The following is a 57,671-nucleotide window of genomic DNA, read 5'->3' as shown; positions in this document are numbered from 1 at the left end:
TAGTAGCCCAGTGCGAAGTCTTCTTCTTTCATGTCCATCAGGTTATTGGCGCCCGACAGCATGGTGGCCACGTGGGTACGGGTACGTGGCAGGATGCGCTGGAAGTAGAAGCGCGCGGTTTGCAGCTTGGCGGTGTAGAACGCCTCGTCGGTGGTGCCGGCAGCCAGTTTTTCAGCAGCCAGGCGCGCCATGTCAGCCCAGAAGTAGGCCAGGCAGGCGTAACCGGAGTACATCAGGTAGTCCACGGAGGCCGCGCCGACTTCTTCACGGTCTTTCATGGCTGCCATACCGACCTTCATGGTCAGCTCGCCCCATTCCTTGTTCAGTGCAGCCAGCGGTGCAACGAATTCTTTGACGGCTTCGTTGCCTTCGTTGTTCTGGCAGAACTTGTGAACGATCTTGGTGAAGCCTTTCAGAGCCTCGCCTTGAGTCATCAGCACTTTACGGCCCAGCAGGTCGAGTGCCTGGATACCGGTGGTGCCTTCGTACAGCATCGAAATGCGGCTGTCGCGAACGTTCTGCTCCATGCCCCACTCGGCGATGAAACCGTGACCACCGTAGATCTGCACGCCGTGGTTGGCGGCTTCGAAACCGACTTCGGTCATGAACGCCTTGGCGATCGGCGTCATGAACGCCAGCAGTGCGTCGGCCTTCTTCTTCTCTTCTTCGTCGACGCCGTACTTGACGATGTCGACCTGTTTGGCGGTGAAGTACACCATCGCGCGGTTGCCTTCGGCGAAGGCCTTCATGGTCAGCAGCATGCGACGTACGTCAGGGTGCACGATGATCGGGTCAGCGGCCTTGTCCGGCGCTTTCGGGCCAGTCAGAGAGCGCATTTGCAGACGATCACGAGCATATTTCAGGCCGCCCTGGAAGCCGATTTCGGCGTGGGCCAGACCTTGCAGCGCGGTACCCAGACGTGCGGTGTTCATGAAGGTGAACATGCAGTTCAGGCCTTTGTTCGCCGGGCCGATCAGGAAACCGGTGGCACCGTCGAAGTTCATCACGCAAGTGGCGTTGCCGTGAATGCCCATCTTGTGTTCCAGCGAGCCGCAGCTCACTGCGTTACGCGCACCGATGGTGCCATCGGCGTTCGGCAGGAATTTTGGAACGATGAACAGGGAAATGCCTTTGGTGCCAGCCGGTGCGTCCGGCAGGCGGGCCAGTACGATGTGGACGATGTTGTCGGCCATGTCGTGTTCACCGGCCGAGATGAAGATCTTGGTCCCGGAAACCTTGTAGGAGCCATCGGCCTGAGGTTCGGCCTTGGTGCGCAGCATGCCCAGGTCGGTGCCGCAGTGCGGTTCGGTCAGGCACATGGTGCCGGTCCACTCGCCGGAAACCAGTTTGGTCAAATAGGCTTCTTGCTGCTCAGGGGTGCCGTGCTCGGAGATGGTGTTCATCGCGCCGTGCGACAGGCCCGGGTACATGCCCCACGACCAGTTGGCTTCACCGACCATTTCGCTCACAGCCAGACCCAGCGACTCCGGCAGGCCCTGACCGCCGTGCTCGACGTCGTGCGCCAAGCTCGGCCAGCCGCCTTCGACGAATTGCTTGTAAGCCTCTTTGAAGCCAGTCGGGGTTTTCACACCGGACTCGCTCCAGGTGCAGCCTTCGAGGTCGCCCACGCGGTTCAGCGGTGCCAATACCTGCTCACAAAACTTGGCGCCTTCTTCGAGGATGGCGTCAACCATGTCCGGCGTTGCTTCGGAGCAAGCTGGAAGGCTCTGATAGTGCGCTTCGTAGCCGAGCAGTTCGTCACGAACGAAGCGAATATCACGCAAGGGGGCCTTGTAGTCAGGCATAGCGATAAACCTCTGCTGATGTAACCGGGAATGAACGACCGTGTTGATTTGTTATGACGGTCAAACAGTTGTTTGAAACATACGTTTACGCCGAAATCTTGTCAAGCGTCGATCTTTTGCCGTTCGTCATGACTTTTTTCAAACGCCGGACACAGCAAACGGCCATGGGCTGCAAAGCGCCACGAGCAATGAAAAAAGATTAGTTGAGGGAGAAGGACTTACAACGAAAAACGCCGCGACAAAGCGCGGCGTTCAGCAGGCAGGGACCGCAAAAAATCAGGCAAACGTATCAATGATCGTACCGAGCATTTCATCGGAAGCCTTGGCAACCTTGGTGCCCAGCTCCACCTGAAATTTGCCCTGGGCCATTTCGGCCATGGCGCTGCCCGGATCCATTTGCTGACTGCGGTCGATACCGCGCAGACGATCGACCTGCGCTTCGGAAGACTGGCTGGTAACCGAACGCTCGATCGTATTATTGGCGATCTGGCTGGCAGCCTGATCGACACGATTCTGCCCGGTTTGAATGGTGCTCAAACCCGCATAAAAAGCTGTGTTACCGGTGATTTCCATGGGAGTTCTCATCCTTGGGAAGGATCAATGGTTGCCATTGAAGCAGAGGTGCCAGAAAAACACCCGTCAAAAATACTGATGGCACAGTGCCCTGTCATAGCAAAAGCATTAGTCCAGCAGATCGAGTTGCAAGTGGGCAGCCACTGCTTCGGCACTGAGTGCCTTGAGTTTCGGCACGCGCCCCAGACACGGCGCGGGAAGCCGCTCGGCCAGCGTCGCCAGATTCTCTTCCAGCCGCGAGGTCTTCGGATCGATGATATTCGCCACCCAACCGGCCAGTTGCAGGCCATCGCGGGCAATTGCCTCGGCCGTCAGCAAGGCATGACTGATACAGCCCAGGCGCACGCCCACCACCAGAATCACCGGCAGCTTCAGCGCGATGGCCAGATCCGACAGATTGTCCTGATCCGCCAACGGTACTCGCCAGCCACCGGCCCCCTCAATCAAGGTGAAATCGGCATTCAGCGCCAGAATTTCGCGCATCGGCGCCAACAGCGATTGCACGGTCAGCGCGACACCCGCCTCGCGCGCCGCCAGATGCGGCGCGATGGCCAGCTCGAACGCGACCGGATTGACCTGTTGATAAGTCAGCGACACCGAACATTCAGCCAACAACGCCAGCGCGTCCGCATTGCGCAAGCCCTTGGCGGTTACCTCGCACCCCGAAGCCACCGGTTTGCCCGCCGCCGTACTCAGCCCCGCCGAGCGCGCAGCATGCAGCAATCCGGCTGCCACAGTGGTCTTGCCGACATCGGTGTCAGTCCCGGTGATGAAATAGGCTGCGCTCATAAGGGTTTCTCCAACACCGCGTAAACCACCTGGTAAGTCGCTGGCAATCCCTGCGGCTGACGGAACTGTTCGTACGCCTCGATCAGGCCGAGGATCCGCGCCCGCCCGGTCAAACCGCCCGGCCGCCCGGGGTTCAGATTGTGCGCACCGAGCGCCTTGAGTTCGTGGGTCAGGTTGCGCACATCCGGGTAGTGCAGCACATGCGCCTGATTCTGCAGACTCACCGAACGCAAGCCACTGGCGGCGCACAACTGCTCATACCGGGCGAATTCGCGGAAGCGGTTGACGTGCACCAGCCCATCGACCTGCCGCCAACTGTCGCGCAATTCGTACAACGTCCCGACACAAAGACTAGCAAACGCGAAAATCCCGCCCGGCTTGAGCACACGAAAAGCTTCGCTGAGCACCGATTCGAAGTCCGCACACCACTGCACCGCGAGGCTGGAGAAGATCAGCTCGCAGGTCGAATCCTGCAATGGCAGACGCTCCGCATCACCCGCGATGAAATGCTGCGCGCCGCCCAGTGGCCGTGCGTGACCGAGCATGCCCTCGGCGATATCCAGTGCCAGCCCCTGCCCCTCGACATATCGCTCGGCCAATGCGCGAGTGAAATAGCCGGTGCCGCAGCCAAGATCCAGCCAGCGCGACGGCAGAAAATCTTCCGGCAACCGCTGCAGCAACTGTGAGCCGACATCACGCTGCAATTCGGCAACACTGTCGTAACTGGCCGCCGCACGGGAGAAAGAGGCCGCGACCTGGCGCTTGTCGGGCAAGCCGCCGGGCAGCGCAACAAGAGACAAATCAGTCATCACCGCACTCGTGTAGAAAAGCCTGGATCGCACCCGCCACGCCATGGGGGTCTTCCAGAAGAAACGCATGACTGGCCTGCTCGATCAGACCAATTTCGATATCCGGCAACAGCGCGAACAACGCCCCCGCCGCTTCCGCTGGCACCAAACCGTCCTGCCCGGCGAACAAGTGCAACTGGGGACCGCGAAACGCCTGCAACGCTTCACGGGTATCCAGTTGGGCGAGCAGTTCCAGCCCGGCCAACAAGGTTTCGGGGGCCGCATTCGGCGCGCCGCCCAGCATCAGCCGCGACAAGCCGCGCGGCTCTTGCGCGCCCTGAGCACACAACAACGAGAACCGTTTGAGGGTCAGCCGCGGATCGGCTTGGCAGCCGGCAAGAAATGCATCGAACGTCTCGTCCGGCATCGCACTCGGCCAAAGCTCGTGGGCCACGAAAGAAGGATTGCTCGCCAGCGTCAGCAGACCGCAGCAACGCTCGCCGCGCCGTGCTGCCAACTCAGAGGCAAGCATGCCGCCCAGCGACCAGCCGCCCAGCCACACATCCTGAGGAATACGTTCATCGAGATCGTCGAGCCACTCCTGCAAGTCGCTCGAATCAAGCTCGGGCAACGGCTCGATCTCGACATACAGATGCTCGTCGAGTCCCTGTAACGCTGCGGTCAAAGGCTCCAGCGGCGAAATACCAAGGCCCCAGCCCGGCAGCAGAATCAGACGATCACGCATGGATTGGCTCCGGCGGCAGTTGGGCAAAGCAATCGGCCAGTCCTTCCAACAATAGCTGCACCTGCGCGTCGCTGTGGGCAGCGGTCAGGGTCACGCGCAGGCGTGCGCTGCCCGCCGGGACGGTCGGCGGACGGATTGCCGTGACCATCAAGCCGCGCTCGCGCAGCATCTGCGACAGGCGCACGGCGCGACCGGCATCGCCGATCAGAATCGGCTGGATCGGGGTGAAGCTGTCCATCAATTGCAGGCCGATCTGCTCGGCGCCGTGGCGGAACTGGCGGATCAGCGTCTGCAAATGTTCACGACGCCAGTGTTCCGTGCGCAGTAATTCCAGACTTTTCAGCGTTGCGCAGGCCAGCGCCGGTGGCTGGCTGGTGGTGTAGATGTACGGCCGGGCAAACTGGATCAGGCATTCGATCAGCTCTTCGCTGCCGGCGACAAAAGCACCCGCCGTGCCGAACGCCTTGCCGAGGGTGCCGACCAGCACCGGCACATCGTCCTGACTCAAGCCGAAATGCTCGACGATCCCGCCGCCATTCGCGCCGAGCGGGCCGAAGCCATGGGCATCATCAACCATCAGCCACGCGCCCCTGGCCTTGGCTTCCCGGGCCAGCGCGGGCAGATCGGCAATGTCGCCGTCCATGCTGAACACGCCGTCGGTGACCACCAGCGTGTTGCCGGTGGCTTTCTCCAGACGCTTGGCCAGGCTGTCGGCGTCGTTGTGCAGATAACGATTGAAACGCGCGCCGGACAACAGACCGGCATCCAGCAACGAGGCGTGATTGAGGCGATCTTCCAGCACCGTATCGCCCTGCCCGACCAGTGCCGTGACCGCACCGAGGTTGGCCATGTAGCCAGTGGTGAACAGCAAAGCACGTGGCCGGCCAGTGAGATCGGCGAGGGCTTCTTCCAGGGCGTGATGCGGACCGCTGTGACCGATCACCAGATGCGACGCGCCGCCGCCCACGCCCCAGCGCTCGGCACCGGCGCGCCAGGCTTCGATCACCTGCGGGTGATTGGCCAGACCAAGGTAGTCGTTATTGCAGAACGCCAGCAACGGCTGCCCGTCGACTACCACTTCAGGCCCCTGCGGGGACTCGAGCAACGGACGCTGGCGATAGAGATTTTCGGCACGGCGGGCAGCAAGGCGTGCGGCGAGATCGAAAGACATGCAGGCCTCGACAGTCAGATCAGATGAATCAAGACGGACACAGACCCTGTGGGAGCTGGCTTGCCAGCGATGACGGTGGCACATTCAACATAGATGTCGACAGCCACTCCGCTATCGCTGGCAAGCCAGCTCCCACAGTGTTTTGCATCGCATCAAAAAACTTAGATGGCAGCGTTATAGAACTGCTCGCTGCTCTTCTGCTCCACCAGCGCCTGCTCGATCGCGGCCTGATGCACTTCATCGGCATGCTCTTCACGGGCTTCTGGCTGAATACCCAGACGCGCGAACAGTTGCATGTCCTTGTCAGCCTGCGGGTTGGCAGTGGTCAGCAGTTTGTCGCCGTAAAAAATCGAGTTGGCACCGGCAAAGAATGCCAACGCCTGCATCTGCTCGTTCATCGCTTCGCGGCCGGCGGACAGGCGCACGTGGGATTGCGGCATGAGGATGCGCGCCACGGCGAGCATGCGGATGAAATCGAACGGATCGACGTCGTCGGCGTTTTCCAGCGGCGTACCGGCCACTTTCACCAGCATGTTGATCGGCACCGACTCCGGATGCTCCGGCAGGTTAGCCAACTGGATCAGCAGGTTGGCGCGGTCGTCCAGCGACTCGCCCATGCCGAGAATGCCGCCGGAGCAGATCTTCATCCCCGACTCACGCACGTAGGCCAGGGTCTGCAGGCGCTCGCTGTAAGTGCGGGTGGTGATGATGCTGCCGTAGAACTCCGGCGAGGTGTCGAGGTTGTGGTTGTAGTAATCCAGGCCAGCCTTGGCCAGCGCTTCGGTCTGCTCCTGATCGAGACGCCCAAGGGTCATGCAGGTTTCCAGACCCATGGCTTTCACGCCTTCGACCATCTTCAGCACGTACGGCATGTCTTTGGCGGACGGGTGCTTCCACGCCGCGCCCATGCAGAAACGCGTGGAGCCGATGGCTTTGGCGCGGGCAGCCTCCTCGAGGACTTTCTGCACTTCCATCAGCTTTTCTTTTTCCAGGCCGGTGTTGTAGTGACCGGACTGCGGGCAGTACTTGCAGTCTTCCGGGCAGGCACCGGTCTTGATCGACAGCAGGGTCGAAACCTGCACGCGGTTGGCGTTGAAATGTGCGCGGTGCACCGTCTGCGCCTGGAACAGCAAGTCGTTGAATGGCTGTACGAAGAGCGCTTTGACTTCGGCTAAAGACCAGTCGTGACGCAGGTTGGCAGAGGTGCTGGCGCTCATGGGCAGTTCCTTGGTTATGCTTGGCTGGCGGCTGCGGGAACGGAATACCCACAGGCGCGACACGGATGTTCGGCATATTTAAGGAAGAGTCATGCGCTGTCAACCACGATACGCACAACAGGTTTACATCTGTTTAAAAAACGTACAGACCTGCTTGTTGTGCGATGAGCCCGCAGAAGCAGAATTGCCAATGTGCGTCGCCTGCGAAACCGAGCTGCCCTGGCTCGGCGACCAGTGCCAGACGTGCGCGTTGCCGATGCCGGCCGCCGGCCTGACCTGCAGCGAATGCCTGCTAGAGCCCCCGGCATTCGAACAGGTGGTCGTGCCGTGGCGCTATGACTTCCCGGTGGACAGTCTGATCACACGCTTTAAACACAAGGCGAAATGGCCGTTTGGTCACCTGCTCGCCGACGTTGCCGGACAATACCTGCAACATCGCTTCGATGAGGGATTGCCACGACCCGACGCGTTGGTGCCGGTGCCATTGGCGAGCAAACGACTGCGCCAACGCGGGTTCAATCAAGCGGCGATGCTCGGGCGATGGTTAAGCCAACAGCTGGATCTGCCTTTTGAGGAACAGGCGCTACGGCGGGTCCACGACACCAGCGCCCAGCAGGATCTCGACGCCAAAGCGCGCAAGCGCAATTTGCGTGATGCCTTCGCGCTGAACCCTGACACCGAGGTGAAAGGTCGGCACTTCGCATTGGTCGATGACGTGCTGACCACCGGCGCCACGGCCCAGGCATTGGCGCGACTGCTAAAAAATGCAGGCGCAGCGCGGGTTGACGTGTATTGCCTGGCGCGCACACCAAAACCAGGGAATTGAAGTCAGCACAATCCCCTTGTGGGAGGACAGTGTGTGGCTTGACTCTTGTGGCTCAAGCCGCCAACTTCACTTTCCACCGCCATCGTGAAAAGCCCCCCTCCATGTCCATGCCGTCTCTGTTATCCCAGCACATCGTCCGCCGTCCGCAGCGCATCGCCCTGCTGCAACACATTGCCGAACAGGGCTCGATCACCCGCGCCGCAAAAAGCGCCGGTTTGAGTTACAAAGCGGCATGGGATGCGATTGATGAGCTGAACAACCTGGCGCAGAAACCGCTGGTGGAACGTGCGGTCGGCGGCAAGGGCGGCGGCGGCGCCAGATTGTCCAGCGAAGGCGAACGGGTGTTGCGTCTGTATCAAAAGCTGCAAGCTTTACAGGCACAGGTGCTGGAGGCCGCTGAGGACGCCAGCGATCTGGATCTGCTTGGGCGATTGATGCTCAGAACCAGCGCCCGCAATCAACTGCACGGCAAAGTCGTGAGCATCGAAGGTCAGGGCCGCAATGACTTGATCCGCCTCGAACTGGCTGAAGGCCTGTGGATCAATGCACAGATCACCCACGACAGCACCGTGCATCTGGAACTGCAACCGGGCACTGAAGTGGTGGCATTGATCAAGGCCGGCTGGCTTGAATTGTTGGCGGCGGATCAAGCGGCAACATCTGGACACAATCTTCTCAAAGGCACCCTCGAAGCCATTCTCGATGCCGAAGACGGCCCCAGCGAAGTGCGCATCGCTTTGCCCAACGGCCAGACGCTCTGCGCTCTGGCTGAGCCGCTGCTGCTTCGCACCCGCGGGCTGAGCGTCGGGCAACCGGTGCAGGTACAGTTTTCGCCGTCCAATGTGCTGATCGGCACGCCGCTGTAATCAAACGCTGCAACGAAAGCGTAATCGACGCTCATTAAGGTGGCTGCCAAAACCAAGCAGGGAGCCTGATGTGAGCCTATTAGAAGAAAACCAATCGACAGACCTGGAAAAAATGGTCGGCCTCAGCCGTCGCGGTTTCATCAGCGCCGGTGCGCTGTGCGGCGCCGCCATGTTCCTCGGCGGCAACCTGCTCAGCCGCAGCGCGCTGGCCACCGGCATCAGCGCCGGCAACAGCCGCCTGCTCGGTTTCGAGAGCATTCCCGCCGCGACCACCGACGTCATCAGCCTGCCCAAGGGCTACAAGTCCTCGGTGCTGATCAGTTGGGGTCAGCCATTGCACAAGAACGGCCCGGCATTCGACCCGAGCGGCAATGGCACCGCCGCCGCACAGGAAGTGCAGTTCGGTGACAACAACGACGGCATGAGCCTGTTCGAATTCCCCGACGACAGAAACCGCGCGTTGATGGCGATCAACAACGAATACACCAACTACCGCTACCTCTACCCGCACGGCGGCATGCCGCAATCGGCCGAAGACGTGCGCAAGGCGCTGGCCTGCGAAGGTGTGTCGGTGATCGAAGTGCAGCGCAAGAACGGCCAATGGCAGTTCGTCCAGGGCTCGCGCTACAACCGGCGCATCCACGGCAACTCGCCGCTGCGCATCAGCGGCCCGGCGGCGGGTCACGAGCTGATGAAGACGGCCGCCGACAAGCACGGCAAGAAAGTCCTCGGCACCTTCCAGAACTGCGCCAACGGCAAGACACCGTGGGGCACCTATCTGACCTGCGAAGAAAACTTCACCGACTGCTTTGGCAGCAGCAACGCCCAGCAGCAGTTCGACCCGGCGCAGAAGCGTTACGGTGTGTCGGCGGCCAGCCGCGAGATCAACTGGCATCCGTTCGATCCACGCTTCGACATGGCCAAGAACCCCAACGAGCTCAACCGTCACGGCTGGGTGGTCGAGATCGATCCGTTCGATCCGCAATCGACCCCGGTCAAACGTACCGCGCTGGGTCGCTTCAAACATGAAAACGCCGCGCTGGCCGAGACCGACGACGGCCGCGCCGTGGTGTACATGGGCGACGACGAACGTGGCGAGTTCATCTACAAATTCGTCAGCCGCGACCGCATCAACCACCGCAACGCCAAGGCCAACCGCAACATCCTCGACCACGGCACTTTGTACGTGGCGAAATTCGATGCCGGTGACGGCAACCCGGATCATCCGAAAGGCCAGGGCCAGTGGATCGAACTGACCCATGGCAAGAACGGCATCGACGCCAGCAGCGGTTTCGCAGATCAGGCCGAAGTGCTGATCCACGCCCGCCTCGCCGCCAGCGTGGTCGGCGCCACGCGCATGGACCGCCCGGAATGGATTGTGGTCAGCCCGAAGGACGGCCAGGTCTATTGCACCCTGACCAACAACGCCAAGCGCGGCGAAGACGGGCAGCCGGTGGGCGGGCCGAACCCGCGCGCGAAAAACGTCTACGGGCAGATCCTGCGCTGGCGCACCGACCGCGACGATCACGCCTCGAAGACCTTCGCCTGGGATCTGTTTGTGGTCGCCGGCAATCCAGGCGTCCATGCCGGTACGCCGAAGGGCGGTTCGTCGAACATCACCTCGCAGAACATGTTCAACAGCCCCGACGGGCTGGGCTTCGACAAGGCCGGGCGCTTGTGGATTCTGACGGACGGCGACTCAAGCAATGCCGGCGACTTTGCCGGGATGGGCAACAACCAGATGCTCTGTGCCGACCCCAAGACCGGCGAGATTCGCCGCTTCATGGTCGGGCCGATTGGTTGCGAAGTCACCGGGATCAGCTTCTCGCCGGACCAGAAGACCCTGTTTGTCGGGATTCAGCACCCGGGCGAGAACGGTGGTTCGACCTTCCCCGAGCATCTGCCCAATGGCAAGCCGCGTTCATCGGTGATGGCGATTACCCGTGAGGACGGTGGAATCGTCGGCGCCTGACAGGCCCTAATCGCTGGCAAGCCAGCTCCCACAGGTTCTGCGCTGATTTGAAAATAGTGCAAGACTTTGTGGGAGCTGGCTTGCCAGCGATAGCGTCCTCCCAGACACCAACCCACTCCCCCGCTGCCATCTGCGCTACCATGCTGGGCCGGACGCGGCAGCCTGCTGCGCGCAGGAGTCAGCATGGCCCACCCGTTTGAAACCCTTACACCCGATCTCGTGCTCGATGCCGTCGAAAGCATCGGTTTCCTCAGTGATGCGCGCATTCTCGCGCTCAACAGCTACGAAAACCGCGTCTATCAGGTCGGCATCGAAGACTCCGAACCGCTGATCGCCAAGTTCTATCGCCCGCAGCGCTGGACCAATGACGCCATCCTCGAAGAACACCAGTTCACCTTCGAACTGGCCGACGTCGAAATCCCGGTGGTGGCGCCGCTGATCCACAACGGCCAGACCCTGCACGAACACGCCGGTTTCCGTTTCACCCTGTTCCCGCGTCGCGGCGGCCGTGCGCCGGAGCCGGGTAATCTCGATCAGTTGTATCGCCTCGGCCAGTTGCTCGGGCGCATTCATGCGGTCGGCGCCACCAAGCCGTTCGAACACCGTGAAGCACTCGGCGTGCAGAACTTCGGCCATGCCTCGCTGGCAACATTGCTTGAAGGCAACTTCATCCCCAAGAGCCTGCTGCCTGCCTATGAGTCTGTGGCCCGCGACTTGCTCAAGCGTGTCGAAGACGTCTACGCCGCCACGCCGCACCAGAACATCCGCATGCACGGCGACTGCCACCCCGGCAACATGATGTGCCGCGATGAAATGTTCCACATCGTCGACCTCGACGACTGCCGCATGGGCCCGGCCGTGCAGGACATCTGGATGATGCTGGCGGGCGATCGTCAGGAATGCCTCGGCCAGCTCTCGGAACTGATGGACGGCTACAACGAATTCCACGACTTCGATCCGCGCGAACTGGCGCTGATCGAACCGCTGCGCGCCCTGCGGCTGATGCACTACAGCGCGTGGCTGGCGCGGCGCTGGGACGACCCGGCGTTTCCGCACAGCTTTCCGTGGTTCGGCACCGAACGGTATTGGGGCGATCAAGTGTTGGCGCTGCGTGAGCAACTGTCGGCGCTCAACGAAGAACCTTTGAAATTGTTCTGAATTCAAGATCAAAAGATCGCAGCCTTCGGCAGCTCCTACATGGATCGCATTCCCCTGCAGGAGCTGCCGAAGGCTGCGATCTTTTCGCTTTCTGACACGACACATCTATACAACCTCCTTACAATCCCTCCTTTGTTAGCTGCCTAAGCAAGGATTCTGCATGCAAGCCGCCAACCCGCGTCGCGGGTACATTCTGGGCCTGAGTGCCTACATCATCTGGGGCCTGTTCCCGATCTACTTCAAAGCCATCGCCGAAGTACCCGCTGTCGAGATCATCATTCACCGGGTGCTGTGGTCGGCGCTGTTCGGCGCCCTGTTGCTGATGGTGTGGAAGCATCCGGGCTGGTTGCGTGAATTGCTCGACAACCCCAAACGCCTGGCGATTCTGGCCCTGAGCGGTACCTTGATCGCGGCCAACTGGCTGACCTACGTGTGGTCGGTGAACAACGGACGCATGCTCGAAGCGAGTCTCGGTTACTACATCAACCCGCTGGTCAACGTGCTGTTGGGGATGCTGATTCTCGGCGAACGCCTGCGGCGCATGCAGTGGATCGCCGTGGGGCTGGCGGCCATCGGCGTGGCGCAGCAAGTGTGGCAGGTCGGCAGTCTGCCGTGGGTGTCGCTGGTGCTGGCGCTGACCTTTGGTTTTTACGGTTTGATCCGCAAACAGGCGCCGGTCAAAGCCTTGCCGGGGCTGGTAGTGGAAACCTGGATGCTGGTGCCGATCGCTATTGCCTGGCTGTTGTTCAACCAGACCGCGACCAGTGCACAACCCGAATTCTGGACCACCTCGCAAGCTTGGTGGCTGGTAGCCGCCGGCCCGGTGACACTGGTGCCGCTGGTGTGCTTCAACGCTGCCACGCGCCACCTGCCTTACACCACCATCGGCTTCCTGCAATACCTGGCACCAACGCTGGTGCTGCTGCAGGCGGTGTTGCTGTTTGGTGAGCATCTGTCGTCGAGCACGCTGATCGCGTTCATCTTTATCTGGGCAGGTCTGGCCGTTTATAGCGTCGATGCGGTGATCAGTCTGCGTCGGCGCAGCTGATCAAAAAACGCACAAAGCTTTGCAGGCCACGATTCTCGTGGCCTGCAACGTTCCTTCCCAAGGTTATCCACAGCGTGATCCCCGCCGTTTGTGCGCAAGTCACTGAATGCTGGCGGTTTTTTGATCAGTTCCCGGCAAGCCACAGCCTGCGTGGCGTTGCGCCCGGTCTCTACAGGTTATCCACAGGCAGGTGCACGTTAAAACTGGATAACCCTGGCGGCGCTTAAACGTCTGTGCGTAACACCAGTTCGACCATCAGATCATCGGCCAGGGTTTCCAGGCGCGATTGCAGCACGTCCAGCGACAGGGTCAGCGGCACCGCGAGAATCGCTTCAGCGTGGAATAACGGCTCGCTGCTCATCGGTGCCGGGCGCACTTCGGTCACCAGCCGTTCGAGGTTCACCCCCTGCTCGCTGAGCAAACGGGTGATGTCGCGCACGATGCCCGGACGGTCGTTGCCCACCAGCTCCATGGCGATCGGTTTCCAGGTGCAAGACTGCTCGATGCCGCTCTCGGCAATCAGCACGCGAATGCCCTGCGCCGACAATGCTTGTAGGGAATCGACTAATTCGTCGTAAGCCTCCGCCGGCACGCCCACCCGCAGAATCCCCGCGAACTGCCCGGCCATCCGTGACATGCGGCTTTCCAGCCAGTTACCGCCATGCTCGGCGATGCATTGGGCGATGCGCTCGACCTGCCCGGGCTTGTCCGGAGCAAACACAGTGAGTACGAGATGGTCCATGGCGCAGCCCTCTTGTCATGACTTTTGTTATAGAAAGGCAAGTATAGGCAAGGGCCGACATTCAGCCGCCATGCTCAAGTGAACATCACCTGTGGCGAGGGAGCTTGCTCCCGCTGGCGGCCGCAGGACGCCCTCTTCAGTCAGTAATATCTTTTGCGGATGCTTCGCACCCGAGCGGGAGCAAGCTCCCTCGCCACAAATGCAGGCGCAACGAAGCTGAATGGGAGCTGCACAGCATTTATGTGTACAACTTTTTATATTTAACTGGAACAATCTGCTGGTTTTTTGAGAACATCCCGTTCCGCGACGTGACCGCAATGCGTCATGAGGTCGCAGAACGACGTAATTAGTCTGATTTTCACAAGCGCAACTCATCATGTAGTATGCCGCAGCGCGCACTACATAACGCTGGATCGATGTCTGCCCAAGGCACGTTCGCAATCCTGAAAGCCCCGTCAGCAAGGCCCCCAAGCCGTTGATTGGTCCCAGCCCAGCCGCCAGCAATGGCATGTACTGGTCGGAAGGTTTGTGGTTTAAATGGCCAGAGGCTTCATTGTTAAATTGAAGAGCTGAAAAGCGAAATAGCTGAGCAGAGTGAGGCAAGCAATGACTGAACACGTTCAAGTCGGTGGCCTGCAGGTCGCCAAAGTCCTGTTCGACTTCGTGAACAACGAAGCCATTCCCGGTACCGGCCTCACCGCCGAAAAATTCTGGGAAGGTGCCGACAAGGTCATTCATGACCTGGCGCCGAAGAACAAAGCCCTACTCGCCAAACGCGATGACTTCCAGGCTCGTCTTGATGCCTGGCATCAGGAACACGCCGGCCAGGCGCACGACGCCGTGGCCTACAAAGCCTTCCTGCAAGAAATCGGTTATCTGCTGCCAGAAGCGGCTGATTTCCAGGCAACGACGCAAAACGTCGATGATGAAATCGCCCGCACCGCCGGCCCGCAACTCGTGGTGCCGGTGATGAACGCCCGCTTCGCCCTCAATGCCTCGAACGCCCGCTGGGGTTCGCTGTACGACGCCCTGTATGGCACCGACGCGATCAGCGAAGACGGTGGCGCGGAAAAAGGCAAAGGCTACAACAAGGTGCGTGGCGACAAAGTCATCGCCTTCGCCCGTGCGTTCCTCGACGAAGCGGCGCCACTGGCTGCCGGCTCTCATGTCGACTCCACCGGTTACAAGATCGCTGACGGCAAACTGCTGGTCTCCCTCAAGGGCGGCAGCAACACCGGTCTGCGCGACGATGCTCATCTGATCGGTTTCCAGGGCGATGCCAATGCCCCGATCGCGATCCTGCTGAAAAACCACGGTCTGCATTTCGAAATCCAGATCGACGCCAGCACCCCGGTCGGCCAGACCGACGCCGCCGGCGTCAAAGACATCCTGATGGAAGCGGCACTGACCACCATCATGGACTGCGAAGACTCCGTGGCCGCCGTCGATGCCGACGACAAAGTGGTGATCTACCGCAACTGGCTCGGCCTGATGAAGGGCGACCTGTCCGAAGAAGTCACCAAGGGCGGCCAGACCTTCACCCGCACCATGAACCCGGATCGCACCTACACCAAGGTCGATGGCAGTGAACTGACCCTGCACGGTCGCTCGCTGTTGTTCGTGCGTAACGTCGGTCACCTGATGACCATCGATGCGATCCTCGATAAGGATGGCAACGAAGTGCCGGAAGGCATCCTCGATGGTCTGGTGACCTGTCTGGCGGCGATGCACAACCTCAACGGCAACACCTCGCGCAAGAACACTCGCACCGGCTCGGTCTACATCGTTAAACCGAAGATGCATGGCCCGGAAGAAGCGGCGTTCACCAACGAGCTGTTCGGTCGCATCGAAGACGTGCTGGGCCTTGCCCGCAACACCCTGAAAGTCGGGATCATGGACGAGGAGCGCCGCACCACGGTCAACCTCAAGGCCTGCATCAAGGCGGCCAGCGAGCGCGTGGTGTTCATCAATACCGGTTTCCTCGACCGTACCGGCGACGAAATCCACACCTCCATGGAAGCCGGCCCGATGGTGCGCAAGGCCGACATGAAGACCGAAAAGTGGATCGGCGCCTACGAGAACTGGAACGTCGATATCGGTCTGAGCACCGGCCTGCAAGGTCGTGCGCAAATCGGTAAAGGCATGTGGGCGATGCCCGACCTGATGGCAGCGATGCTCGAACAGAAAATCGCTCACCCGCTGGCCGGCGCCAACACCGCCTGGGTACCGTCGCCGACCGCTGCTGCGCTGCACGCGCTGCACTACCACAAGGTTGACGTGTTCGCCCGTCAGGCCGAACTGGCCAAGCGTGCCCGCGCTTCGGTGGACGACATCCTGACCATTCCGCTGGCGGTCAACCCGAGCTGGACGCCGGAGCAGATCAAGAACGAACTGGACAACAACGCCCAGGGCATTCTCGGTTACGTGGTGCGCTGGATCGACCAGGGCGTGGGTTGCTCGAAGGTGCCGGACATCAATGACGTCGGCCTGATGGAAGACCGTGCAACGCTGCGGATCTCCAGCCAGCACATCGCCAACTGGCTGCGCCACGGTATCGTCACCGAGGCGCAAGTGATGGAAAGCCTCAAGCGCATGGCGCCGGTGGTTGACCGGCAGAACGCCAACGACCCGCTGTACCGTCCGCTGGCACCGAACTTCGACAGCAATATCGCCTTCCAGGCGGCGGTCGAACTGGTGATCGAAGGCACCAAACAGCCGAACGGCTACACCGAGCCGGTCCTGCACCGTCGTCGTCGCGAGTTCAAGAAGGCCAATGGCCTGTAACTTGCGCTGACTGCCGGACATGAAAAAGCCCTGATCTTGCGATCAGGGCTTTTTTGTTTGGGCTGAAACCCCAAGCAGGCAGTAATCCCTGTGGCGAGGGAGCTTGCTCCCGCTCGGCGGCGCAGCCGTCGTAAATTCAGCGAATGCGATGTGTCAGGATTAATGTGGATGCAGGGTTTGGGGCCGCTTCGCAGCCCAGCGGGAGCAAGCTCCCTCGCCACAAGGGTAGCGGCTAAACACGATTTACGGTTCGATGCCCAATTCGTGTTTGACCAGGCCCAGCAACTTGGCCGTATCAATCGGCTTGAGCAGGAAATCCACCACGCTCAGATGCATCGCGGCAATCGCGTCTTTTACATCGGCATCGCCGGAAACAATGATGATCGGCATCGCTGCCCGCACCGATTCGCGTACCTGGCGGATCAAGTCCAGACCATCGACGTTGCCCATGCGCAGATCCGTGATCACCAGACCAATCGAGGGTTTTTCCGCGAGCATCTTCAGTGCGGTTTCACCGCTGGCGGCGGTCATGCAGTGAATACCGTCCAACGCGAGAATCTCCGACAACAGCTCCCGGGCGTCCTTGTCGTCATCGACGATCAGCACACGCTGCGGCGGCAAGTCGGGTTCGAGCATGACAGCGCTGAGCGCTTCACGCTCGGCGTCGCTCAAAATATCGTGGTCGGACATGGCACTCTCTACGTTTTCAATTCAGTCACCTGGCACAGTCGTCAGACATCGCTAAGCACAGCTTCAATGTGCACTTCGTCGGATTTTTTTCCAAGAGGCTGACGCGAGAATTTCCGACTGTTTTTGTAGGGTTCTTCCCAAATGTGCCGAACGGCAACCCCAACCTAGACTTACGTCCAATGGGCACCCTGCACGCAGGGGCCGACCATGGCTGCAACGATCCGACAACAACAATTCAAAAAAGACTGCGGTAATGGTTATGAGTAAAGCGGACGCCTTCACCCAGGCAGGGAAGACCGCGGTGTTGCAGAACATTCAGGGCACCCTGCAATTCCTCCAGCGCTTCCCGCCTTTCAATCAGATGGAACACGCCCACCTGGCTTTTCTGGTGGAGCAATGTCAGCTGCGCTTCTATGGCCAGGGCGAAAGCATCATCAAACCTGCCGACGGGCCGGTCGAATATTTCTACATCGTCAAACAGGGCCGCGTGATCGGCGAGCGTCAGCACATCACCCGGCCCGGCACCGAAACCACCTTCGAGATCACCACCGGCGAATGCTTTCCGCTGGCCGCACTGATTGGCGAACGGGCGACCCGCACCGAACACCTGGCCGGCGAAGACACCTTCTGCCTGCAACTGAACAAACCGGCGTTCATCAAGCTGTTCGCCCTGTCCAGCAGCTTCCGCGATTTCGCTTTGCGCGGGGTCAGCAGCCTGCTCGACCAGGTCAACCAGCAAGTCCAGCAGAAAGCCGTGGAAACCCTCGGAACCCAGTATTCGCTCAACACCCGCCTCGGCGAATTGGCGATGCGCCATCCGGTGACCTGCAGCCCCGACACACCACTGCGCGAAGCAGTGAAGCTGATGCACGAGCAACAAGTCGGCAGCATCGTCGCAGTGGATGAACACAAGGCGCCGTTGGGGATCTTCACCCTGCGCGATCTGCGCGAAGTGGTCGCCAATGGCAACGGTGATTTCAGCGAAGCCATCGAGCGCCACATGACCTGCTCGCCGTTCTTTCTGTCGCCCGATCACAGCGCCTTCGACGCGGCGATCGCCATGACCGAACGGCACATCGCCCACGTCTGTCTGGTCAAGGATCAGCGCTTGTGCGGCGTGGTCTCCGAGCGCGATCTGTTCTCCCTGCAACGGGTCGATCTGGTGCATCTGGCCCGGACCATCCGCAGCGCCCAGCGCATCGAGCAACTGGTGAGTCTGCGCGGCGAGATCGGCCAACTGGTCGAACGCATGTTGGCTCACGGTGCGTCCTCGACGCAGATCACTCACATCATCACCCTGCTCAACGACCACACCGTGTGCCGGGTGATCGAACTGACCCTCGCCGAAAAAGGCGACCCCGGCGTGCCGTTCAGTTGGTTGTGTTTCGGCAGTGAGGGCCGGCGCGAACAGACGCTGCACACCGATCAGGACAACGGCATTCTCTTCGAAGCACGGGACGCGGCGCAGGCGGCGGAGATTCGCGGCAAGCTGCTGCCGATCGCCCAGCAGATCAACCAGAGCCTGGCGCAGTGCGGCTTCAGCCTGTGCAAAGGCAACATCATGGCCGGCAACCCCGAGCTGTGCCTGTCCCGGGCAGAATGGGCGCGGCGCTTTGCAGCATTTATCCGCGAGGCGACGCCGGAGAACCTGCTCGGTTCGAGTATCTACTTCGACCTGCGAGTGGTCTGGGGCGACGAGAAAGGTTGCGCACAACTGCGCCGCGGGATTCTCGATCAGGTCGGCGACAACCGTTTGTTCCAGCGCATGATGGCCGAGAACGCGCTACGCAATCGCCCGCCCGTGGGGCGTTTCCGCGAGTTTGTGCTGGCGCGCAAAAACGGCGAGAAAGCCACTCTAGATCTCAAGGTCCAGGGCCTGACGCCCTTCGTCGACGGTGCACGCCTGTTGGCGCTGGCGCATGGCATCGAAACCAACAACACCCTCGAACGCTTGCGTCAGCTGGTCGAAAAACAAGTCATCGAACGGCTCGACGGCGCGGCTTATGAAGAGGCTTATCACTTCATCCAACAGACGCGCATGCAGCAGCATCAGATCCAGACCCGTGAGAATCTGCCCTGGTCCAACCGCGTCGACCCGGACAGCCTCAATCATCTGGACCGGCGCATCCTGCGTGAATCCCTGCGCCAGGCCCAGCGCCTGCAAAGCAGCCTGGCCTTGCGGTATCAGCTATGAGCCTGTTTTCGTGGCTGCGGCCGGCCAGCCCACTGCTGTCGGCAGACCTGCAACAGCGCCTGGCAAAACTGCCGACCATTGGCGAACTGAAAGAATGCAGCCTGCGCGAGCAGCGCTGGGTGGTGCTCGATCTGGAAACCACCGGGCTGAACCTGAACAAGGATCGCGTGTTGTCGATCGGTGCAGTGGTCATCGAGGACGGCGCAATCGACTTCAGCCAGCAGTTCGAACGCACCCTTCAATGCCGGGAGCTGAAGCTCAGCCCCAGTGTGTTGATTCATGGCCTGGGGCCGAACGCGATTGCCGCCGGCAGCGACCCGGCCGAAGCGCTGCTGGAGCTCATGGAGTTTATCGGCGACAGTCCGGTGCTGGCGTTTCATGCGCCCTTCGATCAGCACATGCTCGGACGCGCACTGAAGGAACACCTGGGCTACAAGCTGCAGAACGTGTTTCTGGATGTCGCGGACATGGCGCCGCTGTTGTGCCCGCAGGCGAATATTCGCGAGGCCGGGCTGGATGAATGGATCGACTGGTTCAAACTTGAGGTGTTCGAGCGGCACAACGCGAGCGCCGATGCGCTGGCCACAGCGGAGCTGGCGTTGATCCTGTTCTGCCGGGCGCGGCAGCAGCAGATTCATAGTCCATTGAATATGCAGCAGCGCTTGAGTCAATGGAAACGCCGTCAGCAGGCACCCTCCTTCTAGATTTTCGGCCGAACCACATCCCCTGTAGGAGCTGCCGCAGGCTGCGATCTGTTGATCTTGTTGTTAAAGCAAGATCAACAGATCGCAGCCTGCGGCAGCTCCTACAGGGCTCACCGTTAACTTCACCCGACCAGTGGCCAATTGCTAACCATTCCCACCTCTGCGAGAATCGCGAACAATTCTCGTTGGTTAACATTTCCCAATCGGTGCGTCTGGTGTCGTCAGTCCCAAGCCCTCACAGTGAAATCGTCGGTGCGTTGTATCGCGACCATCGCGGTTGGCTGCTGAGCTGGCTGCGGCGCAATGTAGCTTGCCCGCAACGGGCCGAAGACCTGAGCCAGGACACCTTCGTGCGCCTGCTCGGTCGCGATCAACTGCTGACCCCGCGCGAACCCCGGGCGTTTCTGGTGGCGATCGCCAAGGGCCTGTTGTTCGACTACTTCCGTCGCGCCGCGCTGGAACAGGCCTATCTCGCCGAATTGATGCTGATCCCCGAAGGCGAACAACCTTCGGTGGAGGAACAGCAGTTGATCCTGGAAGACCTCAAGGCCATCGACCGACTGCTCGGCAAACTGTCGACCAAGGCCCGCGCCGCTTTCCTTTATAACCGCCTCGACGGCCTCGGCCACGCCGAAATCGCCGCGAAGCTCGGCGTCTCGGTGCCGCGCGTGCGGCAATACCTCGCGCAAGGCATTCGCCAGTGCTACATCGCCCTCTACGGTGAGCCGACATGAATCCGGCCAGCTCCAAACCGGTCTCGGCCCAGGTGCTGGACGCGGCGATTGCCTGGCAATTGTCGCTGGATTCCGGCAGTCCGCTGGAGCGCGAGGAGTTCGCCAAATGGCATGCGGCCCATGAAGAACACGCCCGCGCCTGGCGCCAACTGGGCATGCTCGATCAGCGCTTCAACGTCGCCAACGGCCCGGCCCGCGCTGCGTTACTGCAATCGCGCGAAGGCATTCGGCGGCGCGTGCGCAAGCTCGGCAGTGGGTTGGCCAGCGTGGTGGCGGTGATTGGTCTGGCGCTGTTTGCCGGTGATCGGTATTTGCCGCTGGATTACTGGCTTGCCGATCAACGCACCGCCACCGGCGAACAGCGCACGGTACGCCTGGCCGATGGCACCGTGCTCAATCTCAACACCCACAGCGCGGTGGATGTGCGCTTCGATGCCAGGCAGCGGCTGATCGTATTGCAGGAAGGCGAGATCATGGTCGAGACCGGTCACGGTGATGCGCGGCCGTTCATCGTCGAAACCCGCGAAGGCAGCATGCGCGCATTGGGGACACGGTTTCTGGTCAAGCGTGAAGTCCAGGGCACGCGTCTGAGCGTCCTGCAATCGGCGGTGGCGGCGCATCCGCAAAGCCATCCTGAAGAACAGATCCTGCGCGAAGGCCAGCAAGTACTGATCCGCAATAACGGCCTCGACGCGGTCGCTGCGCTCACGCCCGGCGCCGATGCCTGGACCCGCGGCATGCTGGTGGTGGACAACGCTAGATTGGAAGATCTGGTGCGTGAGCTTGGACGCTACCGGCGCGGGCATCTGGGCGTGGCGCCGGAAGTCGCTGACCTGCGCATCACCGGCAGTTTCCCGCTGCACGACACCGACAAGGCCTTGAGCGCCCTGCTGCCGACCCTGCCGGTGCAGATCGAGCAGCACACGCCGTATTGGGTCACGGTGGCCAAAGCAGATACAAAACCCTGATTTATCTGGTGCCCGAGCGGCCGCCATCGCTGGCAAGCCAGCTCCCACAGAGATCGATGGTGAATACCAATTCTGTGAGCTGCGCTGAACCTGTGGGAGCTGGCTTGCCAGCGATGAGGCCGCCCGCAACTGCACAAAACCAATGTTGCCACGCGAATCGGCTGCCCCACTCCCAGTTAATCGACATTATTTTCATCCAGCCCTATCACTTTTCAATTCTCGTCCGGCACACAGGCAATTGAGAAATATTTCCATTCAGGAGCCTTCGCATGTCCCGTTCGCTAGACACCTTGTTGCGCCCCAGTCTGCTGGCCGTTGCCATTGCCCTCAGCGCGCCGCTGATCAGCAACCCGTTGCTCGCCGCTGAACAGGCGTCCAGCGTGCGTGCCTACAACCTGCCGGCGGCGCCGCTGTCGACGACGCTGAACCAGATCGCCAGCCAGGGTGGCCTCGCGCTGTCGCTCAATCCGTCGCTGGCGGCGGGCAAGACCTCGGCGCCGGTCAACGGGCAATACGACGCCGCCGGCGCTCTGCGCGCGGCGCTGCAAGGCACCGGTCTGCAACTGGAACAAAGCAGCACTGGTACCTACAGCCTGGTTGCCGTGCCTGAAGGGACACTGGCGCTGCCGGAAACCGCCGTGATCGGCGTGGAAAACTACGAAACGGCCTGGGGCCCGGTCGAGGGCTACACCGCCACCCGCACCGCCGCCGGCACCAAGACCGACACCGCGCTGGTCGAAGCACCGCGCTCGATCTCGGTCGCCACCCGTCAGCAAATGGACGACCGCAGCGTGCACAGCCTCGATGACGCCGTGCGTTATATGCCGGGCATCACCGCCAGCAGCTACGGCAGCGACACCCGCGCCGACTGGCTGCGCGTGCGTGGTTTCGAGCCGACCCAGTTCCTCGATGGCCTGCCACTGCCCAAAGGCGTGTACGCCAACCCGAAACAGGAAACCTGGAACCTCGATCGCCTTGCCCTGCTGCGCGGCCCGGCCTCTTCCGTCTACGGCCAGACCCCGCCGGGCGGCCTGCTGGACATGGTCAGCAGGCGCCCGAGCAGCGACGCCAGCAGCGAAATCCAGTTGCAGTACGGCAGCGACAACCATCGCCAGATCAACTTCGCCAGCACCGGCAAGATCGACGACGCCGGCCAGTTTCTCTACGGCATCAGCGGTGTGGTGCGTGACAGCGACACGCAAGTCGATCACATCGAAAACAAGCGCTACAACATCGCGCCGAGCCTGACCTGGAACATCGACGACGACACCAAACTCACCCTGCTGAGCCAGTTCACCCGCGACGATACCGGCATTACCAGCCAGTTCCTGCCGGTGCAGGGCACCAAGATCGACATGCCGTTCGGTAGCGTCTCGCACCACAAAAACCTCGGCGACCCGAATTGGGAATACTACGACCGCACTTACTACGCGCTCGGTTATGCGTTTGAACACCGGCTGAACGATGTCTGGCAGTTCAAGCAGAACCTGCGTTACACCAAGTCGGATCTGTCGTTCCAGGCCCTGACCGTCGGTTCTTACCCGTACACCCAGGTGGACGATCAAGGCAACGTCGGGCGCACCAGCACCAGCGTTGACGAAGACATCAGCCAGTTCGCGGTGGACAACAACTTCCAGGCCGACTTCGCCACCGGTGACATTCGCCACACCGTGCTGTTGGGGCTGGATCACCAACGCAGCAACACCAACTACCTGTCGATCTACGGTGACGGTCTGAAAACCAACGTGCTGAAGCCGATCTACGGCCAGCCGATCGTCCGTCCGGATCGCTCGACCGCGTATTACGACTACGACCAGAAGACCTACCAGACCGGCCTCTACGTGCAGGACCAGATGGCCCTCGACCAATGGCGCCTGACGCTGGGCGGTCGTGAAGACTGGGTCCACACCGGCACCACGTTCTTCAACAAGGCCGATGCGACCAACACCCAGCGCGACAAGAACTTCAGTGGTAACGCAGCGCTCAGCTACGTGTTCGACTCAGGCTTCGTCCCGTACATTTCCTACGCCGAATCCTTCCAGCCCACCACCGGCGCCGACGCCTCCTCCACCGGTTCGCTGAAGCCGACCGAAGGCAAGCAGTGGGAAATGGGCGTCAAGTACCAGCCACCGGGCAGCAAGACCCTGCTGACCGCCGCCGTGTATGACCTGACGCAGAAAAACGTCGCAGTCACCACCACCGTCGGCAACACCCCGATCACCAGCCAGACCGGCGAAGTGAAAGTCAAAGGCCTGGAACTGGAGGCGACCTCGGACGTCACCGATAACCTGAAAGTGATTGCCGCCTACACCCTGGCCAAGTCCGAAGTGCAGAAAGGCGACTACAAAGGCAACCGCCTGCAGCTGATGCCGAACCAACAGGCCTCGCTGTGGACCGATTACACCTGGCACAACGGCGTACTCGACGGCTTCGGTATCGGCGGTGGCGTGCGTTACACCGGCAACACCTACGGCGATCAGGGCAACACTTGGCTGGGCAAGGCCAATGCTTACACCGTGTTCGATGCCTCTGTGCACTACGATCTCGGTCGCCTGGACAACAGCCTCAAAGGCGCATCGGTCGCGGTCAATGCCACCAACCTGTTCGACAAGGACTACATCTCCACCTGCGACGGCTTCTATTGCTACTACGGCGACCAGCGCAGCGTCGTCGCCAGCGCCACCTACAAGTGGTAAGCGCGTGAGCTGAACAGGTCCTGTCACCAGGCCGTCCCCCGTGGACGGCTTCGGTGTTTTTGAAGGTCATGAAATGAAAAGTAAAACAATTCGCCGCTGGTCGTTCATCCACACCTGGACCAGCCTGATCTGCACCGTGTTTTTGCTGCTGTTGGCACTGACCGGTCTGCCGCTGATTTTCCATCACGAGATCGAGCACCTGCTCGGCGATGCCCCGCAAGTGCGCGAAATGCCCGCCGACACCCCGCGCCTGAACCTGGCGCAACTGGTCGAGGCGGCAGAACAACATCGTCCCGGCGAAGTGGTGCAGTACTTCGGTTTCGAGGACGACGAGCCCAACGCCGTGCTGACCATCATGGCGAAAACCGCCGGTACCGAGCCGAATTCTTCGCACACGTTCATGCTCGATGCGCGCACCGGTGAAGTGCTGGAAACCCCGTCGGCCAACGGAGGCCTGATGTTGTTCATCCTGCGCCTGCATGTGGACATGTTCGCCGGCCTGCCGGGCAAGTTGCTGCTGGCGTTCATGGGTCTGCTGTTCGTGGTCGCGATCATTTCGGGAACTGTGTTGTACCTGCCGTTCATGCGCCGCTTGCAGTTCGGCACCGTGCGCCAGGACAAGTCCTCCCGGCTGCGCTGGCTCGACCTGCACAACCTGATCGGCGTGGTTACGCTGACCTGGGCGCTGGTGGTCGGTGTCACCGGGGTGATCAGCGCCTGTGCCGATCTGATCATCGCCGCGTGGCGCAATGACTCGCTGACCGCCATGGTCGCGCCGTACCGCGATGCCCCGCCGTTGACCCGACTGGCCCCGGCCACCCGCCTGCTCGACATCGCCCGGGACGTGGCACCGGGGATGAACCCGGACTTCATCGCCTTCCCCGGTACGCGTTTTTCCAGCGAGCATCATTACGCGGTGTTCATGAAGGGCGGCACGCACCTGACCTCGCACCTGCTGACGCCGGTACTGATCGACGCCGGCACCCTGCAGGTCACCGCCGTGGCCGAGCGCCCGTGGTACATGGACGCCATGGGCCTGTCGCAGCCATTGCACTTCGGTGACTACGGCGGCATGCCGATGAAAATCCTCTGGGCGACCCTCGACGTCCTGACCATCATCGTCCTTGGCAGTGGCGTGTATCTGTGGGTGGTGCGGCGTAAAGCGGCGAAACCGGTGACGGTGGAGGCTGCCGCATGAAGCCGCGTCAGAGCAATTTCTGGAAGGTCTTCAGCACGCCGCTGGTGATTGCGCTGCTGAGTGCGGCGGGGTTGTTTGCGGCGTTGTTGGGCGATGGAATCTGGGATGCGTTGAGCTGGGTCGGGCTGGGCGTTCCGGCGTATCTTGCCATTAGAGGTTTGTTGCAGCGCAGGTAGTTTTTGTGTTGTCGGTGATGGCCTCATCGCTGGCAAGCCAGCTCCCACGGGGGTTAATGCTGAATCTGAAATTTGTGTTCGCTGCAAAAACTGTGGGAGCTGGCTTGCCAGCGATGGCGATCTCACGAACACCATCAATTCCTCGCCAGCCACAGTGGTTGTAGCTAGGCTAACCTGCTGTTCTTCGATGACCACCGAGGTTTGCCAATGTCCGCCCCCAGCATGACCCTGTTCCACAACACGCTCTCCCCGTTCGTGCGCAAAGTGATGGTGCTGCTGCATGAGACCGGCCAGCAGGATCGCGTCGCTCTGCAAGACTGCGTGCTCAGCCCGGTCAGCCCGGACGCAGCGCTCAACGCCGACAATCCGCTGGGCAAGATCCCGGCCCTGCGTCTGGCCGACGGCAGCGTCATCCATGACAGCCGCGTGATCCTCGAATACCTCGACCAGCAGCATGTCGGCAACCCGCTGATCCCCCGCGACGGCGCGGCCCGCTGGCGCCGTCTGACCCTGGCCTCGCTGGCCGACGGGATCATGGATGCCTCGGTGATGGTGCGTTACGAACTGGTATTGCGCGCCCCGGAAAAGCACTGGGACGAATGGCTCGATGCCCAGCGCGAGAAGATCCGCCGCGCTCTGGCCTATCTGGAAAGTGACGCCATCGCCGAGCTGACCAGCCATTTCGACGTGGCCGCCATCAGCGTGGCGTGCGCATTGGGTTACATCGATCTGCGTCATCCGGATCTGGACTGGCGCAGCGCCAATCCACAACTGGCCAACTGGTTCTTTGAAGTGAGTCAGCGACCGTCCATGGTCGCTACCCTGCCCAAGCCTTAAATCGGCGGAACCTGTTCTGGCCTCATCGCTGGCAAGCCAGCTCCCACAATGGATTTGGGTATGACAGAACCCTCTGTTTCAGCACAAATCCTGTGGGAGCTGGCTTGCCAGCGATGGCACCACCTGGGTTGCGGCGGCAGTGCTGCAACAATCAGCGTCACCAAAACCTCCACCTCTCGCTGATCTTCACGCAATCCCAACCCGCTCATTGCATCGCCTCCACATCAAACGCCAGCGGCTTGGCCGGTTTTTGCCCGATCCCGTACCAATCGAGTTTGCGCGTCAGGACCATGAACACCCCGAGCAAGCCGAACAGCAACAGCGAACCCATCAGCAGCGCATAGTCCTCGGCGCTCAGCAGGCCATACAGCAGACCATACAACGCTGCCAATCCCGCGGAAAAACTCAGGCCGTGGCGCACGCTGTGCAGCACGTGACAGACATAAAATCCGATCAACAACACACAACCACTGGCCGACAGCAGATAGGCCAAAGCAAAGCCGATGTGCTCCGACAGCGACAGCAACAACAGGTAGAAGAACGCCAGCGCCACCCCGACCAATGCGTATTGCACCGGGTGCACCGCGAGGCTCTTGAGCACTTCGAACAGGAAGAAACCGGCGAAGGTCAGGACAATAAACAACAACGCATATTTGATCGCACGGTCACTCTTCAGGTACTGATCCACCGGGTCGATGAAACTCACGCCAAAACTGCGCCCGTTGAACGCCTCGCAATCATTGCCCATCACACAGCGATTCATCGCTTCTTGCAGGTTGGTGGAGAAAAACGAGGTCTGCCAATCGGCGCTGAAACCCTGATCACTGATCTCGCGTTTGCCCGGCAGGAAGTTGCCGATGAAGCTGGGGTGCCGCCAGTTCGCCGCCAGGCTGACGCGGCTGGCCTTGCCTACCGGCAACACCTGCAGCGAACCGGTGCCCTGCAGGCGCAGGTCGAAACCGAAGGTCAGCTCCGTGGCGTTACGGGTGTCCAGTGTCGGCAACATGACCCGCACGCCTTCGCCGAGCCAGCCCACCTGGGTGCCAGGCACAAAGTCCAGACGCTGGCCGTCGAGTTCCAGTTTCAGCGCGTTTTCAATGCCGCGAATATCACTGATGCCCACCGCCAGAAACGGCGCGTCGAACTGGTAATCGGCAAAGTCTTCTTTGATGCCTAACTGCGCCGGCAAGGAGAAATGCCCGTTGATGCGATTGTCAGCATGGAACAATCGCGCTTGGTAAATGCCCCGGGCGCGCAGCTCGGTCTGCACCTGGCCGTCGAGCTCGAAGCGCTCCGGCAGAAAGTACAAACGACCGCGTTCCTCGCCGAGCTCTTCATAGCGCTGATTGGTTTTCTCGTTGGTCTTCCAGGTGCGTACCACCTTGCGATACGGCACCACCATCACCGGCCCGCTCAGTTGCTGGCTGTAGCTGGAACTGCGGGCGATGTCTTCGAGCACGCCGTCGCGCAGTTGCTGGCGGTCGTCGATGATGCCGTCAATCATCAGCAGCGGGATCAGCAACAGCAGGATCAACAGGGCAATGGCCCCGAGCTTGATGGTCAAATTTTTGTTCATGGGACTCTCCCTGTTTGGATGGGCAGAGTCTGCTGTTGATGTATGAGGGGAATGTGGGGGGAATATGGAGATTGTGTGGAAAGATCAAAAGATCGCAGCCTTCGGCAGCTCCTTGGGATTGCGTTCCCCTGTAGGAGCTGCCGAAGGCTGCGATCTTTTTAGGGTCTCAAGGCAGGCGCAATGTCACTTCCACACCGCCCTCGACATTGCGAATCTGCATCGACCCACCATGCAACTTCACCACCTCTTCAACAAAGTTCAGCCCCAACCCGGTGCTCTTGCGCCCACTGTCCGGACGCGGCAACGAATAAAACCGCTCACTCAAGCGCGGCAAGGCGTAATCGGGAATCGGGGCGGCTTCGTTGAACACGCGCAACTCGACCTGTTCCCCGACACGTTCGGCACTGAAACGCAGCAACCCGGCGATCGGGGTGAAATCCAGTGCATTGTCCAGCAGATTGCCCAGCGCCTGACGCAGCAGAAACGGCTCGCCGATCAGCAGCAGATCCGGCGCAATGGTCTGCTCGATCGTGAGCCGCCGGCCTTCGATCCGCGCTGCCTGCGCGCGCAATAATTCATCGATCAGCGCCGCCAGCGGCACCGCCACGCGCTCCTCGAGACCCTGGCGCTGTTCCACCTGAGCCAGATTCAACAGGCGCTCGATCAACTGCTGCATCCGCGCGCTTTCACTGTCGATGTTGCCGACAAAGCGCAGGCGCTGAATCGCTGGCATTTCATCCTGCAGCAACTCCGCGGCACCGCGAATGGCCGCCAGCGGACTCTTCAATTCATGGGTCAGCGTGTGCACGTAGCGTTCGACGTAAGCCTTGCCTTCCAGTTGGGTGCGCATCTGCTCCACCGCCGTCGCCAGTTGCTCCAGTTCACCGCCACGGTAATGCGGCACCTCCACCCGGCGCCCCTCACTGACCGCTTTGGCGTAACCGGTCAAACGGTGCAGCGCGCGGCTCAGCCACCACGACAGCAAAGCGCCGAACAGCAGACCGAGGCCGATCAGCCCGGCACCGTAAAACAGCAAGCGCCGCTCGGTGCGATCGACGTAAGGCTGCAAGGAGCTATTGGGCTTGGCCACGGTGACCACGCCGACGATTTTGCCGTTGTCGCGGATCGGCGCGCCGACGTGCATCACCGAGGAGTTCGCATCATTCGGATCACTGCGGCTCGAACGAGCACCGTACTCACCACGCAAAGTCAGGTAGACGTCGTTCCAGCGCGAGTAATCCTGCCCGACCGCCACGCCACTGGAATCCAGGACCACGATGCCTTTGGCGTCGGTGACGTAGATGCGATGGTTGACCTGATTTTTCGGCAACCCCCAGATGGTCGCCTGCGGCTGGCGTTCGCCGTAGGCACGCAACAACTCGGGCCAGCGGTTCTCGCTGAGCGTGCCGGCCTTGAAATCATCACGCAAAATCTCCGCCATCAGGTTGGCGGTATCGACCAGGGTTTCTTCGGTGGACTGACGCACACCGGGGCGGATTTCTTCCATCACCGTGTTGAGCACGAAGTAACCGGTCAGGCCGATAAACAGCACATACACCAGAAAAATCCGCAGCCCCAGCGACATCAGCTGTGCCCCGGGCTGTAGCTGTAACCGAGGCCGCGATGGGTCTGGATCGGCTCGGCGTCGGCCCGCACCAGACGCAATTTGGCGCGCACGCTTTTGATGTGGCTGTCGATGCTGCGCTCGTAGCCGGCGTCGGCAGCAACCCCCAGCGCGTCGAGCAGTTGCTCGCGGCTGAACACCCGCTGCGGTTGTTCGAGCAGGCATTGCAACAGGCGAAATTCATGGCGGGTCAGGCTCAACGGCTGTCCCCGATAGACGATCTGCACACGCTCGGCATCGATGCGAAACAGCGTCGAGGACGCTTCAACCGCAGGACGCGGCGCCATGCGTTTGAGAATCGCCCGGACCCGCGCGGCGACCTCACGCGGGCTGAACGGCTTGACCACGTAATCGTCGGCGCCGATTTCCAGCCCTACCACCCGGTCGATCTCGGCGTCCCGGGCGCTGAGGAACAGCACCGGCACTTCACTGAAGCGCCGCAGCTGCTTGCAGGTTTCGAAACCGCTGATGTCCGGCAGGCCGATATCGAGAATGATCAAGTCGGCCGGGGTCTGCCGTTGATGCTCCAGCGCCGCGGCGCCAAGGCTCAGCCACGTGGTCGTGAACCCCTCGCCCTGCAGGGCAAAAATCAGCGTGTCGGCAATCGCCGCTTCGTCTTCGACAATCAGGATATGAGGCATGGCGTCCGAGCCCATGGGTTAAGTGCGCGAACGGTGCCCCAAGCCTGACCTTACGTCAATGAGACCACTCAGCAGTCTGGCTTGTCGGCGGTGAAACGCCGCGCCGGGTTCACTGCGGCGCCAAACTCGCGCAAGGCCTTGGCACCGATCAGCAGCGGGTAGTTGAAGTTGCTGCGGTCGGTCAGGTTGACCTCAACGGTACGCTTGACGTTGCCCAGGCACAGTTCAAGATCGACCACCGGGCGTTTGGCGACTTCAGTGCTGTCGCCCTCGTCCTCTTCGTCCGAGCGGCTCTTGATCTTGCTGATCCGCGCGATCTTGTGCTCGTACACTTTGTTGCTGGCGTCCTTGGTGCCGAGGCGGAAGCGCACCCAGTTTTCACCGTCGCGGGTGAAGGTCTCAATGTCCTTGGCCGACAGCGAGGCGGTCAGCGCGCCGGTGTCCATCTTGGCCTTGAGCACCTCACCACCGATTTCCGGCAGCGCGATGTATTCATAACGCCCGTACAGGGTCGGTTCGGCGGCCATGACCGGCAGGGCGACGAGGGCAAACAGTGCAAGGAGGGATTTCACGTAGAGGGCTTCCTTGGAAAATGAGGGCGTCAGACGCGAGATTTTAGACAGCCATCAAGGAATTCGTTCGCCCTTGATATCGCATCGCTGGCAAGCCAGCTCCCACAGGTTTCTCTGCCATTCACGGAAATCACATGCACTGGAGATCCTTGTGGGAGCTGGCTTGCCAGCGATGGGGCCAGCACAAGCCTCACTAATTGGCTCCAGCATAGCCGCCCAAAAGTGAAACATTCGTCACCGCCGATTTGGCCTGTCGCCCGAAGCCACTTATCATGGCGCGCCCATCCGCCTTCATAGAGTTGCTTATGCGCCGCCTGCTCACCGGCTGTTTCGTCACCCTGCTGCTATTGCTCAACACCCTGATCCTGATCGGGCCGTTGATGGTCTTTGCCCTGCTCAAACTGATTGCGCCAGGGCGCTGGCGCGATTACGCCTCGTGGGCGGTGATGTGGATTGCCGAGACCTGGGCGGAAATCGACAAACTGATCTTTCGTCTGTGCATCCCCACTCAGTGGGACATTCGCGGCGGCGCAGATCTGCGCGGTGACACCTCGTATCTGGTGGTCAGCAACCACCAGTCGTGGGTCGACATTCCGGCGCTGATCCAGACCCTCAACCGGCGCACGCCGTTCTTCAAGTTCTTCCTCAAGAAAGAGCTGATCTGGGTGCCGTTCCTTGGTCTGGCGTGGTGGGCGCTGGATTACCCGTTCATGAAGCGCTACAGCAAGGCGTTTCTGGCGAAGCATCCGGAGCTGGCGGGCAAGGATCTGGAAATCACCAAACAGGCCTGCGAGCTGTTCAAGCGCCAGCCGGTAACGGTCGTGAATTATCTGGAAGGTACTCGCTACACCGCGGCGAAAAGTGCGCAGCAGCAGTCACCGTTCAGGCACCTGCTCAAACCCAAGGCCGGTGGCGTGGCGTTTGTGCTGGCGGCGATGGGGGAGCAGCTGGATGCATTGCTCGACGTGACCGTGGTTTATCCACAGGAGAACATTCCGGGGTTCTGGGATCTGATCAGCGGCAGCGTGCCGCGGGTGATCGTCGACATCCAGACCCGCGAACTCGACCCGGCGCTGTCGCAGGGCGATTACGAGAACGATCCGCAGTTTCGCCAGCAGGTCCAGAACTGGGTCAACCAGCTCTGGACCGAGAAGGATCAGCGCATCAGCGAACTGCGCGGTGAGCGCGGCTGAATCAGCTGCCGCTGCCGGCGCCCCAGATGTTGCCCAGACTGCTCAACAGCGAACCGCCAACACCCTGTTGACCCAGGTATTGCAGGATCACCGGGGCAAACTGGCCAACCATGCCGCTGTCCATGCCCAGCGCACTGAAAGCGTTGTTCAGGTCGCTGGTGGTCTTGACGTTGCCCAGCGCATTTTCCAACCCGGCTGACTTGCCCGACGAGCCCAGCAACCCGCTCAATGCCGCCAGATTGCCGCTACCGCCCGACAGTTTGTCGATGCCCGGCACTTCTTTGGCCAACTGCGAATAATCGGTGCTGCTCAATTGGTTCTTGGCCAGGCCCAACATCGCACTGGTTCCCCCTACAGCTTGCTGGGGCGTGACGTTCAGCGCACTCAAGGCACTCAGCAATCCAGCGGTTTCCGAAGTCGGTGCAGCGGCGGCAGCCTTGTCACCCCCTTGCATACCCGAGACTGCACCGGCGACATCGTTCAAGCTGAAACCGGCAAACACCGGGCTCGCTGCAAGGGTCATCAGTGAAGCCAAGGCCATACCGCGTGAAATCTTCATTCAGACATCCTCTTGCACTGTGGTAACCGCCCGTCTAGGGGCGGCAAAACTGCCGATTTGACCGGGTTTGCGCTGGCATGTTCCTCGCCGACGCATCCATTTTCAGGATAGCCACGTATATAAAACGTGAAACCGTGGATAACCCGAGATGAATGGCACAAGCGCTGTCGCTGAACTAGCCTGTGAACAGCCCGAGCAGCGCCCTCGTCGTCCGCCCATTGCCTGGAGAACCGTCATTTCCACCGCCGACCCCGATCAGTTGCGCCAGTTGTTGGCCCAGTGCTCACTGGGCGATCGGCGTGCATTCGAAACCCTCTACCGCAGCGTCGGCCCGCGCTTGCACGGTGTCGCCTTGCGTTTCATGGGCCGGGCAGATCTGGCCGAGGACGTGCTGCAGGAAAGCTTCGTGCGCATCTGGAACAACGCCTCGCGCTACGAAGCCCATTTGTCGGCGCCGCTGACCTGGATGATCAACATCACTCGCCACCAGGCCATCGACCAGTTACGCAAACAGCGTGACCGGCCGCTGACCGACTTCGAACAGGCCACCCTGCCGGACGAAGGCCCTTCGGCCCACGACCTGTTGAACAGCAGCCGCGAAGCCAGCGCGTTGCACCGTTGCCTCGACACCCTCGACGGCATGCAGCGCCAGTCGATCAGCGTCGCCTACTTTCAGGGCCTGTCCTGCTCGGAACTCGCCGAACACCTGGCCGCGCCGCTGGGTTCGGTGAAATCGTGGATTCGCCGTGGCATGGAACGTCTGCGCAGGTGCCTTGAATCATGAACTACCAGACCCCTGCCCTGCGCCGCGCCCTCGCTGCCGATTACGCCATCGGCCTGATGTCGTCGGCGGCGCGTCGGCGCTTTGAACAATTGCTGCTGGACGATGCAGCACTGCGCACAGAACTCGCTCACTGGCAGGAAAGCCTTACCAGCCTGACCGACGCGGTTCCAGAGCAACCGGTGCCGGATCGGGTGTGGCAAGGCATCACTGCGCGCATCGAACCGCAAGTACTGCACGTCCCGGAAAAACGTCCGTTCTGGAACTGGCTGCGGGTCAGCGCCGCGCTGTGTTCGATCGTGGTGCTGGTGTTCCTCGGTTCCCTGTACAACCGCGACGACGCCCGCTATCGCGCCACCCTGCTGAGTGCCGACGCGCAACCGGCGCTGAAGGTCGAGACGCATGCGGACTATCTGCAAGTCGAACCGCTGACATTGGCGGCAGTCGGGCCTGATCGCAGCCTGGAACTGTGGGCGATACCCGCCGATGGCAAGCCGATTTCGCTGGGGGTGATTCCTGCAGGCGGCAAAGGCAAGGTTGAACTGAGCGCGGCGCAGAAAGCCTTGATCGGCCAGCCGATTGCGCTGGCGGTGAGTCTGGAGCCGAAAGGTGGTTCGCCGACCGGACAGCCGACCGGTCCGGTGCTTTACCAAGGCGCTTTGGCAGCCCTCTGACTCTGGCCCACAAACCTTTGTGGCGAGGGAGCTTGCTCCCGCTGGGCTGCGAAACGGCCCAAATCTTGAGTGGGTAATTTTCCTGAGACGCCGCATGTATGAATTTTACGACGGCTTCGCCGCCGAACGGGAGCAAGCTCCCTCGCCACAGGTTTAGTGCTCATCCCCATAAAAAACGGCGACCTTGAGGTCGCCGTTTTGCATTGCCTGAAACTTACGCCGCACTGAATAGCCGATGCGGATCGATCACAAACTTCTTCGGCACACCGGCATCAAACTCGCCGTAACCTTCCGGCGCCTGGTCGAGGCTGATGACTTGCACACCCACCACTTCGGCGATGTTGATGCGGTCCCACATGATCGCCTGCATCAGCTGGCGGTTGTACTTCATCACCGGGGTCTGGCCGGTGTGGAAGCTGTGGGATTTGGCCCAGCCCAGACCGAAGCGGATGCTCAGGCTGCCCATTTTTGCGGCGGCGTCCACGGCACCCGGATCTTCGGTCACGTACAGGCCCGGAATACCGATCTTGCCCGCCACGCGCACCACGCCCATCAGCGAGTTGAGCACGGTGGCCGGCGCTTCGGCTTTCACCCCGTCATGCCCGTGGCCGCGCGCTTCGAAGCCCACGCAGTCCACCGCGCAATCGACTTCCGGTTCGCCCAGCAGTGCGGCGATCTGCTCGTGCAGCGGCGTGTCCTTGGACAGGTCGACCACTTCAAAACCCTGAGCCTTGGCGTGCGCCAGGCGGATGGTGTTGACGTCGCCGATGATCACCACCGCCGCGCCCAGCAAGCGCGCCGAGGCCGCAGCGGCCAGACCGACCGGGCCGGCGCCCGCGATGTACACGGTGCTGCCCGGGCCGACGCCCGCCGTCACCGCACCGTGATAGCCGGTCGGCAGAATGTCGGAGAGGCAGGTCAGGTCGCGGATTTTCTCCATGGCCTTGTCGCGATCCGGCAGTTTCAGCAAGTTGAAGTCGGCGTACGGCACCAGCACGTATTCAGCCTGGCCGCCGGTCCAGTCGCCCATGTCGACATAACCGTAAGCACCGCCGGCGCGGGCCGGGTTGACAGTCAGGCAGACGCCGGTGTGTTGCTCCTTGCAGGAGCGGCAGCGCCCGCAAGCCACGTTGAACGGTACGGAGACCAGGTCGCCGATTTTCAGGTTCTCGACGTCGGAACCCTTCTCGATCACTTCGCCAGTGATTTCATGGCCCAGCACCAGACCGGTCTGCGCCGTGGTCCGGCCGCGCACCATGTGCTGGTCGGAGCCACAAATGTTGGTGGACACCACACGCAGGATCACCCCGTGCTCGATCTTCCTGCCACGCGGGTCCTGCATTTTCGGATAGTCGATTTTCTGTACTTCGACCTTGCCAGCGCCGAGATACACCACACCACGATTGCCAGACATGCTTTCACCTCGCTGTTGTTTTTATGGAACCGCGTTGCCCAGGCAGGCAGCGCGTTAAGTGCTCGGGTACAGATGCTGATTGTTGTGTTGCCTGTTATGGCCTCATCGCTGGCAAGCCAGCTCCCACAGGTTTCGGGTGGAACTCAAAAATTGTGTACGACACAAATCCCTGTGGGAGCTGGCTTGCCAGCGATGGCGATCTAAAGAACGACAGTTCTGTTGGCGTTCAAAAACACCCTTCTTTCGATGTGATAACCCACGGCCCGGGCCAAAGTCAGGCCCTCGATATCACGCCCCTTGGCGATCAAATCTTCCGGGTAATGACTGTGATCCACGGCCTCGACGCCCTGGGCGATGATCGGCCCTTCATCGAGGTCGTTGTTGATGTAATGCGCCGTGGCGCCGACCAGTTTCACGCCCTTGTTGTAGGCCTGGTGATAGGGTTTGGCACCCTTGAACCCTGGCAGCAACGAGTGATGGATGTTGATCGCCTTGCCATCGAGCTTGCGGCACAACTCCGGTGACAGCACCTGCATGTAGCGGGCGAGGATCACCAGTTCGGCGCCGGACTCTTCGATCACCTGCCACACCTGACGCTCCTGCGACGGCTTGTCGTTGGGGTCGAGGGGGAAATGGTAGTAGGGAATCTGGTGCCAGTCGGCCAGCGGCTTGAGATCCGGGTGGTTGGACACCACCGCCGCCACGTCCATCGACAACTGGCCGATGCGCTGGCGGTAAAGCAAATCGTTGAGGCAGTGATCGGCCTTGGAGACCATGATCACCACTTTCGGCCGGTAGTTCGGCGCAGTCAGCTCGAAGACCATGCCAAACGCCTGACCACGCTCGGCGAGGCCGGCGCGGAAGGACTGCTCGTCGAAACCCTCGGGCTGACGGAATTCCACGCGAATGAAGAAGCGGCCCGAGAGCCGGTCATCGAACGAATGGTGCTCGGTGACGTAGCAACCCTGCTCGAACAGAAAACGCGTCACCGCGTCCAACGTGCCGAGCACGCTGGGGCAGTCGGCGGTCAGAATCCATGTGTCTGGGGCGCGGCTCATGGTGCGGTGACTCCTGTTTCAACATCTGTGAGCAGAGTGAACTCTGTGGCGAATGAGTTCTGTGGCGAGGGAGCTTGCTCCCGCTGGGTTGCGAAGCGACCCCAAAATCAGCAACCGCGTTCTTCCAGAAAGAATGCGCTCGCAGGTTTTTGCGACTGCTTCGCAGCCGAGCGGGAGCAAGCTCCCTCGCCACAAGAAGCAATCGCGGCAACCACTTAGTGTTACGCCTGCACGCTCAGCCCGTACTCGGCCGAAGCATCCTGCAACCACAACCACCAGTAATCCGAGAAGCTACGGCGGATCAGCAGTTCCCAGGTGTCTTCGGCGGTATGGCGGATCATCAGCTGCGACTTGGCGAACACCGTGCCCACCGCTTTGCCGACCGGAAAATTGTTCGGGTGCACGTCATAGCTGGTGGATTTCATCAGCACCTGACGCACGTTCGGCCCGCTCAGTTCGAGCACTTGCTGGCCGCCGCTGACGTTGACGATTGCGATGTGCAGGTCGCCCAGCGCTTCGCGCAGTTTCTGTTCGGCGGCGAATTCTTCACCGCTTGGCACGATCAGCAGCCACTCGTCCGGGCCCATCCATTGCAGGCTGGTTTCGCCTTTGACGATCACGCTCAGGGCGCCGGGCAACTCAATGCCGAGGGCCTTGTGCACGCCGGCGGCGAAGGCTGCATCGTGGCCATCGCCACGAATGGTCAGGTGACCGAGGAGTTTCTTTTCACGCACGATGACGCCGGCGTTCTTGCGACCCTTGCCGACCAGGCTGGCGAGGTCGGCATGGTGCAGCGACGACTCGGCCTTGGCCCCGGTGGTCGGGCGTTGTTGGTACACGTTGGCTGTGGTCATAAAGCACCTTTGCTGAATTCATCATCCCGGTGGGAGCGGGCTTGCCCGCGATGGCGATTTGTCAGTCGCAGATGTGTAACCTGGTCTGACGCCATCGCGGGCAAGCCACGCTCCCACAGGTTCTGTGGTGTTAGATGTTCTGCCGATCACCCTTCGGATCGAAGAACACCGAAGAAACAATCTCCGCCTCGATCACGCTGCCATCGGCCAGCGGTGCAAACACCCGCTCGCCCATGCGCTTCAGACCGCCCTTGACCACACCCATGGCAAACGAATAGCCGAGGGAGTTGTGCGCGTAGCTGGAGGTCACGTGGCCGACCATGGTCATCGGGATCGCCTGCTTGGTGTTGAACACCAGTTGCGCACCTTCCGGCAGCCAGACGTTCGGGTCGATCGGCTTCAGACCCACCAGTTGTTTACGCTGATCCTTCACGCAATCTTCACGGTTCATGCCGCGCTGGCCGATCCACGAGAACGGTTTGGTGCGACCGACGCACCAGCCCATGTTCAGGTCGTCCGGAGTCATCGAGCCGTCGGTGTCCTGACCGACGATGATGAAACCCTTCTCGGCCCGCAGGACGTGCATGGTCTCGGTGCCGTACGGAGTCAGGTTGTACTGTTTACCGGCCTCGACGATTTTCTCCAGCACGCCCATCGCGTAGTCGGCCTGGACGTTGACTTCGTACGACAGTTCACCGGTAAACGAGATACGGAACACCCGCGCCGGCACACCGCCGACCAGACCCTCTTTCCAGGTCATGAACGGGAACGCTTCGTTGGCCAGGTCGATGTCGGTCACGGCACTGAGCAGCTTGCGGCTGTTCGGCCCGGACAGGGTCATGGTCGCCCAGTGGTCGGTGACCGAGGTGAAGTAGACCTTCATCTCAGGCCATTCGGTCTGGTGGTACAGCTCCAGCCATTGCAGCACGCGCGCGGCGCCGCCAGTGGTGGTGGTCATGACGAAATGGTTGTCGGCCAGGCAGGCCGTCACGCCGTCGTCGAAGACCATGCCGTCTTCTTTGCACATCAGGCCGTAACGCGCCTTGCCCACGTCGAGCTTGGTCCAGGCGTTGGTGTACACGCGGTTGAGGAACTCACGGGCATCCGGGCCTTGAATGTCGATTTTGCCCAGGGTCGAAGCGTCGAGCAGGCCGACGCTGTCGCGCACGGCTTTGCATTCGCGCTTCACTGCGGCGTGCATGTCTTCACCGTTTTTCGGGAAGTACCATGGACGTTTCCACTGGCCGACGTCTTCGAACTCGGCGCCGTTTTTCAGGTGCCATTGATGCAACGCGGTGTAGCGTACCGGCTCGAAGATGTGCCCACAGTGACGACCGGCCACGGCGCCGAACGTTACCGGCGTGTAGTTCGGGCGGAACATCGTGGTGCCCATCTGCGGGATGGTCACGTTCAGCGAGCGGGCAGCGATGGCCAGGCCGTTGACGTTGCCGAGCTTGCCCTGATCGGTGCCGAAACCCAGCGCGGTGTAGCGTTTGACGTGTTCGACCGACTCGAAACCTTCGCGGGTCGCCAGTTCGATGGCGGCGGCGGTGACGTCGTTCTGCAGGTCGACGAATTGCTTCGGCGCCCGCGAAGTGCCCTTCTCGTGCGGCACCTGGAACAGCGCCAGGGTCGCTTCTTCGAGACGGCTCAGGGCTTTTGGCAGCGTGCCTTCGACCACACCGAAACCGGCTTCACTGGCAGCGCGTGCGCCACCTTCGAAACCATCGGCCAGCGAATCACCGAGGCCGTAAACACCGTTGATGCCGCCGACGCACACACGCTTCTGCGGTGCTTCGCCCGGTACGAAACCGAGGATGTCTTCGCGCCAGACCGGCTTGCCACCGAGGTGCGAAGCCAGGTGCACCACCGGGCTGTAACCGCCGGAACTGGCGATCACGTCGCAGTCGAGCCATTCGCCCGGGCTGGTCACGGTGTGCGCTTTGACGTCAATCGCGGCAACGCGGGCTGCGGTGACGCGCTTGCTGCCACGGGCCTCGATCACGGCGCTGCCGGTGAGGATGCGTATGCCTTTGGCGCGGGCTTCTTCCACCAGCGCACCACGCGGGTTGCTGCGGGCATCGGCAATGGCGACCACTTGCAGGCTGGCATCGAGCCAGTCCAGCGCCACGCGGTAGGCGTGATCGTTGTTGGTGGTCAGCACCAGCTTCTTGCCCGGTGCCACACCGTAACGGCGCACGTAAGTCGAGACCGCACCGGCAAGCATGTTGCCCGGCACGTCGTTGTTGCCATAAACCAGCGGACGCTCGTGGGCACCGGTCGCCAGCACCACACGCTTGGCGCGGACACGGTGGATGCGCTGACGCACCTGACCGATTGGCGCACGGTCACCGAGGTGATCGGTGAGGCGTTCATGAATGGTCAGGAAGTTGTGGTCGTGGTAACCGTTGACCGTGGCGCGCGGCAACAGCAGCACGTCCGGAGTGTTCTTCAGTTCAGCGATGACGCTGGCCACCCACTCGATCGCCGGTTTGCCGTCGAGGCTTTCGCGCGAATCGAGCAGGCTGCCGCCGAACTCTTCCTGCTCATCGGCGAGAATCACCCGCGCACCACTGCGCGCAGCCGCCAGGGCAGCCGCCAGACCGGCAGGGCCGGCGCCGACGATCAGCACGTCGCAGTGCTGGTTCATGTAGTCGTAGGTGTCCGGATCGACTTCGGTCGGCGAACGGCCCAGACCGGCAGCCTTGCGAATGTACTTCTCGTACGTCATCCAGAACGATTGCGGGTACATGAAGGTTTTGTAGTAGAAACCCGGCGGCATCAGCTTGCCGCCGACCTTGCCGAGAATGCCCATCATGTCGTTGTTGACGCTCGGCCAGCCGTTGGTGCTGGTGGCGACCAGGCCTTGGTACAGCGCCTGTTGCGTGGCGCGCACGTTGGGGATCTGCGTGGCTTCGGTGGCACCGATCTGCAGCACGGCGTTCGGCTCTTCGGCACCGGCGGCGAAGATCCCGCGAGGACGCGAATACTTGAAGCTGCGGCCGATAATGTCGACGCCGTTGGCGATCAGTGCCGAGGCCAGGGAGTCGCCCTCGAAGCCTTTGTAGCTCTGACCGTTGAAGGTGAAGCTCAGCACTTTATTGCGGTCGATCCGTCCACCGTTGGACAGGCGATTGGTCTGGCTCATACCTTCTCTCCCAGCGCCGTCGTGGCTGTTTTTGCCGTATCAGCCTTGTCGGTGAATTGCGGCTTGGTGCCGATCTTGTAGGTTTCGAGAATCTCGTAGGTCACGGTGTCGCGAGTGACGTTGAAGTACTGGCGGCAGCCGGCGACGTGATCCCACAGCTCGTGGTGCAGACCACGCGGGTTGTCGCGGAAGAACATGTAGTCGCCCCACTCTTCATCGGTGCAGGCGTTCGGATCCAGCGGACGCGGAATGTGCGCCTGACCGGATGCGTGGAATTCCTCTTCGGAGCGCAGTTCGCCGCAGTGAGGACAGAAGATATGCAACATGGGGATTTCTCCTGTTAGTGGGCGACGGCAGCAGCGCCGTGTTCGTCGATGAGTGCGCCGTTGTGGAAACGGTCGATGGAGAACGGTGCCGCCAACGGGTGCATTTCACCCTTGGCCAGACTCGCGGCAAACACGTTGCCCGAGCCAGGTGTGGCTTTGAAGCCGCCGGTGCCCCAACCGCAGTTGAAGAACATGTTCGGTACCGGGGTTTTCGAAATGATCGGGCAAGCGTCCGGCGTGGTGTCGACGATGCCGCCCCACTGGCGGTTCATGCGCACCCGCGACAGCACCGGGAACATCTCGACGATGGCCTGGATAGTGTGCTCGATCACCGGGTACGAACCGCGCTGGCCATAGCCGTTGTAGCCGTCGATACCGGCGCCGATCACCAGGTCGCCCTTGTCGGACTGGCTGATGTAACCGTGCACGGCGTTGGACATGATCACGCTGTCGATAATCGGTTTGATCGGCTCGGACACCAGTGCCTGCAGCGGGTGGGATTCGATCGGCAGCCGGAAACCGGCGAGCTTGGCCATGTGCCCGGAGTTACCGGCGGTGACCACGCCGACGCGTTTGGCGCCGATGAAGCCCTTGTTGGTTTCAACGCCGATGCACACACCGTTTTCCTTGCGGAAACCGATCACTTCAGTCTGCTGGATCAAGTCCACGCCCAAGGCGTCGGCGGCACGGGCAAAGCCCCAGGCCACGGCATCGTGACGGGCAACGCCGCCACGACGTTGAACGGTCGCGCCCATCACCGGGTAGCGGGTGTTTTTCGAGCAGTCGAGGTACGGGATCTCGTCGGCCACTTGCTTGGCGTTGAGCAATTCGCCGTCGACGCCATTGAGGCGGTTGGCGCTGACCCGACGCTCGGAATCACGGATGTCCTGCAGGGTGTGGCACAGGTTGTAGACGCCACGCTGGGAGAACATCACGTTGTAGTTCAGATCCTGCGACAGACCTTCCCACAATTTCATCGCGTGTTCGTACAGGTGTGCCGACTCGTCCCACAGGTAGTTGGAACGCACGATGGTGGTGTTGCGCGCGGTGTTGCCGCCGCCCAGCCAGCCCTTCTCGACCACGGCCACGTTGGTGATGCCGTGCTCTTTCGCCAGGTAGTAGGCGGTCGCCAGACCGTGCCCGCCACCGCCGACGATGACCACGTCGTAGACCTTCTTCGGCGTCGGCGTGCGCCACATGCGCTGCCAGTTCTCGTGGTGGCTGAGGGAGTGTTTGAAGAGGCCGAAGCCCGAATAGCGTTGCATAGTCATTTACTCCAAACCGCTCAGCGATAAACCGGGTAGTCGGCGCACAGTGCCGCGACGTTCTTGGCCACATTCGCTTCAACGTCGGCGTCACCGAGGTTGTCGAGGATGTCGCAGATCCAGCCGGCCAGCGCTTCGCACTGGGCGACCTTGAAGCCACGCGTGGTGACGGCCGGGGTGCCGATGCGCAGGCCCGAGGTCACGAACGGCGACTGTGGGTCGTTCGGCACGGCGTTCTTGTTGACGGTGATGTGCGCGCGGCCAAGGGCGGCGTCAGCATCTTTGCCGGTCAGGCCCTGACGGATCAGGCTGACCAGGAACAGGTGGTTGTCGGTACCGCCGGACACTACATCGTAGCCACGTTTGATAAACACGCTGGCCATGGCCTTGGCGTTGTCGATCACTTGTTGCTGATAGGCCTTGAAGCCGGGCTCCAGCGCTTCCTTGAAGCACACCGCCTTACCGGCGATGACGTGCATCAGCGGGCCGCCCTGGGCGCCGGGGAATACCGCGGCGTTGAGCTTTTTCTCGATCTCTTCGTTGGACTTGGCCAGGATCAGCCCGCCACGCGGACCGCGCAGGGTTTTGTGGGTGGTGGTGGTGACCACGTCGGCGTACGGCAGCGGGTTCGGGTACAGGCCAGCAGCGACCAGACCGGCAACGTGGGCCATGTCGACGAACAGCAGCGCACCGACCTTGTCGGCGATCTGGCGGAAGCGCGGGAAGTCCAGAGTCTTCGAATAAGCAGAGAAACCGGCAACGATCATCTTCGGCTTGCACTCGACGGCCAGACGCTCGACTTCGTCGTAATCGATCAGCCCGGTGTCGGTGTTGATCCCGTACTGCACCGCGTTGTAGAGCTTGCCCGAGGATGAGACTTTCGCGCCGTGGGTCAGGTGACCGCCATGAGCGAGGCTCATACCGAGAATGGTGTCGCCCGGCTGGATCAGTGCCAGATACACGGCGCTGTTGGCCGAGGAACCGGAGTGCGGCTGGACGTTGGCGTAATCGGCACCGAACAGTTGCTTGGCGCGTTCGATGGCCAGCGCTTCGACTTTATCCACATGCTCGCAGCCACCGTAGTAGCGCTTGCCCGGATAACCTTCGGCGTATTTGTTGGTCAGGCCGCTGCCTTGCGCTTGCATCACGCGTTTGCTGGTGTAGTTCTCCGACGCGATCAGCTCGATGTGATCTTCCTGACGTTGCTCCTCGGCATTCATCGCCGCCAGCAGTGCATCGTCGTAACCCTGGATCTGGTCTTGCTTGCTGAACATCGCGTCTCTCCCAGCGGCGTCGGTGCGCCATTTCGTCTTGGTCAGGCACGCGGCTTGCGGAGGTGCCCTTTGATGCGATGGTATGGCCGGCGCAGACAGCCCAGATGCCTACGGACGCCACACAAAGGTGCGTTTACGACATGGCTCGAAATGGTCTTGCCAGACTTGATCTCGAAAACACTGAAGAACCCTGTGGGAGCTGGCTTGCCAGCGATGGCGATAGCACATCTGGTATTGATGACGGCTGACCCACCGCTATCGCTGGCAAGCCAGCTCCCACACGGTTATGCGGCGACTTCGCGGATAAGTAGCAGCAAGAGGAAATGTGCAGGATAGAGGGCGTAGCCCCAGCGCCGCATCGGTGGCGGCTGGAGATGTCGCGCGTGTCGCAACAGGAACACCCCGAGCAGTGGCGCAATCAGACACGCCGCGATACCAAACACCGCCACGTAGTTGCCGAACTCCGCCGCCTCATACAGCACCCGCCACTGATTGCCCGCCAGACACACCAGCCCCGGCAGCAGGCCGAAATACCACGGGCGACGGATCACCCACAGCAGCGCCAGCGGCAACAGCACGCCAAATATCCCGAACATCAGCCACTGCGCAAACAACGCCGCCAGCAGCAAGGCACCGACGCCCAACAGTCGCGACAGTAGCGTGCGATCTTGCCAGCCCCGCACCACCAGCAACCCCAGCGCCAGCGTAGGCATCACGTTCAAGGTGTCGGGATCAGGAATGTACAAACGGTACGGAATCTCACTGACCGCACTGAACAGCAGCAGCCAGCCCAGATAGCGCCACTCGGTCTTCTGCGCACCGGCCCGGGCCAGGTTCGCCGCCATCGCCAGACAGAACCACGGGAATGCCAGGCGTCCCGGCACATACAGCCAATCGGCGCTGATCCCGACATATCGCAGGTGATCGAGCAGCATGCTCAGCAGCGCCAGCCACTTGAGCAGATCCAGCGCGCCGTCGCGTTTAGTCACGTGCATAATCGGGTAACAAACTGGTAATTTCCTGACAGTGACATCCCGTGTGCTCCCCCGGAAGATCTTCGGTAAAGTGCGCACCCTCATTGACCACGAGCCTTCACAAGAGTCTCGACCACGGAAGCCGGCCATGACCGACAAGAGCCAACAATTCGCCAGCGACAACTACTCCGGTATCTGCCCCGAAGCCTGGGCCGCCATGGAACAGGCCAACCACGGCCACCAGCGCGCTTATGGCGACGATGAATGGACCGCACGTGCGGCCGACCATTTCCGCAAGCTGTTCGAAACCGACTGCGAAGTGTTCTTCGCCTTCAACGGCACTGCCGCCAACTCGCTCGCACTGTCGTCGCTGTGCCAGAGTTACCACAGCGTGATCTGCTCGGAAACCGCCCACGTCGAAACCGACGAATGCGGCGCGCCGGAATTCTTCTCCAACGGCTCGAAACTGCTGATCGCCGGCACCGAAAACGGCAAGATCACCCCGCAGTCGATCCGCGAAGTCGCGCTCAAGCGCCAGGACATCCACTACCCGAAACCGCGCGTCGTGACCCTGACTCAGGCCACTGAAGTCGGCAGCGTCTACACCCCGGAAGAAGTCCGCGCCATCAGCGCCACCTGCAAGGAACTGGGCTTGCACCTGCACATGGACGGCGCGCGTTTCTCCAACGCCTGCGCGTTTCTCGGCTGCTCGCCAGCCGACCTGACCTGGAAAGCCGGCGTCGATGTGTTGTGCTTCGGCGGCACCAAAAACGGCATGGCAGTGGGTGAAGCGATCCTGTTCTTCAACCACAAACTGGCCGAAGACTTCGACTACCGCTGCAAACAGGCCGGGCAACTGGCGTCGAAAATGCGTTTCCTGTCGGCACCGTGGGTCGGCATCCTCGAAAACGATGCGTGGCTCAAATACGCCCGCCACGCCAACCACTGCGCGCAACTGCTGGCTGAGCTGGTCAGCGACATCCCGGGTGTGGAACTGATGTTCCCGGTGCAGGCCAACGGCGTATTCCTGCAACTCTCGGAACCGGCCATCGCCGCGCTGACCGCCAAGAACTGGCGCTTCTACACCTTCATCGGCAAGGGCGGCGCGCGTTTCATGTGCTCGTGGGACACCGAAGAAGAACGCGTACGCGAACTGGCCCGCGATATCCGCGAAGTCATGTCCGCCTGATTCCTTGGCAAATGAACGCCTGTAACGAGTTGCTCCCCTGTGGCGAGGGAGCTTGCTCCCGCTGGGCTGCGTAGCAGCCCCCAAAACCTGAGTAGGCGGTTCGTCAGACAAACCGCATTGCCTGGGTTTACGACTGCTGCGCAGCCGAGCGGGAGCAAGCTCCCTCGCCACAAGTTCACTTCGCCGCCCCTATCGCGCCAGCTGCTTGGTCTACATTGTCTGTCGAGCCTCCGCTCACATAACAACAAGCAGGAGCATCGGCATGTCGCTACAAGGCAAAACCCTGTTCATCACCGGCGCCAGCCGTGGCATCGGGCGTGAGATTGCGCTGCGGGCCGCGAAGGACGGGGCCAATATCGTGATTGCGGCCAAGAGCGCCGAAGCCCATCCGAAATTGCCGGGCACCATCCACAGCGTCGCCGCAGAAGTCGAAGCGGCCGGCGGCAACGCCTTGGCGCTGCAACTGGATGTACGTGATGAAGACGCGGTGCGCCGTGCGCTGGCCCAGGCCAACGCGCATTTCGGTGGCATCGATGCGCTGGTGAACAATGCCGGGGCGATCAAGTTGACCGGTGTGCAACACATCGAACTCAAGCGGTTCGACCTGATGCACCAGATCAACACCCGCGCCGTGTTGCTGTGCAGCCAGGCCGCCCTGCCCTATCTGAAGAAATCCGCCGGGCACATCCTCAACCTGTCGCCGCCACTGAATCTGGCGAGCAAATGGTTCGCCCAGTACAGCCCTTACACCGTGACCAAGTACGGCATGAGCATGCTGACGGTGGGCATGAGCGAGGAATTCGCCAGTTACGGCATCAGCGTCAATTCGCTGTGGCCGCAGACGATGATTGCCACGGCGGCGATCGAGTTTCAGCTGGGGAACCGCGAGTCGTTCAAGCATGCGCGCCTGCCTTCGATCATGGCGGATGCGGCGCATGTGATTCTGAATAGCAGCCAGCGGCAGATCACTGGACGACTGCTGATCGACGAAGAAATTTTGCGTGAGCACGGCGTGACTGAATTCGATCACTACCGATTCGAACCGGACAGTAATGCAACCCTGATGCCTGACTTGTTCGTGGATTGAATCCCCCCTGTAGGAGCTGCCGAAGGCTGCGATCTTTTGATCTTGCTTTTAAGATCAAGATCAAAAGATCGCAGCCTTCGGCAGCTCCTACAGGGATCCGGCTCAGAATTCGATTCTGACGTCGCCTTTAGGCACGCTGCAGCACGACAGAATGTACCCCTCGGCCTCGTCGTCCTCGGTAATCCCGCCGTTGTGCTCCATCTCCACTTCGCCGCCCAGTTTCATCACCTTGCACGTGCCGCAAATGCCCATGCCGCAAGCTTTCGGAATCATCAGGCCCAGCTTGGCCGCCGCTGCATGCACGGTTTCGCCCGGAGCCACGCGAATGCTCTTGCCGGAGGCGGTGAACTCGACCTGATGCAGATCCGCCGCATCGATTTCCGGTGCCTCGGCGGCCTGTTCGGCTTGCTCCACCGCGTCGGCGCGGGCTTCAGGAGGAGTCGCACCGAAGGATTCCTCGTGATAACGCGACATGTCGTAGCCGGCGGCTTCGAGCAGGCGCTTGACGGCGGTCATGTACGGCGTCGGGCCGCAGCAGAACACTTCGCGCTCAAGGAAGTCGGGAACCATCAGCTCCAGCATCTTGTGATTGAGGTAGCCGCGATAGCCGGCCCACGGCTCGCCCAGCCCGTGTTTCTCGCAGATCAGGTGCAGGCTGAAGTTGTCGATCCGCGACGCCATGTGCTCCAGCTCGCGGTGATAAATGATGTCTTTCGGCGAGCGGGCGCTGTGGATAAAGGTCATGTCGACATTGGCGTTGGTGTCGTAGAACCAGCGCGCCATCGACATGCACGGGGTGATCCCCACACCACCGCTGAGATACAGCACTTTCGGGCTCGGGAAGTCGATGGCATTGAACAGCCCGACCGGCCCGTGCACCGCCAGCTCCTGGCCTTCATGCAGGGTGTCGTGCAACCAGTTGGAAACCTTGCCGCCCGGCACGCGCTTGATGGTCACCGAGAAGCTGTACGGCACCGACGGCGAACTGGAGATGGTGTACGAACGCATGATCGGCTGACCGTCGATTTCCAGCTCCAGGGTTACAAACTGCCCAGGCTTGAAGAAGAACAGGATCGGCTGGTCGGCCATGAAGCAGAAGGTGCGTACGTCCCAGGTTTCCTGGATGACTTTGACGCAACGGACGATGTGTCGGCCATTGGCCCAGGTCTGGGTGGTGACCGGATTCAGGAAGCTGTTGGACATGCTGTTCTCCACGGCCGACTGTCGGCCTTCATGTGGCGATTCTGCGTATAGCGTGAACCGCCCGTTTACCTATCCGCGACATCGGCATACTTATCGCGACCAGCCCCCAACCACCGGGGGTTGCGCGTCGGGAACAGATTGCACCATGTCGCCCATGGATAAGGTTCCGGGCAGCGCCGGCCCCACACTCGCCACACACCAAGACGAATTCTTTACACCTTGCGTAGCAACCCTGATCAGCCACTTTCGCCGGCCACGCAGATGGCCTTGAGGATCACATTGATGGACACCGCAAAAATCAGCCTGGGCGACCCGCTGGAACCCGCACGCAAGGCCACCGCACAGATGCTGCAGGAGCGCGAACGTACTTTTTCGCTGCCGCAGCCGTTCTATAACGATGAACGCCTGTTCGATATCGACATGCAGGAAATCTTCCAAAAGGAATGGTTGATCGCCGGCATGACCTGCGAGATCCCGGCCAAGGGCAACTACATCACCCTGCAGATCGGCAAGAACCCGATCATCGTCATTCGTGGCGCCGAGGGTGTGGTGCATGCGTTCCACAACGTCTGTCGCCACCGAGGCTCGCGCCTGTGCACCAGCGACAAGGGCAAGGTTGCCAAACTGGTCTGCCACTACCACCAATGGACCTACGAGCTGGACGGTCGCCTGCTGTTCGCCGGTACCGAGATGGGCGCCGACTTCGACATGAAGCAGTACGGCCTCAAACCGGTGAACGTGAAGACGGCCGGCGGCTACATCTTCATCAGCCTGGCGGAAAACCCGCCGGCCATCGATGACTTCCTGTCGACGCTGAACCACTACATGGAACCGTACGACATGGAGAACACCAAGGTGGCAGTGCAAACCACCTTGATGGAAAAGGCCAACTGGAAACTGGTGCTGGAAAACAACCGCGAGTGCTACCACTGCGGCGGCTCGCACCCTGAATTGCTGAAAACCCTGCTGGAATGGGACGACGTCACCGACCCGCGCGCCGATCAGGCGTTCAAGGATCACGTTGCCGCGTCTGCTGCTGCCTGGGAAGCCGAGAAAATCCCTTACGCCCACGCCAGTTTCGGCCTGCGCAACCGCATCGTGCGCATGCCGCTGCTCAAGGGCACTGTGTCGATGACCATGGACGGCAAACAGGGCTGCGCCAAGCTGATGGGCCGGATCAAGAATCCGGACCTGGGTTCGATGCGCATTCTGCACCTGCCGCACTCGTGGAACCACTGCATGGGCGACCACATCATCGTGTTCACCGTGTGGCCGATCAGCGCCCAGGAAACCATGGTTACCACCAAATGGCTGGTGCACAAGGACGCCGTCGAAGGCGTGGATTACGACGTCGAACGCATGCGCCAGGTGTGGGACGCGACCAACGACCAGGACCGGCGTCTGGCCGAAGAAAACCAGCGCGGGATCAACTCCACGGCTTATCAGCCGGGGCCGTACTCGAAGACCTATGAGTTTGGCGTGGTCAACTTCGTGGACTGGTACAGCGAGCGGATGCTGAACAACCTCGGGGCCGAGCCGGCGCCGTACCTCAAAGGCGTGCCTGTTCAGGGCTAAAAGCATCGCTGGCAAGCCAGCTCCCACAGTGGTCGATGGTGTTTACAGATACCGTGTACACCGCAAAACCTGTGGGAGCTGGCTTGCCAGCGATAGCGTCATCACTGTCATCGCATCACTTCGATGACCACCTCAAACTGCCATCCTCCCCAATAAACTCCTCAAAAATCTCCTCCCCCACCAGCCGGATTTTCGCGTACCCATTCAGCACCCGCAGCGGATAGTCCGGATCGTTCGCGTCCTGCGTCTCCGAAAACAGCACCCGCGAATGGCCGTTCAGCTCGCTGGTGGTGCCATAGGGAATGGCTCCGTGGCCGGCACAACGCGCATGCAGTCCGCCCTGGGCGGCGTAAACGATGCCGTTGTGCAGATGCCCCCAATACCAGTAATCAGGCTCGCGCCCCAGCGCATCGCACACCGGTTGATACAGCGCGGTCTTGTGGTGCCCGGTGATGTCGAAGCCCTGATGGTGGCTGAGCACCATGAGTTTCTTGCGTTTCGGCAAGCCCTTCATCCACTCGATCTGCGGTTTGTTGAGGGTGCCGTCCATGTACAGGTTCATGACATCCGAAGCGTACGCGGTGTCCAGCCCGACAATCAGCCAATCGTCGTTGATCAGGGCAAAGTAGCTGGTGCCCTGCTGCCCCGGAAAACGCGCGGCCAGTTCCTTGAAGTAACCGTGGGCGCCGCTGTACATCTCGTGGTTGGAATTGAGGGTGAACGAGCCGTGGGTGCCCATCGGCCAGCCCGCCATGTCGGTGTCTTCCTGGGAGTGGCTGCCAGCGTAATAAACGTCCCCCAGGTGAATGGTGAAATCGGCATTGGCCCGTTGCATCTGGTTGGCCACCGACACCGCCGGCGCGTGGCTGTTGAACGGCCCGGTGCCCCAGTCACCGGCGATCGCCAGCGTCACTTCGCGATCCATGGTCACCATTGCCGGGTCAGTGCCGAAGGTCGCGTGATGGCGCAGGTTTTCGATCCACTTGAGCAGCGCCTCGCTCCACAGCAGATCCAGCAGTTCCCATTTGCGACATCCCAGCAGCGTGCCGTCCTTGAGCACCTTGGTCTGCAATTGATCGGGCGATTGCGGCAACGGCGTGGCATTGCCGATGCGCAGGATCGAAAGACCGTGGGACAACTCCCACGGCACCGCCGGTCCGTCGTCCGGCAGCTCGCCATTTTTCAGCACGTATTGCGCCTGATCGTGGCCGCGCTGGAGCAACTTGATGATGGCCTGGAACTCCTCGGGTTCCAGTTCGCTGATGAGCTTCATCCAGGCCATTTCCACTCGCGTGAACAGGCCGTGCAGACGCACCTTTACCTTGTCGTATTCATGCTTCAGATGACCGACCGCTGACATGGCGTAATCCTCTATCCGTAGGGGTTCACAGGGTTTTCATGAATTCGATCAACGCACGCTTGTCGTCGTCCGACAGCGTGGTGCCATACAGGTGACCGCTGTTGTGGTTGCCCTCCAGCCGCGTGTCGTATGTGAAATCGGCCGAGGCTTTGGCCTGGGCACCCGTGGTGACAAAACCGACGTTGACCGGGTCGTAGACATCGGAGCCGGTGATGAACACCACCGGGCGTTTTTCCGGCGGTTGCAGCAAGTCCCACAGGGTCGGCACCGAACCGTTGTGCAGGTACGGCGCGCGCAGCCAGATGCCATCGGTCGGCGTGTTGCTGTAGCTCTGGGTCTTGCGATAAGCGCCGAAGTCGAACGGCGGTTTCTTGAAGGTGTGGAACGCCGTCACCAGACCGGTGGTGAATGAGTCCAGCCGATGTGGATCGGTGCCGAGCTGATCGATGTTGGTGGTCACTTGCCCGGTGTCGGCGCGACCGAAGTCGTGGCACGCGGCGCAATTGGCGTCCCAGATTGGTTTGCCCTGGGCGACCTTGGCCTGATCCAGTGCCCACGGCCACGCCGGCGCCTTGTGCCCGAGCAGCCAGTTGGTCACCCGGTTGAAGCTCGGCGGCAGCACCGATTCCGGGGTCGCGCCCACGGCCATTGCAGCGGCGTAGTTGCGTTCGTGGATCTTGTTGTTATTGCCGTCCCAATGCAGGTACATCGATTCCCGCGGCTTCTGGTTCCAGACTTGCGGCAGGTCGACGGTGCCGATGGTCGAGTCATCCGGGAAGCCGAACACCACCATTTTCGTCGGGTTGAAGGTGTCGGTGCGACCCGGGCCCTGTTGCGGCCGCAGCTTCTGCCAGGCGTAGGCCTGCTTCTGTTTGAGCAAAGCGCTTTTCGCCATCGGGATGATCAGGTAGCGGTTGTAGAGCTTCTCGAAAAAACCCAGCTGGAATTTGCCGTTGATCGCCGCCATTACTGCATCGGTGGTGAATTTCGGGTCGCTGGCACAATCGTAGGCGAACCACTGAAAGGCTTGCAGTTGCAGGGTGTTGGCCGGCGCGCTGGGCACGTTGACCGCGACGTCGCTGGCATTGGCCCGGTAGGAGCCGGTGTGACACAGCGCGCAGTTCGGTTCCACGGTCGGGTAGCCGATCTGCCGCTTGGCCATGCCGATCGGCAGGTCCTTGCCGTTCTCATAGAGAAAGCCGAAGACCTCCCAGCCGCCGGGCTTGGGCAGTTTTTCCGGGCACATCTGCGGCAGTACGGCGAACAGGTAATACGGGATCCGCGCTTCGATACCCAGGCCAATCGCGGCGTATTTGTAGTGATCTTCGTCGGAGGCGTATTCCTGCTCCGGCATAACCCGCAGCATCTGGTACCAGGTCTCGTAACCGATAAACCCCAATACCGCGACAACCACCAGCGTGCCGACCTTGAAGGCGTGGCTCTGCCATTGCCGCGCCCAGGCAGCACGCCACTCGCGACAGCCATCGCACAGCAGCGCCCATGGCCGGTTCGCGGGCGTGGTGCCGAGGTACAGCAGAATGCCGAGGATCAGGAAAAAGCTCAGATCGCCCAGCAGCATCGGCACGAACACCGAGCCTTGGCTGCTGGTGTTGATCAGGTAAATCCAGAACACCACGGCGATCAGCCGCGTCAGTACGCACAGCCAGGAATGCACCACATAGCGCGGCGCGTTGAAGCCCGACGGCATGTAAAACACGCTGATGCCCACCAGCAGCATCCCGGCGTTTTCCAGCCACGGGTCGGAGAGTTGCGGCGGCAGACCGACCACCGATGTCAGCAACCCCGGCGCGAACAGCGCGGGGATCGCGAACACCATGTTCATGGCAATGCCGAGCCAGATGAAGCGTTGAAACCAGCGGATGTAGCTGTCCATGTCTTCCATTTCCTTGTGCAGACCTTAGGAGAGTCCCTCTGTGTGATGAGCTTTTGTGGCGAGGGAACTTGCTCCCGCTCGGCGGCGAAGCGTCGTAAACCCGGCAAATGCGGTGTTTCAGGAAAACCGCACGCTCAGATTTTGGGGCCGCTTCGCAGCCCAGCGGGAGCAAGCTCCCTCGCCACAGGAAAACCTCATCAACCGAGAGCCGTTTTCTCCAGGTGTTCAAGGATGAGCGGGTACACATCCACCACCGCGTTCTTGCCGAACATGCAGTCGATGTGGCCGTAACCTGGCACTACGTGCCGGCTGTAGCGTTCAGGCCCGTGGACTGCGCAGACGCGCTGGTAGGTCTTGAGGGTGCTTTCCGGCAGATAACACTGGTTCTCCGCGCCGCTGATAAAGCAGATCGGCATCGTCAGCCGCTCGAAGTGCGACATGTACACATCGTTGCCCTTGAAATCCACCAAATGCCCTTTGCGCACGATCAGCGCCAAATGCTCGAAGGTCTCGATGTTCGACTCGCCGAACAGTTCGTGCAGGTTATCGTGCAGGGTTTCGTTAAGGGTGTCGTGGCGGTACAGCGAGGCGTACATGAAGGTGATGCGGTGGCACACCGGGTTGGTGCAATAACCCTGCGCTTCGATCCGCGCGTAGCCGTTGAGGGCTTTGTCGTAGAGGCGGTTGAACCAGTTCTCCTTGCTGTCGGCGTAAGCGGTCATCGATTTGATACCGATGGCTTCGAGCATCCCCGGCAAGTGCAGGCCGGCCTTCAACCCGGTGGCCGTGGCGACCACGGTGTCAGCGGCAATCTGCGAGCAGACCACCGAACGCACGCCTTGCAACCCCGCCAACAGCGACATGAAGAACGTCGTCGCACCGTAGCAATGCACCACGCATTGCACGTCTTTGGCCTGGGTCTCTTGCTGAATCTGCGCGATGGCAGCCTTGAAGTCGTACTGGGCGATCTGGTCGCCGTTCCATTCCTTCTTGCTCGCCGGCAGCAGAATGCTCACCCGGAAATCCAGCAGCCACACGTCATAGTCGTGCTTGCACAGGTACTCCAGCAGGTTGGTCTGGATGGTGTCGGTGGAAAAGATATTCGAACCGACACCCAAGCCATGCACCAGCATCACCGGGCCTTTGCTGCCGGCCTGATAACGGGTCAGGCGCAGTTCGACGCCGTCCTCGGTGGGGAAGAAATGCACCGCCGGGGTTGGCGCATCCAGCGGCCGTTTCAGGCGTGGCGGCGCGTCGGGGTTGAAGTATTTGTCACCGGCAAACACCCCGCCGTAACTCTCCCAGAGAATCCCGGCGAAGAACTTGCCGAAGCGCGCCAGGCCTTCGATGCGCTCACGCTCGTTACGCGCGTTGAGCACTTTCATGGTGGTCATCTGCTTGGCGAAATCGGTCGGATGAATGTGCATCACCCCGGAGCCGATCACCTCGCCCGACTTGTCCGACCCGCGGTACAGCGTCACGTACAGGGTGCTGGTGTCGTGCCAGATGTTGAGCACGCCGTTGTCTTCCGGCACGGTTTTGAAGGCGCTGAAGAAATAGTCGTTGCCGTCCTCGGCGGTCAGTTTCATGTCGTATTTCATGTGCCGCGTGTCGACCTGCTGCTCGAATTGCTCGAACAGGTTGAACACGCCATTGCTGGCGGTCAGCGGTTGCGGCGACAGCGCCGGGGCGTTGACCGTGCCGACGATGGTCGCGGCATGCTCCGGCTCCTTGATCATCCGGTTGAGGTCGTTGGCGGTGATGGTCAGGGTGAAGTCGATGGGCGAGTTGTCCGTCTCGCCGCGTTTGGCCGCCGCTTCGTAGACTTTCAGATCGGTGCTTTGTGCGGCGGTGAAAGCGCGGGAGAAATAGCCCTTCATGGTTTCGGTGAACTGCACGCCGAGGGTCGGCGGGGCCACCTGTTTGCGCGGTGCCGAGGGCAGTGTGTAGTCGATGTGCCAACCCCGGTCAGCGGCGAGCAGGCCCATGTTGCGCTCGCTCACGGCGGAGATGGTCAGCAGCGGATTGACCGCCAGCGAGGTCGGGATCACCGCGCCGTCCGTCACGTAAAGACTGGCGTAGACATCGGTGCCGGCCGCGCCGCTGAACACCTGGCCCTTGTGATTGACCACGCCTTGCGCCGCGTCTTCACCCATCACGCAACCGCCCAGCGGATGCACCGAGACGATGCTGTGCTTGAGCAGCTGGGTCCAGATCGGGTTCTCGACCCAGACCCCGCCCAGTGCCTTGGTGCTCTGGTATAGACGTTCGTTGCCGAGCTTGAAGTTTTCCTGCTCGCCGACGCCCGGCCAGTCGATGCGCAACTGGTCCTTGTTGTCGAGCAGCATCCGGCCCTGGCCACTGTCGTGGCTCATGATCAGGTAGGTCTGCATGTTGTGCAGCGCGCCGTAATACGGGCCGCGCAAGAAGCTTTCGGCCTCGCGCTCCTTGTAGCCAAGCTTGCCACTGAAACTGTCGTCGGTGGCCTTGCCGATCATCTCGGCAAACCCGGCCATCGCCGGCACCATTGGCCGGCCTAGCGCGCCGGGGATTGAACCTTCCTCGATGACCATGCGGCTGCGCCAGTCACCTTCGGTGCGCATGTCGATGACCGAGGTGATGCACGGGCCAACCGGTTGCAGCTCCTTGGCCGAATGCGCGCCGAAGCCGATGCCGTTGATGGTCTGCTCGCAGTTGTGGCCGAAGCCGAGAATGTCACCGTTACCGCTCATGTTCTGACCGAGCTGGCCGGACATCACCAGGCCTTTGTCCCGCGAACGCAACAGAATCTCGGTGGAACCCAGGGTGCCGGCAGACACCACCACGATGTCGGCTTTCACGAACAGCGTCGGTGCGTCGAATTTCTCGCGACCGCTGTCGAGGTACTGGAAGTGCACGATCCAGCCATCGCCGTCGCGCTCCAGATGACGCACTTCGGCCTGGCAGAAAATCTCCGCGCCGTGGTTCCAGGCATCCGGCAGATAGTTCATCAGCGTGGTGTTCTTGGCCTTGTTGTTACAGCCCGATACACAGTCGCCGCACTGGTTGCACGGCAGTTGTTCGACGCCGACGTGGTTGAGATTGTTCGGCAGTTTGTCGAAGGTCACGTTGATCGGTGGCTTGTAGAAATGCGCGCCTTGCTTGAGGTAGTCCGCCGATTTTTTGTTGGCGTCGAGCTTGGGCAGATTCGGCGCGCTGTTCGGGTACGGATTGGGCTTGAGCATTTCCCGGGCGCGGGCGTAACCGTCCTTGAGCAAGGTATCGCGGTGTTCGCGTACCGCTTGCGGCCAGCGCGGGTCGTCGAACACCCCGGGCTCAGGCTCCAGTGCCACGTTGGCGTTGATCAACGACGTACCGCCGAGTCCACAACCCACCACCACATTCTGCTGGGCATTCACGTGCAGATCGAACAGGCCGGTGCGCGAGCCAATGTGGCCGTCCGGGTCATGCACCTGCAGCTCTTCAGTCGCGGCGATCATGGTGTTGGGGTATTCGCCGGGCTGAATTTCCCGCCCGCGTTCGAGCAGGCACACCTGCTTGCCGGCCCGGGACAGGCGCGACGCAGCAATGCCGCCGCCATAGCCGGAGCCGATAACGATCACGTCATAGTGTTCCTTGATTTCACTGATGGGCGTTGCGATGCGTGTCATGAGGGTGTTCCTCTCTCAGGCAGATGGGGCAACTCTGCGGTTGCCTGCAATCAATGGGCGAACGGGCACCTGGCCTCCGGGTCGAGCCCGGCGACAGCACAGCGGTTAAAGCAGGAGGTCGCTACAGACGAGCGCGTTGATTGGCCGCACGACGTAACGTGCGCTTGCGTGGCGAGGGGGGATGGCGATGTGGGCGGCTATCCATCATGCGTTCTCCCAGAACCTGATGTGGATAAGTGACGGCTGTCCTTGTGCCATTGCAGTGAAGACAGCGCAGGAATCGAAGTCAAGGCAACGCCTTAGAACTGTATGAAATCTGATCAATTGCTGTTTGGACTATGGCCGGCGGGGCTTGCAGGGTTTGGCGAACAAGTTATCCACATAGGCACCCACAGCAAATGGGGGTAACTGTGGTTGACTGGAAAAATAACTGGCTGATTTGTGAAGAAAAATCGTGACTTATCCAGAATGATGGTTTGCCAGACACATTGGCTATTTTTTGATCAAGTCTTTGTAAGCCACGGTTTTCATGGCTTGTAGAGGATGGCGAACACGTTATCCACAGAAGCGCCAACAGAGATCGGGGGTAACTTTGTCTTGTCTGTGGAAAAGCGTTAGAGGGTGTGTGAAATCGGGGAGTGCGTGGGAGTTTTGCGTAGAAACAGCTGATTTGATTGTTTTTTGATCAATTCTTCGCAGGCCACGGTTGGTATGGGTCTCAGCGGATAGCGAACATCTTATCCACAGAAGCGCCAACAGAGAATGGGGGCAACTTGCTCAGTTATCCAAGAGAAAAAGTCCAGAAAATCCGTGACTTAGGCTGGTTGTTTTTTGATCGCAGCGCTGTAAGGCTTGATTGGCGTGGGGTGCGGGCAAAGGCAAACACGTTATCCACAGATCCGCCAACAGGGATTGTGGGTAAACACTACCCCTCACCCCAGCCCTCTCCCAAAGGGAGAGGGAGCCGACCGCATCGCCTGTTCAAACTCCACCGACCTGAACGAACATTGTGATCTCAGGCTTGGCCAGACCAAGGTCACTGCGCAATCGCAGGTCGATGTAATTAGCCAATACCACTCGGTCGGTCCCCTCTCCCTCC

General features: G+C 61.0%; 46 protein-coding genes (1 of these 46 running past the window's edge). 20 read left to right on the top strand and 26 right to left on the bottom strand.

All coding sequences use genetic code 11. The features are described 5' to 3' along the window. From OC71_RS13705 to bioB, 7 genes are all read right to left on the bottom strand, one after another. Positions 1-1,805 carry the 5' portion of a phenylacyl-CoA dehydrogenase gene (locus OC71_RS13705; protein ID WP_041069986.1) on the bottom strand. Its footprint begins 1 nt before the window's first position, so only the first 1,805 of its 1,806 coding nucleotides appear in the window; the start codon lies at positions 1,803-1,805; the stop codon is cut by the window's left edge — 2 of its three bases fall inside, at positions 1-2. Between the two features lie 276 nt (positions 1,806-2,081). Next, positions 2,082-2,378, bottom strand: coding sequence for a hypothetical protein (locus OC71_RS13700; protein WP_041069983.1), 297 nt, complete (start codon positions 2,376-2,378; stop codon positions 2,082-2,084). Between the two features lie 108 nt (positions 2,379-2,486). After that, positions 2,487-3,167 carry a dethiobiotin synthase gene (gene bioD / locus OC71_RS13695; protein ID WP_041069980.1) on the bottom strand — a complete coding sequence of 227 codons (681 nt, stop codon included), beginning with the start codon at positions 3,165-3,167 and terminating at the stop codon, positions 2,487-2,489. Continuing rightward, complete coding sequence (gene bioC / locus OC71_RS13690; RefSeq protein WP_041069977.1) at positions 3,164-3,976, bottom strand: malonyl-ACP O-methyltransferase BioC; 813 nt, start codon at positions 3,974-3,976, stop codon at positions 3,164-3,166. Before bioC ends, bioD begins: the two co-directional genes overlap by 4 nt. Then, entirely contained in the window at positions 3,969-4,700 is a 732-nt protein-coding gene (locus OC71_RS13685; protein ID WP_041069975.1) for an alpha/beta fold hydrolase, read from the bottom strand. Before OC71_RS13685 ends, bioC begins: the two co-directional genes overlap by 8 nt. Next, complete coding sequence (gene bioF / locus OC71_RS13680; RefSeq protein ID WP_041069972.1) at positions 4,693-5,871, bottom strand: 8-amino-7-oxononanoate synthase; 1,179 nt, start codon at positions 5,869-5,871, stop codon at positions 4,693-4,695. Before bioF ends, OC71_RS13685 begins: the two co-directional genes overlap by 8 nt. A 161-nt stretch (positions 5,872-6,032) precedes the next feature. Then, positions 6,033-7,088: a biotin synthase BioB gene (bioB, locus tag OC71_RS13675; protein WP_041069969.1), complete on the bottom strand. Its 1,056-nt coding sequence runs from the start codon at positions 7,086-7,088 to the stop codon at positions 6,033-6,035. Positions 7,089-7,179: 91 nt separating this feature from the next. On the opposite strand from bioB, the gene OC71_RS13670 reads away from it, so the two are divergent. The 5 genes from OC71_RS13670 to rarD all read left to right on the top strand — a co-directional run bounded on the left by OC71_RS13670 (position 7,180) and on the right by rarD (position 12,958). Further along, positions 7,180-7,914, top strand: a complete 735-nt coding sequence (locus tag OC71_RS13670) for a ComF family protein (protein WP_041069967.1) — start codon at positions 7,180-7,182, stop codon at positions 7,912-7,914. A gap of 101 nt (positions 7,915-8,015) precedes the next feature. After that, entirely contained in the window at positions 8,016-8,780 is a 765-nt protein-coding gene (locus OC71_RS13665; protein WP_041069964.1) for a TOBE domain-containing protein, read from the top strand. Positions 8,781-8,850: 70 nt separating this feature from the next. Continuing rightward, positions 8,851-10,752: a PhoX family phosphatase gene (locus OC71_RS13660; protein ID WP_041069962.1), complete on the top strand. Its 1,902-nt coding sequence runs from the start codon at positions 8,851-8,853 to the stop codon at positions 10,750-10,752. 183 nt (positions 10,753-10,935) lie between these two features. Further along, on the top strand, positions 10,936-11,910 hold the full coding sequence (locus OC71_RS13655) for a serine/threonine protein kinase (protein ID WP_041069960.1): 975 nt from the start codon (positions 10,936-10,938) through the stop codon (positions 11,908-11,910). 160 nt (positions 11,911-12,070) lie between these two features. Then, a complete protein-coding gene (gene rarD / locus OC71_RS13650; protein ID WP_041069958.1) occupies positions 12,071-12,958 on the top strand; it encodes an EamA family transporter RarD in 888 nt (295 codons plus the stop codon). A gap of 223 nt (positions 12,959-13,181) precedes the next feature. On the opposite strand, the gene OC71_RS13645 is transcribed toward rarD, so the two are convergent. Then, positions 13,182-13,700 carry a glycine cleavage system protein R gene (locus OC71_RS13645; RefSeq protein WP_007966538.1) on the bottom strand — a complete coding sequence of 173 codons (519 nt, stop codon included), beginning with the start codon at positions 13,698-13,700 and terminating at the stop codon, positions 13,182-13,184. A gap of 606 nt (positions 13,701-14,306) precedes the next feature. Here OC71_RS13645 and OC71_RS13640 point away from each other — a divergent pair. Then, complete coding sequence (locus OC71_RS13640) at positions 14,307-16,484, top strand: malate synthase G (protein WP_041069955.1); 2,178 nt, start codon at positions 14,307-14,309, stop codon at positions 16,482-16,484. 243 nt (positions 16,485-16,727) lie between these two features. On the opposite strand, the gene OC71_RS13635 is transcribed toward OC71_RS13640, so the two are convergent. Beyond that, positions 16,728-17,174 (bottom strand): response regulator, encoded by a 447-nt coding sequence (locus tag OC71_RS13635; protein WP_041069952.1) that lies wholly within the window; start codon positions 17,172-17,174, stop codon positions 16,728-16,730. A gap of 259 nt (positions 17,175-17,433) precedes the next feature. Between OC71_RS13635 and OC71_RS13630 the strand changes: the two genes are divergently transcribed. The 8 genes from OC71_RS13630 (at position 17,434) to OC71_RS13595 (ending at position 26,681) form a co-directional block, all read left to right on the top strand. Beyond that, a complete protein-coding gene (locus tag OC71_RS13630; protein WP_302480352.1) occupies positions 17,434-19,368 on the top strand; it encodes a putative nucleotidyltransferase substrate binding domain-containing protein in 1,935 nt (644 codons plus the stop codon). Then, on the top strand, positions 19,365-20,072 hold the full coding sequence (locus OC71_RS13625) for a PolC-type DNA polymerase III (protein ID WP_041069947.1): 708 nt from the start codon (positions 19,365-19,367) through the stop codon (positions 20,070-20,072). Before OC71_RS13630 ends, OC71_RS13625 begins: the two co-directional genes overlap by 4 nt. 215 nt (positions 20,073-20,287) lie before the next feature. Then, positions 20,288-20,806, top strand: coding sequence for an RNA polymerase sigma factor (locus tag OC71_RS13620; RefSeq protein WP_041070166.1), 519 nt, complete (start codon positions 20,288-20,290; stop codon positions 20,804-20,806). Continuing rightward, complete coding sequence (locus tag OC71_RS13615) at positions 20,803-21,774, top strand: FecR domain-containing protein (protein ID WP_041069944.1); 972 nt, start codon at positions 20,803-20,805, stop codon at positions 21,772-21,774. The genes OC71_RS13620 and OC71_RS13615 overlap by 4 nt, the downstream gene beginning before the upstream one ends. Before the next feature lie 269 nt (positions 21,775-22,043). Beyond that, positions 22,044-24,470: a TonB-dependent siderophore receptor gene (locus tag OC71_RS13610; protein WP_041069941.1), complete on the top strand. Its 2,427-nt coding sequence runs from the start codon at positions 22,044-22,046 to the stop codon at positions 24,468-24,470. A 73-nt stretch (positions 24,471-24,543) separates the two neighbouring features. After that, positions 24,544-25,668 (top strand): PepSY domain-containing protein, encoded by a 1,125-nt coding sequence (locus tag OC71_RS13605; protein WP_041070163.1) that lies wholly within the window; start codon positions 24,544-24,546, stop codon positions 25,666-25,668. Further along, positions 25,665-25,844, top strand: coding sequence for a hypothetical protein (locus OC71_RS13600; protein ID WP_041069939.1), 180 nt, complete (start codon positions 25,665-25,667; stop codon positions 25,842-25,844). The genes OC71_RS13605 and OC71_RS13600 overlap by 4 nt, the downstream gene beginning before the upstream one ends. A gap of 207 nt (positions 25,845-26,051) precedes the next feature. After that, positions 26,052-26,681 (top strand): glutathione S-transferase, encoded by a 630-nt coding sequence (locus tag OC71_RS13595; protein WP_041069936.1) that lies wholly within the window; start codon positions 26,052-26,054, stop codon positions 26,679-26,681. A 205-nt stretch (positions 26,682-26,886) separates the two neighbouring features. Here OC71_RS13595 and creD read toward each other — a convergent pair whose 3' ends face one another. The 4 genes from creD to OC71_RS13575 all read right to left on the bottom strand — a co-directional run bounded on the left by creD (position 26,887) and on the right by OC71_RS13575 (position 31,094). After that, positions 26,887-28,257, bottom strand: coding sequence for a cell envelope integrity protein CreD (creD, locus tag OC71_RS13590; RefSeq protein WP_041069934.1), 1,371 nt, complete (start codon positions 28,255-28,257; stop codon positions 26,887-26,889). Between the two features lie 166 nt (positions 28,258-28,423). Then, positions 28,424-29,842 (bottom strand): two-component system sensor histidine kinase CreC, encoded by a 1,419-nt coding sequence (creC, locus tag OC71_RS13585; RefSeq protein WP_041069931.1) that lies wholly within the window; start codon positions 29,840-29,842, stop codon positions 28,424-28,426. After that, positions 29,842-30,522, bottom strand: a complete 681-nt coding sequence (gene creB / locus OC71_RS13580; protein ID WP_041070160.1) for a two-component system response regulator CreB — start codon at positions 30,520-30,522, stop codon at positions 29,842-29,844. Before creB ends, creC begins: the two co-directional genes overlap by 1 nt. A gap of 68 nt (positions 30,523-30,590) precedes the next feature. Then, positions 30,591-31,094 carry an ATP-dependent zinc protease gene (locus tag OC71_RS13575; RefSeq protein WP_041069928.1) on the bottom strand — a complete coding sequence of 168 codons (504 nt, stop codon included), beginning with the start codon at positions 31,092-31,094 and terminating at the stop codon, positions 30,591-30,593. Positions 31,095-31,399: 305 nt separating this feature from the next. On the opposite strand from OC71_RS13575, the gene OC71_RS13570 reads away from it, so the two are divergent. Next, positions 31,400-32,287, top strand: coding sequence for an acyltransferase (locus tag OC71_RS13570; protein ID WP_041069925.1), 888 nt, complete (start codon positions 31,400-31,402; stop codon positions 32,285-32,287). A 1-nt stretch (position 32,288) separates the two neighbouring features. Here the strand turns inward: OC71_RS13570 and OC71_RS13565 are convergent, their stop codons facing one another. Then, entirely contained in the window at positions 32,289-32,846 is a 558-nt protein-coding gene (locus OC71_RS13565; RefSeq protein WP_041069921.1) for a DUF2780 domain-containing protein, read from the bottom strand. 148 nt (positions 32,847-32,994) lie between these two features. Between OC71_RS13565 and OC71_RS13560 the strand changes: the two genes are divergently transcribed. Together OC71_RS13560 and OC71_RS13555 are read left to right on the top strand one after the other, a co-directional pair. Further along, positions 32,995-33,630, top strand: coding sequence for an RNA polymerase sigma factor (locus tag OC71_RS13560; RefSeq protein ID WP_041069918.1), 636 nt, complete (start codon positions 32,995-32,997; stop codon positions 33,628-33,630). Next, positions 33,627-34,301, top strand: a complete 675-nt coding sequence (locus tag OC71_RS13555; RefSeq protein WP_041069915.1) for an anti-sigma factor domain-containing protein — start codon at positions 33,627-33,629, stop codon at positions 34,299-34,301. Before OC71_RS13560 ends, OC71_RS13555 begins: the two co-directional genes overlap by 4 nt. A 214-nt stretch (positions 34,302-34,515) precedes the next feature. Here OC71_RS13555 and fdhA read toward each other — a convergent pair whose 3' ends face one another. From fdhA to OC71_RS13515, 8 genes are all read right to left on the bottom strand, one after another. Further along, positions 34,516-35,715 carry a formaldehyde dehydrogenase, glutathione-independent gene (fdhA, locus tag OC71_RS13550; protein WP_027610665.1) on the bottom strand — a complete coding sequence of 400 codons (1,200 nt, stop codon included), beginning with the start codon at positions 35,713-35,715 and terminating at the stop codon, positions 34,516-34,518. Positions 35,716-35,915: 200 nt separating this feature from the next. Continuing rightward, the gene (gene purU / locus OC71_RS13545) at positions 35,916-36,773 is read right to left on the bottom strand and encodes a formyltetrahydrofolate deformylase (protein WP_041069912.1); all 858 of its coding nucleotides are present in this window, start codon (positions 36,771-36,773) and stop codon (positions 35,916-35,918) included. A gap of 221 nt (positions 36,774-36,994) precedes the next feature. Further along, complete coding sequence (locus tag OC71_RS13540; protein WP_008086919.1) at positions 36,995-37,627, bottom strand: sarcosine oxidase subunit gamma; 633 nt, start codon at positions 37,625-37,627, stop codon at positions 36,995-36,997. A gap of 130 nt (positions 37,628-37,757) precedes the next feature. Beyond that, complete coding sequence (locus OC71_RS13535) at positions 37,758-40,775, bottom strand: sarcosine oxidase subunit alpha (RefSeq protein ID WP_041069908.1); 3,018 nt, start codon at positions 40,773-40,775, stop codon at positions 37,758-37,760. Further along, on the bottom strand, positions 40,772-41,101 hold the full coding sequence (locus OC71_RS13530) for a sarcosine oxidase subunit delta (RefSeq protein WP_003228964.1): 330 nt from the start codon (positions 41,099-41,101) through the stop codon (positions 40,772-40,774). Before OC71_RS13530 ends, OC71_RS13535 begins: the two co-directional genes overlap by 4 nt. A gap of 14 nt (positions 41,102-41,115) precedes the next feature. After that, a complete protein-coding gene (locus tag OC71_RS13525) occupies positions 41,116-42,366 on the bottom strand; it encodes a sarcosine oxidase subunit beta (RefSeq protein WP_003206307.1) in 1,251 nt (416 codons plus the stop codon). Between the two features lie 20 nt (positions 42,367-42,386). Further along, the gene (gene glyA / locus OC71_RS13520; RefSeq protein ID WP_041069902.1) at positions 42,387-43,640 is read right to left on the bottom strand and encodes a serine hydroxymethyltransferase; all 1,254 of its coding nucleotides are present in this window, start codon (positions 43,638-43,640) and stop codon (positions 42,387-42,389) included. Between the two features lie 284 nt (positions 43,641-43,924). Then, on the bottom strand, positions 43,925-44,635 hold the full coding sequence (locus OC71_RS13515; protein ID WP_041069898.1) for a TraX family protein: 711 nt from the start codon (positions 44,633-44,635) through the stop codon (positions 43,925-43,927). Positions 44,636-44,762: 127 nt separating this feature from the next. Between OC71_RS13515 and OC71_RS13510 the strand changes: the two genes are divergently transcribed. Then, positions 44,763-45,803, top strand: coding sequence for a low specificity L-threonine aldolase (locus OC71_RS13510; RefSeq protein WP_016772826.1), 1,041 nt, complete (start codon positions 44,763-44,765; stop codon positions 45,801-45,803). 262 nt (positions 45,804-46,065) lie between these two features. Beyond that, complete coding sequence (locus tag OC71_RS13505) at positions 46,066-46,890, top strand: NAD(P)-dependent oxidoreductase (protein WP_041069892.1); 825 nt, start codon at positions 46,066-46,068, stop codon at positions 46,888-46,890. 102 nt (positions 46,891-46,992) lie between these two features. On the opposite strand, the gene gbcB is transcribed toward OC71_RS13505, so the two are convergent. Then, positions 46,993-48,093 carry a glycine-betaine demethylase subunit GbcB gene (gbcB, locus tag OC71_RS13500; RefSeq protein WP_041069889.1) on the bottom strand — a complete coding sequence of 367 codons (1,101 nt, stop codon included), beginning with the start codon at positions 48,091-48,093 and terminating at the stop codon, positions 46,993-46,995. A gap of 282 nt (positions 48,094-48,375) precedes the next feature. Between gbcB and gbcA the strand changes: the two genes are divergently transcribed. After that, positions 48,376-49,668, top strand: coding sequence for a glycine-betaine demethylase subunit GbcA (gbcA, locus tag OC71_RS13495; RefSeq protein WP_041069886.1), 1,293 nt, complete (start codon positions 48,376-48,378; stop codon positions 49,666-49,668). A 115-nt stretch (positions 49,669-49,783) separates the two neighbouring features. On the opposite strand, the gene OC71_RS13490 is transcribed toward gbcA, so the two are convergent. The 3 genes from OC71_RS13490 to OC71_RS13480 all read right to left on the bottom strand — a co-directional run bounded on the left by OC71_RS13490 (position 49,784) and on the right by OC71_RS13480 (position 56,572). Continuing rightward, a complete protein-coding gene (locus tag OC71_RS13490; protein ID WP_041069883.1) occupies positions 49,784-51,028 on the bottom strand; it encodes a metallophosphoesterase in 1,245 nt (414 codons plus the stop codon). A 25-nt stretch (positions 51,029-51,053) separates the two neighbouring features. Beyond that, positions 51,054-52,922, bottom strand: a complete 1,869-nt coding sequence (locus tag OC71_RS13485; RefSeq protein WP_041069880.1) for a hypothetical protein — start codon at positions 52,920-52,922, stop codon at positions 51,054-51,056. A gap of 197 nt (positions 52,923-53,119) precedes the next feature. After that, positions 53,120-56,572 carry a GMC family oxidoreductase N-terminal domain-containing protein gene (locus tag OC71_RS13480; protein ID WP_041069877.1) on the bottom strand — a complete coding sequence of 1,151 codons (3,453 nt, stop codon included), beginning with the start codon at positions 56,570-56,572 and terminating at the stop codon, positions 53,120-53,122. Between the last annotated feature and the right edge of the window lie 1,099 nt (positions 56,573-57,671).

The organism is Pseudomonas sp. W15Feb9B, from assembly GCF_000828175.1.
Lineage (GTDB): Bacteria > Pseudomonadota > Gammaproteobacteria > Pseudomonadales > Pseudomonadaceae > Aquipseudomonas > Aquipseudomonas parakoreensis.
Note: the sequence above shows the minus strand (reverse complement) of the source record. Positions and strands in the feature narration are given on the sequence as shown.

Coding starts and splice junctions, on each gene's coding strand:
- OC71_RS13600 (WP_041069939.1), top strand. CDS start 25,665: ATGAAGCCGCGTCAGAGCAATTTCTGGAAGGTCTTCAGCACGCCGCTG.
- creC (WP_041069931.1), bottom strand. CDS start 29,842: ATGTCGCTGGGGCTGCGGATTTTTCTGGTGTATGTGCTGTTTATCGGC.
- OC71_RS13560 (WP_041069918.1), top strand. CDS start 32,995: ATGAATGGCACAAGCGCTGTCGCTGAACTAGCCTGTGAACAGCCCGAG.
- creD (WP_041069934.1), bottom strand. CDS start 28,257: ATGAACAAAAATTTGACCATCAAGCTCGGGGCCATTGCCCTGTTGATC.
- creB (WP_041070160.1), bottom strand. CDS start 30,522: ATGCCTCATATCCTGATTGTCGAAGACGAAGCGGCGATTGCCGACACG.
- gbcA (WP_041069886.1), top strand. CDS start 48,376: ATGGACACCGCAAAAATCAGCCTGGGCGACCCGCTGGAACCCGCACGC.
- OC71_RS13505 (WP_041069892.1), top strand. CDS start 46,066: ATGTCGCTACAAGGCAAAACCCTGTTCATCACCGGCGCCAGCCGTGGC.
- OC71_RS13640 (WP_041069955.1), top strand. CDS start 14,307: ATGACTGAACACGTTCAAGTCGGTGGCCTGCAGGTCGCCAAAGTCCTG.
- OC71_RS13515 (WP_041069898.1), bottom strand. CDS start 44,635: ATGCACGTGACTAAACGCGACGGCGCGCTGGATCTGCTCAAGTGGCTG.
- OC71_RS13535 (WP_041069908.1), bottom strand. CDS start 40,775: ATGAGCCAGACCAATCGCCTGTCCAACGGTGGACGGATCGACCGCAAT.
- OC71_RS13635 (WP_041069952.1), bottom strand. CDS start 17,174: ATGTCCGACCACGATATTTTGAGCGACGCCGAGCGTGAAGCGCTCAGC.
- OC71_RS13610 (WP_041069941.1), top strand. CDS start 22,044: ATGTCCCGTTCGCTAGACACCTTGTTGCGCCCCAGTCTGCTGGCCGTT.
- bioF (WP_041069972.1), bottom strand. CDS start 5,871: ATGTCTTTCGATCTCGCCGCACGCCTTGCTGCCCGCCGTGCCGAAAAT.
- OC71_RS13490 (WP_041069883.1), bottom strand. CDS start 51,028: ATGTCAGCGGTCGGTCATCTGAAGCATGAATACGACAAGGTAAAGGTG.
- OC71_RS13700 (WP_041069983.1), bottom strand. CDS start 2,378: ATGGAAATCACCGGTAACACAGCTTTTTATGCGGGTTTGAGCACCATT.
- OC71_RS13605 (WP_041070163.1), top strand. CDS start 24,544: ATGAAAAGTAAAACAATTCGCCGCTGGTCGTTCATCCACACCTGGACC.
- OC71_RS13485 (WP_041069880.1), bottom strand. CDS start 52,922: ATGGACAGCTACATCCGCTGGTTTCAACGCTTCATCTGGCTCGGCATT.
- fdhA (WP_027610665.1), bottom strand. CDS start 35,715: ATGTCTGGCAATCGTGGTGTGGTGTATCTCGGCGCTGGCAAGGTCGAA.
- OC71_RS13510 (WP_016772826.1), top strand. CDS start 44,763: ATGACCGACAAGAGCCAACAATTCGCCAGCGACAACTACTCCGGTATC.
- OC71_RS13530 (WP_003228964.1), bottom strand. CDS start 41,101: ATGTTGCATATCTTCTGTCCTCACTGCGGCGAACTGCGCTCCGAAGAG.
- bioD (WP_041069980.1), bottom strand. CDS start 3,167: ATGAGCGCAGCCTATTTCATCACCGGGACTGACACCGATGTCGGCAAG.
- purU (WP_041069912.1), bottom strand. CDS start 36,773: ATGAGCCGCGCCCCAGACACATGGATTCTGACCGCCGACTGCCCCAGC.
- OC71_RS13625 (WP_041069947.1), top strand. CDS start 19,365: ATGAGCCTGTTTTCGTGGCTGCGGCCGGCCAGCCCACTGCTGTCGGCA.
- OC71_RS13670 (WP_041069967.1), top strand. CDS start 7,180: ATGCGCTGTCAACCACGATACGCACAACAGGTTTACATCTGTTTAAAA.
- OC71_RS13525 (WP_003206307.1), bottom strand. CDS start 42,366: ATGCAACGCTATTCGGGCTTCGGCCTCTTCAAACACTCCCTCAGCCAC.
- glyA (WP_041069902.1), bottom strand. CDS start 43,640: ATGTTCAGCAAGCAAGACCAGATCCAGGGTTACGACGATGCACTGCTG.
- OC71_RS13480 (WP_041069877.1), bottom strand. CDS start 56,572: ATGACACGCATCGCAACGCCCATCAGTGAAATCAAGGAACACTATGAC.
- gbcB (WP_041069889.1), bottom strand. CDS start 48,093: ATGTCCAACAGCTTCCTGAATCCGGTCACCACCCAGACCTGGGCCAAT.
- OC71_RS13555 (WP_041069915.1), top strand. CDS start 33,627: ATGAACTACCAGACCCCTGCCCTGCGCCGCGCCCTCGCTGCCGATTAC.
- OC71_RS13655 (WP_041069960.1), top strand. CDS start 10,936: ATGGCCCACCCGTTTGAAACCCTTACACCCGATCTCGTGCTCGATGCC.
- OC71_RS13570 (WP_041069925.1), top strand. CDS start 31,400: ATGCGCCGCCTGCTCACCGGCTGTTTCGTCACCCTGCTGCTATTGCTC.
- OC71_RS13665 (WP_041069964.1), top strand. CDS start 8,016: ATGTCCATGCCGTCTCTGTTATCCCAGCACATCGTCCGCCGTCCGCAG.
- bioC (WP_041069977.1), bottom strand. CDS start 3,976: ATGACTGATTTGTCTCTTGTTGCGCTGCCCGGCGGCTTGCCCGACAAG.
- OC71_RS13595 (WP_041069936.1), top strand. CDS start 26,052: ATGTCCGCCCCCAGCATGACCCTGTTCCACAACACGCTCTCCCCGTTC.
- OC71_RS13630 (WP_302480352.1), top strand. CDS start 17,434: ATGAGTAAAGCGGACGCCTTCACCCAGGCAGGGAAGACCGCGGTGTTG.
- OC71_RS13565 (WP_041069921.1), bottom strand. CDS start 32,846: ATGAAGATTTCACGCGGTATGGCCTTGGCTTCACTGATGACCCTTGCA.
- OC71_RS13645 (WP_007966538.1), bottom strand. CDS start 13,700: ATGGACCATCTCGTACTCACTGTGTTTGCTCCGGACAAGCCCGGGCAG.
- OC71_RS13615 (WP_041069944.1), top strand. CDS start 20,803: ATGAATCCGGCCAGCTCCAAACCGGTCTCGGCCCAGGTGCTGGACGCG.
- rarD (WP_041069958.1), top strand. CDS start 12,071: ATGCAAGCCGCCAACCCGCGTCGCGGGTACATTCTGGGCCTGAGTGCC.
- OC71_RS13685 (WP_041069975.1), bottom strand. CDS start 4,700: ATGCGTGATCGTCTGATTCTGCTGCCGGGCTGGGGCCTTGGTATTTCG.
- bioB (WP_041069969.1), bottom strand. CDS start 7,088: ATGAGCGCCAGCACCTCTGCCAACCTGCGTCACGACTGGTCTTTAGCC.
- OC71_RS13540 (WP_008086919.1), bottom strand. CDS start 37,627: ATGACCACAGCCAACGTGTACCAACAACGCCCGACCACCGGGGCCAAG.